The organism is Desulfatitalea alkaliphila (genome assembly GCF_022968795.1).
GTDB classification, from domain to species: Bacteria; Desulfobacterota; Desulfobacteria; order Desulfobacterales; family Desulfosarcinaceae; genus Desulfatitalea; species Desulfatitalea alkaliphila.
Genome location: NZ_JALJRB010000033.1, coordinates 1 through 48,598, shown reverse-complemented (window position 1 = coordinate 48,598; position 48,598 = coordinate 1). Strand labels below are relative to the sequence as shown.

Genomic DNA, 48,598 nt, shown 5'->3' with positions numbered 1-48,598 from the left:
AAGACATTGCCCCTACGCCCGGGGATCAGGGGGTTTTGGGTTTTTTCAGGTGGTGTTTGCGCATCATGTTTTGGAAATTGGTGCGTTTGAGGCCGGTTTGGCGGGCGGCTTGGGTGATGTTCCAATTGTTTTCGTTGAGGGCGTGGAGCAGGAAGTTTTTTTCGATGGCCAGGACCGCTTTGCTGCGGATCTCTTTTTTGAGTTGCACCAGTTCCTCGTTGGTGGCGGGGACGTGGGTCATGAGGGTGGTCAGGTCGCTGTTGGTGTCGGCGAAGGTGAGGTCACGGACGGTGATGGTGTCGGTTTCGCTGTGAATCACGGCGCGCTCGACGGCGTTGCGCAGTTGGCGCACGTTGCCGGGCCACTCTTGTTGGACCAGGTGTTGGACGGCCGCTTCGGCGAAGCCGCGGATGGGTTTTTCCATCTGGCGGGCGAACTGGGCGACGAAGTGGTAGGCGATGGGCAGGATGTCCTCGCGCCGTTCCCGCAGGGGCGGCAGAAAGATGGGGTAGACGTAGATGCGGTAGTAGAAGTCGTGGCGGAAGCGGCCGGCGGCCACCATTTCTTCCAGGTTCTGGTTGGTGGCCAGGATCAGGCGGATGTCCACTTTGCGGGGGGTGGTGTGACCGATGGACAGGAATTCGCGGCTTTCCAGGAAACGGAGCAGCTTGCCCTGCACTTCCAGGTCGATGTTGCCGATTTCGTCGAGAAAGACGGTGCCGCCGTCGGCCCGCTGGAAGATGCCTTCCTTTTCTTTGTGGGCACCGGTGAAGGCTCCCTTGGCGTGGCCGAACAGCTCGCTTTCCAGCAGGTTGCCGGAGAGGGTGCCGCAATCGACGGCGAAAAAGACCTTTTCGCTGCGCCGGCTGTTGGCGTGCAGCGCCCGCGCGACCAGCTCCTTGCCGGTGCCGCTTTCGCCGGTGATCAGGACGGTGGCGTCGGTGGGCGCCACCTTGGCGATCATTTCCACCACTTTTTTCATTTTGGCGCTGCCGCCCACCAACTGGTGCACGGTCGGGCGGCGGCGCGGTCCTTCCTGCACCAGGCGCCGGTTCTGGCGCAGGGTCTGGCGCGCCTGCACGGCCTGGGCCACCACGGCGCGCAGCTCATCGGGGGTGAAGGGCTTGGGCAGGTAGTCGAAGGCGCCCAGCTTCATCACCTCCACGGCCGATGAGACGGTGGAGTAGCCGGTGATCACGATGACCATGGTGTCGGGGGAGGCGGCCTTGACCCGCCGCAGCAGCTCCATGCCTCCCAGGCGGCTCATTTTCAGGTCGGTGACCACCACATCGAAGGTTTGGTCGGTCATGCGCGCCAGGGCGTCCTGGCCGTTGTAGGCGCAGGCCACGGTGTGACCGGCGCGGGTGAGGATCTTGCGGCAGTTTTCGCAGATGGGGGGCTCGTCGTCCACCACGAGCACGGTTGCGGGCGTTTGGCTCATGCCGGGTCGTTGTTCTGGTTCAATGGTAAATAGATGGAAAAACGGGTCCCGTGCCCCCTTTTGCTCTCCACCTCGATGGAGCCGCCGTGTTGCTGGATGATGCCGTGGGTGATGGCCAATCCCAGACCGGTGCCGGTCTCGCGGGTGGTGAAGAACGGTTCGAAGATCTTGTCCAGGTCTTCCTGGGGGATGCCCTTGCCGGTGTCGGCCACATCGATTTGCACCGCCTTGATGGAGGGTTGGAAGGCGGTGGTGATGCTGATGGCGCCCCCTTCGGGGGTGGATTCGACGGCGTTGAGGATCAGGTTGATCAGGGCCTGCTCGAGCTGCCCCTTGTCCACCATCTGGTCGGGCAGCCGGGGCGCCAGCTGGGAGCTGACCGTAATATCCTTGAAGGCGGCCTGTTTGTGGGTCAGCAGGATGGTTTCGGTCACGATGCCGTTGACATTGGCCATGCTTTTCTGCGGTTTGTTCTGCCGCGCGAAATCCAGCAGGCTGGTGACGATTTTGCGGCAGCGCAGGGTTTCGTTGGCGATGGTTTGCAGCTCCTCGCGGGCCGGATCTTCCTCGGCCAGGTCCTCCTGCAGCAGCATGGTGGAGGTGAGGATGGTGGTCAGGGGGTTGTTGATTTCGTGGGCTACGCCGGCCGACAACCGCCCGATGGAGGCCAGTTTGTCCTGCTCCATGAGCGTCTTTTGCATGTTGATTTCGCGGGTGATGTCACGGGCGATTTCGATGGCCCCGGTGACCGTGTGGTTCTCGATAATGGGATAGGTGCTGATGGCGTAGATCAGCTCCCGGTTCTCCTTGTCCAGATGCACATGGGTGGTCTGGGAGGGTTTCCCCGTTTCCAGGGTCTGCACCAGGGGGCAGGGGTGGTTTTCGCCGGAGCAGGGGGTGTCCCGGTGGTGGGTGATCTCATAGCAGTGGTGGCCGATGGCCTCTTCCCGCCGCAGGCCCAGCTTATTGAGCAGGTGGCGGTTGATGTCCGCGATGCGGTAGTCGCGGTTGATGATCATCACCTCCTCCTGAATCAGCTCGTCCAGGATCAGTTTGCACTTGGCCCGCGTGTCCTGCAGCTCGCGGCGGGTCTGTTTGTGCAGGTCGGACAGGTAGGAGAGCTCCCAGAAAAGCCGGATGGTCTGGGCCGAAATGATGCGCACCTCCGGCCGTTTGCGTTGCAGCAGATCGTTGAACACCTCTTCCCGGGCGGTGAGCTCGATGATCAGGTCGATGTCCTCGCGCTGCAACAGGTTGCCGTATTCGGTGGTGGTGGCGATGCCTTTTTCACGGGCCAGGACCATGCCGGGGGCTTGTTGGTCCAGATCCGCCACCATGATGATGCGCGGATCGATCTCCTGGAAGTCATGCTGTGCGATCAGTTCCATGAGGCGGACGCAACGGTCGCCGCATCCGACGATGGCGATTCTCATTAGGTGGTCCCTTTCAGTATGTCGACGGCGCATCGGAATTCGCTCGGGTAAGGGTTTTGAATCCTCGATCTAAACGGACGATGGCGCAGTGTTGATGGTTGTTGTTGCTTGCGCTGATTATACATGAAAGCGGGTGCAAAACAAAATTTATTGACCTGTGCCGAATAGCGGTTATGATCGGGCCACACCATTGTGAGGGCAGTGGCCGTTGCGACAATGAGCGTATCGATGACGGCCGGCATAGGGGCAGCGCTGCTGCGCAGATAGAAAGGATGGAGAATGGATTTCAAGAATTTGGACGACATCATCGACTTTGCCATCGAGAAGGAGAAAGAGGCGGCTGACTTTTACACCGGCATCAGCGGCCAGGAGCGTTTTTCCGGCAAGAAGCAGATGCTGCTGGAGTTCGCCGAGCAGGAGCGCAAGCATCAGCGCCTGCTGGAGGATCTGAAGGCCGGGCAAGTGGGGGCGCAGCTGGACGACTACAAGTTCAAGTGGATCACCGATATCAAGCGCAGCGATTATGTGGAGGATGTGACCTACCATCCGGGCATGGGCTACAACGAACTGTTGATGCTGGCCATGAAGCGGGAGGAGAACGCCTTGCGCCTCTACAACGAGATGTTGGCCAACGCCGAGACGGACGCGCAGAAGAAGGTGTTCAAGATGCTGTGCCAGGAGGAGGCCAAGCACAAGTTGTCGCTGGAGACCATGTACGACGATTTCATGGCCGAAATGGGGGATTGATCTTCGACCACGACATGCTGGTGGTGTGCGGGCCGACGGGAGTGGGCAAGACCGCCTTCGGCATCGATTTGGCCCGCCGCGTCGGCGGCCGGATCGTGGGGGCCGATTCCATGCAGATCTATCGCGGGATGGATATCGGCACCGCCAAGCCCACCGCCGAGGAGCAGGCGGCGGTGGTCCATTATATGGTGGACATCGTCGATCCGGACCAACCTTTCGATGCCGCGGCCTATGCGCGCCGGGCCGATGACGTGGTGCGGCAATTGAAGGCCGAGGGGATCGTGCCGGTGGTGGTGGGCGGCACCGGTCTTTATATCCGGGCCCTGGTGTACGGCCTGTTCGACGCGCCGCCCGCCGACAGCGCACTGCGGCGGCGGTTGCAGGCCCAACTGGACCAGGAAGGGGCCGCCGCCCTGCACGCCCGCCTGGCGGCCCTGGACCCGGCGGCCGCCGAGCGTATCCATCCCAACGACGCCTATCGTATTGTGCGCGCCCTGGAAGTGGTCACCGAGACGGGCCACCCCATCAGCGAGCACCATCGCCGCCATGGGTTCCGTCGGCCCCGCTACCGCGTACTGACCATCGGCCTGGAACTGCCCCGCGAGCAGCTCTACGCGCGCATCGACCGGCGCGTGGACGCCATGCTGGCCGAGGGCCTGCTGGACGAAGTGCGCGGCCTGCTGGCGCGGGGCTACGACCCCCGGCTCAAGTCCATGCAGTCCCTGGGCTACCGCCACATGGTGGATTACATCCAGGGGCGCCTGGATTGGGAAGAGGCGGTACGCAGTTTGAAACGGGATCATCGGCGGTATGCGAAGCGGCAAATTACTTGGTTTCGGGCCGATCCGGAGGTGCGGTGGGTTGGCCCTATCGGGCCCAGTTTTAAGTTTTAAGTGTTAAGTTTTAAGTTGAAGGAATTCTGGCGGTTAGATGGGTTTGTTGGGTTTATTGAGTTTGTTGGGTTCATGGTGTTCATTGGGTTGGTTCTTTGGTCACCCAGCCAAAATCCAACACACCCCACACACATATAATAGATAGAATTCATTAACTTAAAACTTAACACTTAAAACTTAAAACTGGCCCACAGGGCCCTAAACTTAAAACTGGCCCGCCAGGGCGGGCTCGTTTGCGTTATTCGGCTACAATGGCGACCGGGCGGGCCCAAGCTGCGGAGGCATTTTTGATTTTGATGGGGAAGCAGGCCACTTTGAAGGTGTGGGGGCGGGGGATGTGGTGCAGGTTGGCCATTTTTTCCATGTGGCAGTAGCCTTGTTCGATGCCGGCGAAATGGGCTTCCCAGATGATGGATGGATCGCCTTCGGCTTGGAATTGGCGGGCCAGGAAGGGCAGCGGGCGGTCCCAGGACCAGGCGTCGATGCCCACTACTTTGATGCCGCGTTCCAGCAGGTAGAGGGTCGATTCGCGGGTCATGCCGGCGCCTTTGATCAGGTATTCGGGGCGGCCCCAGAAAGCGTCGGCGCCGGTGCGCACCAGGACGATGTCCAGGGGTTTGAGAGTGTAGTCGATGCGCTCGAGTTCGGTGGCCACGTCTTGGGCGCTGATGGCTTCGCCGTCGGCTTTGTGGCTGAAGTCGAGCAGCACGCCGTCCTGGAAGCACCATTCCAGCGGGATTTGGTCGATGGTCAGGGCCGGGGCGCCCTTGTCCATGGTGGGGTGGTAGTGATACGGGGCGTCCAGGTGGGTGCCGGAGTGGGTGGTGAGCTGGATCGATTCCACGGCCCAGCCCAGGCCGGCAGGCAGCTGTTCGGGTTGCAGACCGGGGAAGTACTCGGTCATCTGGGCGGCGCCCGTGGCGTGATCGGTGTAATCGATGTGCGGGATCATTTTTTCGGGATCGCTGGGCAGGCCGTCTTCGATGGCCACAGCCAGGTCGATGATGCGCGTGGGCATTGCTTCCTCCCTTGTCGGGTGCTGGGTTGACAATCGGTTTCGCGACGCCATTTTTCCACTGCAATGAACCGTTCTTCCGACCATAACAAATATCGAGGAGATGCGCCATGACTCAACTGAAGGCAGGAGATGCGGCACCGCCTTTCCAGGCCCCGGATCAGGCGGGCCGCGTCGTGCGGCTGGCGGACTACGCTGGCGGCAAGCTGTTGCTCTATTTCTACCCCAAGGCCAACACCGGGGGGTGAACCACCCAGGCCCAGGCGGTGCGGGACGCACTGCCCCGATTGCGGACCATGGGGGTGGCGGCGGTGGGGATCAGCCCCGATGCGCCGGAACAGCAGAAGAAGTTCGATGAGAAGCATGGCCTCGGGTTCCCGCTGTTGTCCGATGCGGACCACAAGATTGCGGAGGCCTACGGTGTGTGGGGCGAAAAGAAGATGTACGGCAAGACCTTCATGGGGATCGTCCGCTCGGCGTTTTTGATCGATGCCGAGGGGCGTGTGGAGGGGGCGTGGTACAAGATCAGTCCCAAGGAGACGATGCCGTTGGTGTGGGGGGCCCTGGCGGGCCGGTTTTAGGGCCCTGGCGGGCCCAGTTTTAAGTTTTAAGTGTTAAGTTTTAAGTTAATGAATTCTGTCGTTTAGATGTGTGTGGGGGGGGTGGCGGCGGGAACTAGTTGCCGGTGGCCGAAGGTCAGGCGGTTTTTCACCGAGGCGGTGGAAACTGTTAACGGCTTTTCAACCATTTGAAATTTTGGAGGTGAAGAAGATGACGGACAAGGTGGTTATTTACGGGAAGGTGGGGTGACCCCATACGGACAGGGCCCGTGCGGCCCATGAAGGACATCGCTATATCGATGTCAAGGCGGAGGCGGACAAGCTGGAGGAGATGCTCAAGCTTTCCGATGGGAAGCGCCGGGTGCCGGTGATTGTGGACGGCGGTGCGGTGAGTGTGGGGTACAAGGGCGGCTCCTGAGGGGTTTGATCTTATCGGCCCGGCGGGCCGATATTGTTCGAGTGCCATCCATGTGGGCGGTTTGATGTCCGGATGGGATGGGCCGTTTCGCTGCTGAAAATCAGCCATCCGATCATTGCGCGACCGACAGGCAAGGTGCGTTTGCCGTGGGTCGGGCAAGGGGGAGGGCTGATTTTTTATTTGGTTTTTCCGTCCAAGTGGTCGACGGCCTGTTGGGCGGCCCAGACGCCCGAGGCCATGCAGCCGAGTACGCCGCCGCTGATGGTGCCGGCGCCGGCGAGGAAGAGGCCCTCGATGCCCGCCCGGCAATCCATGAATCGGCCCGGGCCGAACTGGCGTGGGGTCTGGTCGGGGCCGAAGTTGGCGCCTTCGTAGCTGTTGACCCAGTAGGCGTTGCTCAAGGGGGTGGCGAATTCGACAAAGTCGAGTTGCTTGCTCAAACCGGGGAGATAGCGTTCGGCGGATTGGATCAGGCGCATGCCGACTTCTTCTTTGAGCTCCTGGTACGCTTCGCCGCGCAGGCGGCTGACGGTGGTGCGGCGCCATTGTTGGAAGATGTGATCATGGCCCAGGCCGCTGATGATTTCCAGGCAGTGGTGACCTTCGGGGGCGTGGCCGGATTCCGGGTCTTTCAACGAGGGGGAGGTCATGAAAAAATAGGGGAACGGGTCGGTGGGAGCGCGCTGGTCGATGGCGCTGTAAGTGCGATTCACGCTGTCGTGGCCGTAATGGATGAGGTTGGCGTCGGTCATGCCGGCGGCCGACAGGTCCATGGTGGTGCCGATGAAGGCATAGAAGGCGCCCGCCGAAGGGGTCATGCGGGCGATCTTTTTTTTGATGGCGCGGGGCACGAGGGCCGGGTCGACGATGTCGCGCAGGGTGATGATGGGGTCCACGTTGCTGATGACGGTGCGGGCGGTGTAGGTGTCGCCCCGGGCGGTGGTGATCTGGAAGCGGCCCTGGCGGCGGGTGATGGCGGTGACCGGGGTGCGCTTCTGAAGGCTCGCATTGTTGCGCTCAAGGGCTTGCACAAAGGCGTCGCGCAGTGCGCCGCTGCCTCCTTTGGGATAGAAGGCGCCATCCATGTAGTGGTCCAGCAACATGAGGGCGACGAAGGCCGAGGCCCGGTCCGGCGGCAGGCCGCAGTTGCCGCAGTGGGCCGAGAGGGCCGCCGCCAGGTTGGGATTGCGGGTGATGCCGTCGAGCAGTCGCTGGTAGGTGGCCCGGTGGTATTTCATCAGCACGGGGTGGCGCAGGATGTAGCGGATGCGGTCCAGCCAGGTTTTGGGCGGCCCGTGGGGGTCGGAGAAGGCGCTGAGCAGCCGGTCGATCACCCCGAAGTAACGGGCGATGGCCTTTTCGTCGTCGGGAAAGAGGGACAGCAGCCGCTGCTGGTAGGCCGCGCGGTTTTTGCACATGCGCAGTTCGAAGGTGGGAAAGTGGTAGCGGTCGAAGCCGTCGGGGTCGATCTCGATGAACGAGACCGCCTTGTCCAGCTCCAGCAGTTGCAGCAGCATTTGGAAACTGCCGCCGGGGGCCAGTTTGCCCAGGTAGTGGACGCCGGTGTCGAAGATGTAGCCATTGCGGCGGAAGGGGTTCATGTAGCCGCCGAAGGAGGGCATGGCCTCCAATAAAAGGACCGAGGCGCCCAGTTGTTTCAGGCGCAAGGCCGCGCTCAAGCCGCCGGCGCCGCTGCCGACGACGATGGCATCCACATCGTTCATGGTGGTTCCTTTCAATTCAATCAGTGGTAGAGCACGTCGTCGGTCACTTTGCCGCGGAAGACCCAGTAGCAGTAAAAGGTGTAGCCCAGCACGAAGGGCAGGGTCACCAGGGCGCCGACCAGGGTGATCATCTGGGTTTGGCGCTGGGCGGCGGCGTCGAAGATGGTGATGTCGGGCAGGATGGCATAGGGGTAGACCCCCGATTGCAACCCCAGGTAGGCCGACAGGAACATGATCAGGGTCCAGAAAAAGGGGGCGCTTTCCACCTGGTTGTGGATGCCCCGCAGCAGCAGCACGAAGCCCGCCAGGCCCAGCAGGGGAAAGAGCCAGACGAAGTAGATGTGGGGCGCGGTCCACCAGCGGTCCATGATGTCGGGCGCCTGGTAGGGGGTCCAGAAGCTGACGATCAACATAAAAAAGGCCACTGCCCAGACGGCGGCCTTGGCTTGGCCGTAGGCCCGCTGCTGCACTTCGCCCGTGGTTTTGAGAATCAGGTAGCCGGCGCCCAGCAGGGCGTAGCCGGCGATCAGGGCCAGTCCCACCAGGATGTTGAAGGGGGTGAGCCAGTCGAAGGCACCGCCGGCGAAGACACCGTTTTCCACGTGGATGCCCGAGATGTAGGCGCCCAGGGTGAGGCCCTGGCCGAAGGCGGCCACCAGGCTGCCGCCGAAGAAGGCCCGGCTCCAGGCGGTCTTGTGGGTGGAGTTGGCGCGGAATTCGAAGGCCACGCCGCGGAACACCAGCCCGAACAGGAAGGTGAACAGGGGTACGTAGAGGGCGCTGAACATGACGGTGTAGGTGGTGGGAAAAACGGCGAACAGGCCGGCGGCGCCGAAGACGATCCAGGTCTGGTTCACATCCCACACCGGTGCGATGCTGCCCATCATCACGTCCTGCTGTTTTTCGCTCCGGGCCGAGGGAAAGAGGATGCCCACCCCCAGGCTGAAGCCGTCCAGAATTACATAGAGAATGATCACGACACCGACCAGGGCGGCCCACAAGTTGATTAAGAACATGGTTGCATTCCTCCTTCGCTGCTACTTTTGGAGCGCCTGCACGCCCGCCATGCGCTGGATGGGGGGGATGGGGCTGTCGTAATCGGGCCCGTTCTCCAATGTGCGGATGGTGTAGTAAAAGTAGGATGCGCCGATGATGCCGAAAAAGATGCAGAACAGCGCCAGGGACCACACCACGTTGCCGGCGGCGATGGGGCTGACCCCCTCGCTGGTGCGCATCAGCCCGTAGACCAGCCATGGCTGGCGGCCGATTTCGGCGGTCAGCCAGCCGAAGATGGTGGCCACGAAGCCCAGGGGTTGGATCACCACCAGGGCCTTGAGGAACAGGGGGGTGTCGAACAGCTTGCGGCGCCACCACAAGAGGCCGGCCCAGAGCATGACGCCCAGAAAGATGAACCCGATGCCCACCATGATGCGAAAGGTCCAAAAGGTGACCAGGACGTTGGGCCGCTCGTCGGCGGGGAACTCCTTCAACCCGGGTATACGGCCGTCCAGGGTGCGGGTGATCAGCAGGCTGAGCAGGTTGGGCACCTGGATTTCGAAGCGGTTGCGCTCGTTGGCGCTGTCGGGGATGGTAAAGAGGATGAACGGCGCGCCGCGGTCCTCATTGGTTTCCCAGTGGGCCTCCATGGCCGCCAGTTTGACTGGTTGGTGCTCGGCCACGGCAACGCCCTTGAAATCGCCCACGATCACTTGCAGCGGGGCCGCCACGGCGGCGACGATCAGCGCCAATCCCAGGCAGCGCCGGTAAAATGCGGTCTCGCGGCCCTTGAGCAGGTAGTAGGCGCTGATGCCGGCCACGACAAAGGCGGCGGTGGCATAGCTGGCCAGCAGCATGTGGGCCAGGTGGGTGGGAAAGGCGGGGTTGAAGATCGCCGCCCACCAACTGGTGAGCATGTAGGTGCCGTCCACGATCTCGAAGCCCGCCGGGGTCTGCATCCAGGCGTTGGCCGCCATGATCCAGAAGGCGGAAAGGGAGGCGCCCAGGGCCACCAGGCAGGTGGAGAGAAAGTGCAGGGTCGGCGGTACCCGGTGCCAGCCGAAAAGCATGATGCCCAGGAAGCCGGCTTCGAGGAAAAAGGCGGTCATGCCCTCGAAAGCCAGCATTGGTGCCAGTATGTTGCCCACCTTTTGGGAGAAGACGGCGAAGTTGGTGCCGAATTCGAAGGCCAGGGCGATGCCGGAGACAACGCCCACGGCGAAGTGGATGGCGAAGATTTTGACCCAGAAACGGTACATGCGGTAATACAGTTCGTCCCGGGTGCGCAGCCACAGTGCCTCCACCACCACCAGGAAGATCGCCAGACCGATGGTCAGGGTGGGAAAGATGATGTGGAAGCTGGTGGTCAAACCAAACTGGATTCTGGAAAGCAACAGGGTGTCCATGCGGTTTTTCCGTATTTGTGGGAGATGGGTTGTCGCTTGTTGGAACCGGCGTATTGCGATCCAACTACAAAAACAATAAGGTGTTTGTAATGAATACTTGTTATGCATACATCGGATGGGGTTATGGGTCAATGTGGGATAGAGCGTTTTAAGTGTTCAGTTTTAAGTTTTAAGTTAAGGAATTCTGTCGGTTAGATGGGTTTGGGGCCCTGGCGGGCCAGTTTTAGGTTTTAAGTGTTAAGTGTTAAGTTGAAGGTATTCTATCGATTAGAGATGGTTGGGGTTTTTTGTCATGGGGGGTGTGATGGTGGTTTTTCGAGGTGGATGGTTTGTTGGGTTGGTGCTGCTGGTTTTTGGGGTGGTGCCGGCTGTTGGGGGGGTGGGGATCGATGTTTCGCAGCGTGGGGTGGTGCGGGTGTATACGGTGGCGCAGGAGCCGGATTATCTGGTGCCCTGGGCGCCGGGGCGCACCGGCGAGGGGTGGGGCTCGGGGTTCATTATCGCCGGCCACCGGATTCTGACCAATGCCCATGTGGTGGCCAATGCCCGGTTCATCACCATCGAGAAAGAGGGCGATGCGCGGCGCTATGAAGCCAAGGTGCTGTTCGCGGCCCACGACTGCGACCTGGCCATGCTGGCGGTGCTGGACGAGACCTTTTTCGAGGGCACCAACGCTTTGACCTTGGGGCCGGTGCCGGCCCTCGACTCCACGGTAACGGTGCTCGGTTATCCCATCGGTGGCGACCGGTTGTCGGTGACCCGGGGAGTGGTGTCGCGCATCGACTACCGGGTTTACGCCCATTCGGGGGTGGATGCCCACTTGGTGGTGCAGATCGATGCGGCCATCAATCCGGGCAACAGCGGTGGGCCGGTGATTCAAGACGGGGCCGTGGTGGGCATGGCCTTCCAGGGGTTCAGCGGCATGGTGGCGCAGAACGTGGGGTACATCATCCCCACGCCGGTGGTGGAAAGATTCCTGAACGATGTGGCCGATGGACGCTATGACCGTTATGTGGATTTGGGAATTCAGTTCTTTCCTTTGATCAACGCCACCCATCGGCGCGCACTGGGTTTGGCGCCGGGGGATTACGGCGTGGTGGTGGGCGAGGTGTTGCGGGCCGGCGCGGCCTACGGCCACCTGGAAACCGGCGATGTGCTGCTGACCATCGACGATCATCCCATCTTCAGTGACGGCCGGGTGGCTATGGACAATGACCGGCTGCTGCTCAATGAGGTGGTGGAGCGCAAGTTCAAAGGCGATACGGTGCGCCTGACCATTTTGCGCGGGGGGCGGGAAATGGTCGTGACCTACCCGCTGACCACGCCGTGGCCCTACCTGATGCAAGCCCGGCAGTACGATGTTCGGCCCCGGTTCGTGCTGTTCGGCGGCGTGCTGTTTCAACCCTTGTCCCAAGGTTTTTTCAATGCCTTGTCCGACAAATCGGTCCTGTTGCGCTATTACTACTCCCAGTTTTTGATGGAGGAGCTGTACATGGACCACCCGGAGGTTGTGGTGATCAGCCGGGTGTTGCCCGACCCCACCACCAGCTACCTGGAGCCCTTCGTCAACGGGATTGTCAGCCGGGTGAACGATAGACCGGTGCGCATCCTGGACGATCTGGCCGAGGCCTTTGCCCGGCCGGCCGAGTTCTACGTGGTGGAGCTGTTGGGCGACCATCCGCCGCTGGTGTTCGAAGCCGCGGCGGTGCGCGATGCCCAGCCACGCATTCGCCGGCAGTACGGCGTTACCCGGGATGCCTACCTGCGCGACAGCATGGTGCCCTCGGAATGGATGGAAGAGATGAAAAATGAGAAGTGAACGGTTTGGAGAGAACGGAAGGCGATCGGCCCGTGGTGCCCCCATCATTGCGGCCTTGATCCTGTTGCTGGGTATTACGGGGTGCGCGATGACGCGGCCGGCGGCACTGCCGGCGCCCGTGATCGGTGATGCCCACCGGGCCCTGCTGCGGGTGACGGTGACCCGGCAGGGGCATTTGTTCAACCGGCCCTGGCAGCAACAGCAGCCGGTGACCCAGTTGGCCATCGGCGTGGTGGTGGGCGACGGGCAGGTGCTGGTCAATGGCTTGCTGGTGGCCGATCAGCGCTACATCGAGCTGGAAACCCTGGACACCCGGCGCAAGGCCCCGGCCGAGGTGGCGGTGGTGGATTACGAAGCCAACCTGGCCTTGCTGCGGCCCCTGGATCCGCTTTTCCTGGAGGGAAGACGCGCCTTGCCGCTGGCCGGGGAGGTGACGGTCGGCGATCGGCTGGGGGTCTGGCAGGTGCGGCCCGGCGGGGATGTGGTGGCCTCCGAAGGCCCGGTCACTTCCGTGGCCTTGGGCGCTTATTTTCAGGAGAACCATTTTCTGACCTATCATCTGAGCGCGAGCCTGCCCTACCGCTTCAACCACATCACCTTGCCGGTGGTCAAAGGGCAGGCGCTGGCCGGTCTGGTGCTGCGGCACAATCCGGCGGGCCAGGCCGTGGAGGTGATCGCCACACCGGTGATCCGCCATTTCCTGGAGGACGCTGCCAATGCGCCCTACCAGGGTTTTCCAATGGGGGCCTTTCACTACGGGCCGACCCTCGACCCGCAACTGCGGCGCTACATCGGGCTGCCCGAAGCGCTCAGCGGCGTCTATGTGCGCAAGGTGATCCGGGGCGGCCCCGCCGACCAGGCTGGTATGCGGGCCGGGGATGTGGTGCTGCGCATCGGCGATCACCCGCTGACCAACACTGGACACTTCCAGCATCCCCGCCACGGATCGACCTCCCTGGTGCACCTGATCCGCACCTACTATCATGTGGGGGACACGGTGCCGTTCCAACTGTTTCGTGATGGCGCGGTGCTGACCGTGAACGTCCGATTGGCCCATCGGCGGCCGGAACAGTACCTGGTGCCGCCCTATGTGGTGGATCGCGCCCCCGAGCACCTGATCGTCGGCGGCCTGGTGCTGCAGGAACTCTCCATGTCCTACCTGCGGGAGTATGGCAGCGACTGGCAGTCCGCTGCGCCCATCCATCTGCTCTACTACCAGCAGAACCAGGACTACCTGGACGAGGACCGGCGCGAAAAGATCGTCATCATCTCCAGCGTGATTCCCACGCCATACACCATCGGCTACGAAACGCTGTCCAACATCGAAGTGACGGCCATCAACGGGCGGCCGATTCGCAAACTGGCCGACGTGCGTCCGGCCCTGGCCCATCCCGTGGACGGCTTTCAGCGCTTCGAACTGCGTCAGCATCCCAAGTTGATTTTCCTCGATCCGGCGGAGTTGGGTTTGATTGATGAGATGATTACGCAGCGGTATGGGATTGCGATTCCGTGATTTTAAATCGGAGATTTAAAATCATAGTTTTAAGTTTTAAGTGTTAAGTTTTAAGTTGAAGGAATTCTGTCGGTTAGAGATGGTTGGTTGAGTTTGTTGGGTTTGTAGAGTTTGTTGTGTTTATTGCGTTTATTGGGTTTGTTGGGTTGCCAGGTCGGATGCGCCTCCCGTAGGGGAACGGCATGCCGTTCCCCTTCATCAGCGGTGATCATAGCAATTATTTTTATGTGAATAATCCGGAATGCATCACAAAACCAGGATTGGTACCGTTTCCAAAGGTGCCCGGCGGCAATGATGGGCTGCCCCGCCAGAACTCACCCCACCACACATTAAATAGAAAGAATACAATAACTTAAAACTTAACACTTAAAACTTAAAACTGCCCGCAGGGCCCTGATGCGCTTCCTTCGTCAGCACATCCTATTATTTATGGTTTTTTCCCTACAGCCTCCTTTTGTGTGGATTGGGTGGGTGTATCGAAGAGGTGGCGGAATTGTTCGTAGCCTTGGGTTTTTAGTTGGTCCCGGGGGACGAAGCGCAGGGCGGCGGAGTTTAGGCAGTAGCGTAGGCCGGTGGGGGGTGGGCCGTCGTTGAAGACGTGGCCCAGGTGCGAGTCGGCGTGCTTGCTGCGGACTTCGGTGCGGGTCATGAACAGCTTGCGGTCCGTGCGTTCCACGATGTTTACGGGGACCAGGGGTTTGGTGAAGCTGGGCCAGCCCGTGCCGGAGTCGAACTTGTCGGTGGAGCTGAACAGGGGTTCGCCGGAGACGATATCCACGTAGATGCCCGGTGCTTTGTTGTCCCAATAGGTGTTGTTGAAGGGCGGCTCGGTGTCGTCCTGCTGGGTGACACTGTACTGCAGCGGCGTCAGGGTGTCGCGCAGTACATCTTCGGCGGGTTTGCTGTAGTCGCCGCCCATGGCGCCGCGGGTGGCGGGGGTTTCGTTCTTGGGCCATGCCGCCCGCAGGAAGCGGTCGCGCCCCGAGTTGGCGCGGTAGAGCTTGTAGCGCCAACTGCTTTTTTTGTAATAGTCCTGGTGGTATTCCTCGGCTTCGTAAAAACGGGTGTAGGGCAGGATGTTGGTGACCAGCGGCTTGTCGAAACGCCCGGATACCGCCAGGGCGTCCCGCGACTGTTGCGCCAGGCGCTTCTGGGTTTCGTCGTGATAGAAGATCGCCGACCGGTATTGTCCGCCGCGATCCACGAATTGGCCGCCGGGGTCGGTGGGATCCACGTGGCGCCAGAAGATATCCAGTAGTTGCTCGTAACTGATCCGGCGCGGGTCGTAGGTCACCTGCACGGCTTCGTAATGGCCTGTGTCGCCGGAGGTCACCTGCTCATAGGTCGGGTTTTCCACATGGCCGCCGGTGTAGCCGGAGACCACGGAAAGAATGCCGTCGGTGCCGTTTTGTTTTTCGAAATCCGCTTCCACACACCAAAAACAGCCTCCGGCGAATGTCGCCAGGGCCAAATTTTCATCTGTTTTGGTCATATCGTCACCTGCCGCCCGGGCATTTCCCGGCATCGTCCCGCCGCAAAACAGCAAGGCCGATACCGCCAATGCCATGTATGTTGAAAGGTTGCGTTTCATGGTGTCACCTCGATACGTGCCATGTCATTGTGTCTTTTTCTAATGTCCATTGTTTAAGCATCCATGGGGCAAAGTCAAAATTCGCCCGCGTCTCTCAATCTTGACAAATTTGTGCCCATGGGGTATCCAGAAACCAGCTTTACGCTTGATATTGTAGGCAAACCTTCCTTGCCACGTACCCTTGCGGCCTTGGGGTCGACTGGGGTGCGCCGCCTTTGACCGTATCGAACAGGAGAACCGAACATGGTGAATTTTCAGTTGGACGGTAAGATCGCTTTGATTACCGGCGCCAGCAGGGGCATTGGCGCCGCCATCGCCGAAACCCTGGCGGCCTACGGCGCCCACTGCATTCTGGTCAGCCGCAAGATCGACGCTTTGAAGCAGGTGGAGCAGAAGATCGTGCAAAACGGGGGCAAGGCCGAGTCCATCGCTTGCCATATGGGCCAACTGGACAAGATCGAGGCGCTGTTCGCGGAGATCAAGGAGCGTCACGGGTTGCTGCACATCCTGGTCAACAATGCGGCCACCAATCCCTATTTCGGCGACATGATGGGCGCCGACGAGGGGGCCTGGAACAAGACCTTCGAGGTGAATCTCAAGGGACCCTTCTTCATGATCCAGCACGCGGCCCGCTTGATGGAGGAGAGCGGCGGGGGCGCCATCGTCAATGTGGCCAGCATCAACGGTGTCCGGCCGGCGCCCTTGCAGGGGATCTACTCCATGTCCAAGGCGGCCATGATCTCCATGACCAAGGCCTTCGCCAAGGAGCTGGCGGGGCGCAAGATCCGAGTCAACGCCCTGTTGCCCGGTTTGACCCACACCAAGTTCGCCGATGCGCTCATTTCCAATGACGAGATTTATCAATACGCGCTGCAGACGATTCCCATGAACCGCCATGCCCAGCCCGAGGAGATGGCCGGCGCCGTGCTCTACCTGGTGTCCGACGCATCGTCGTTCACCACCGGCACCTACATCGTTTGCGACGGGGGCAGTCTGGCCTGATTTTTTCTATTCTTCGCCGGCAGGCGGCGCGGTTTGGCCGTAGTGTTTGAACTTTTCCAGCACTTCGGCCATTTGGGTGTCGGAGAGCAGGCGGGGTTCGCCGGCCACGAGGGTCTGGTAATAGATGCGGGCCACCAGTTCGATCTCTTCGGCCACGTCGAAGGCCTTCGCCAGGGTGGCGCCGACGGCCACCAGGCCGTGGTTGGCCAGCAGCACGGCGTTGTGGTCGCCGATGGTGTCGGTGATCGACCGGGCCAGGGCCGGGGTGCCGAAGGTGGCGTAGGGGGCCAGCGGTACCTTGGGGCCGGCGAAACCGACCAGATAGTGCACGGGCAAAATTTCCCGGTGCATGCAGGCCAGGGTGGTGGCAAAGACCGAGTGGGTGTGCACCACGGCGCCGATGTCCGGCCGGTGGCGATAGAGGGCCAGGTGGAAATCGAGTTCCGAGGAAGGCCGCCGCTCTCCCGCCGCCACCGCGCCCCTGCCGTCGCAGGACACCATATCCGCCGGGGTCAGGGCCATGTAGGGGATGCCGCTGGGGGTGATCCAGACCCGGTCCCGCGACCGCTCACAGACGCTCAGATTGCCGCCGGATCCGGTGGTCAAGCCGCGGGCCAGCATCTCACGGCCGAAATGCACCAGGGCCTGTTGCGGTGTGTCATGCATGGTCCTTGTTCCCTTCCGTCTTGAGCTGCAGGACCAGCAATTCGGCGATCTTTTCGGCGGAACGGCCGAACAGCTCTTCCATGGGCACCTGTTCCAGGTGCTCGTCTTGCCAGGGGATGGAGTTTTCCTGCACGATGTTCTTGATGTTGTCGTACTTGCCGCCCAGGGCCTTGATTTTCAGTGGCAGTTCCACCCGTTTGTGGAAACCGATGTTGAGCAGCAACAAGTGCTCGATGCGGTTGGCGTTGGCCGGGTCGCTGGAAAAGGCGGGGATGAGCAGGATGCTGCGGTCGTCCTTGCGCCCCTTGCCGATGTAGACATTGCCCTGGCGGACCACGATGTACTTGGTGCCCTTGAGGCTTTTGTCGGTCTCCACGCGGGAGGTCAGGGGCTGCAGCACGCCCTCCTTGCGCACCACTTCGATGGTGGTGGCCTCGTTGGGCTCGCCCAGCAGGTCGAGATGGTCGATGCGGTAGAGGATCGCGCCGTGGATTTCAGCCACGATGTGCTGCAGATTGCGCAGCACCAGGATGTTGCGGTTGTTGAGCTGGGCGGCGCTGATGGCGTGGGCTTCGAGGGCGTCGAAAAGAATGCCGCCGATCTTTTCGCTGATGCGGCTGGTGCCCACGGTGACGGTCTTGGCCTGGTGCTTGATGGCGTCCACCGGGCGTGACAGGCCGTTGATCGCTTCGCCCAGGCATTGAAACAGGCTGTCGATCATGTTGGCGGCCGTGCCGCGTTTGCCGAAATCCATTTCGAAGTCGGCCACGGGCAGGCGCCCGGACAGGTATTTGAGCAGCAGCAGCAAGTCGGCGGTGTGGCGGATCGTGTCGGGCAGGCGCCCGGCGGTCATGCGTTGGCGCAAGTCGACGTAGAATCGGGCCATCTGCTCGCGAAACGATTTTTCCAGCACCACTTCGTAGACGTCCAGGCCGTCGCGGGCGAACTGGTCGATACGCGCTTTGGTCGCTTCACGGAAATCGTGCAGGAAGCGGGAGCCGCCGTTGATGGCCAGGGCCGCGTAGTAGCCCCACAGGTGGCCCACCAGGGTGTTTAGGATGGGGGCCAGGTGGGGAGGCGCGGCGGGAACGGGAAAGACATCCTCGGCGTAGGCGTCGAAGCGGTTTTCCCCTTCGTCGGCGATGACCACCGGCGTGGCTTTGTGGGCGCGGAAGATGGCTGTGTCCTTGACGATGTCGCCGATGACGGTGCTCGGGGCGCCGGCGGCGCAGATCAGAATCAGCGGTTCGGCCGACAGGTCGATGTGCTTTTTGTCCTCCACGTAGTCCGAGGAGATGGTCTTGTAGCACAGTTCGCTGAGTTTGATGCGGATCTCGTCGGCGGCCGATTTGTTGGGGCCGCTGCCCACGGCCGCCCAGTAGGTGCGGGTGGTGGCCAGCCGCTCGGCGGACTGGCGGATCGCTTCACCCATGGCCAGCACCTGGCGCATCTGGCCGGGCAGTTCCAGCAGGGCTTTGATTTCATCCGTCACGAAGGCGGCCGAGCGGCGCTGTTTGACTTCGGCGATTTTCAGGCTGATCAGGGCGCCGGCCACGATTTGGGAGTAGAAGGCCTTGGTCGAGGCCACGGACATCTCGATGTCCCGGCCGCTGCTGGTGTACACCACGCCGTCCACTTTGAAGGTCAGGTCCGAGTCCCGGCGGTTGACGATGGCCAGGGTCAGCGCGCCCCGCGCGCGCACCATGTCCACGGCGCGATTGGTGTCCGTGGTGGTGCCCGACTGGCTGATGGCGATCACCAGGGCGTCGTTCATGCCGGCCTGATTGCCGCCGGCGTCCAGTTGAAAACCGCTCAACTCCGATGCCTTCAGGGCGCTGATCTTCAGGGTGGGCTCGTTCAGATAGTGGTTGAGAATGTCGGCGATGGCCTGGGCGGCGATGCCGGCGGTTCCCTGCCCGATGAAATAGACCCGGCGCACCCGGTCTTCGGCCAGGGCTTGCACCAGTTTTTGCGGAAATGCGCTCTCGGGCAGGACGATGTTGCAGCGATCCCGGTCGCGCAGGGACACTTTCCAGCGGTTCTGCAGGGTGCGGGCCACCGACTGTGGCGCTTCGGACACCTCCTTGAGAAAGTAGTGGGGGAAGTGCTGGCGGTCGATGTCGCGGGAGGTGATGCGGGTGTGCTGGATGTCCTGCGCCGTCAGGCTGATGGGCGTGCCGTCGTAGTAGCAGGCCCGGATGCCGTCCAGGCCGCCGGCGCTTTGCTGGTCGAGAATGAAAATCTGTCCCTGGGTGGTGCCGTCGCGCCCCTGGACAATCTTTTCGCCGTTGAGCTTGAGGAAGGCGTCGGTCTGTTCCACGAAACCGTACACCTCGGAGGTGGCCAGGTAGTGGTCGCCCGCCAGGCCGACGAACACGGCCTGCCCGCTGCCTTTCTGGGCCAGGAAGAGTTTGCCGGGGGCCAGGTCGGTGTGCATGGCAATGGCGTGGGAGCCGTCGAAATCGTTGACCGCCAGGCGAAAGGCCGTTTCCATGGGGTGTCCCTGGCGCAGGTAGTGCTCGATCCGCAGGGGGATCACCTTGGTGTCGGTGGAGATATCGGCGTGGATGGGGTCGCCGTTTTGCTCCCACTGCTGCCGCAGTGCCAGGTAGTTGTCGATGTCGCCGTTGAGACAGGCGTGGATCATGCCTTTTTGGCCGCACCCCTGCTGCTCGGTGGCGTTGTCCACCGGATGGCAGTTGGCGATGGTGATGGCGCCCACGGAGGCCCAGCGGGTGTGGGCCGATACGGTGTGGAAGCGATGGGGCAGGCGGGCCACTTGCTGCAGTACGCGGTCCTCGGCGATGGCCTGGCGCAACTGGCGCACATTGTCGCCCAGGCTGCCGATTTCGGCGGCCACTTTATAGGTGAGGGTCAGGCCGGTCAGTCCGTCGGCCGCGTTGTGGTGGATGCCGATGGCGCCGTGACCGAGCACCGGTTGGTTTTGGCGCAGGGCAACGGTTTCTTCAAGCGCTTGCTTGCGCCAGGTCTCTTGCAGATCGGCCATCGCTTCGGGCGCCAGCACGAACAGCAGCGACAGGCCGGCCGAATCCCGCCCGCGGACTTCCAGTCGGTCGATGCTGTTGAGCACCGTGTTGAGGTTGTAGAAGATCTTGACCACCTCCCCTGAAGGGCGGGCGGCCGTTTCGCCGATCAACTGTGCTGTTTTGCCGATGTTCTCGAGGACCTCGGCTTTCAGGCACCAGGCCGCGTCCATGAGTTTTTCAATGCGCCGGTCCACCACATCGGCATCGGCGGCGGCCAGATGGCCGACCTTTTTGGCAAACAGGTCGGCCTCTTGTTGGGCGAAGGCGGTGAGCTGGCGCGACCAGGCGGCGAGTTGATGCTGCAGGGGGCGGTCGGCGAACAGCGCCAGGAAGCGCTGTTCCATTTTCAGCGTACAAGCACCCTCATAGAGACGCTCCAGGGGGCCGTCGCCGCCCAGGTACGCTTCGGCCAGGGGCCGTTGGTCTCTCAAACAGGCGGCCAGGGCGTTTGCTTGCATCTGCTCTACCAGGGTCTGCAAAACGGCCGGGTCGTCGGCGATGGGCGGTGGCGCCGGGCGTTGGAAAGCGATCAGGCCGGCCAGGCCGCAACGCAGGGTGGTGGTCGACGCGGGCAGCAGCACCCAGGCGCCGCCGCGGTGTCCGGCCGGCATCCGGCCCCAGAAAACAGGCAAACGGCAGAGGGCTGCGAGAGCGGCGCCGCTGCGGCGCCACCAGGACATCGTTTGCCGGTACCGGCGGATGCCGGCCCGTTGCAATCGTTTGAACATGGTTGGAAATCTCCTACATCCGCCGGTAGAGATCGCGGAGTTTTTCACGGGTCATGATTTGCTGCCAATCCTTGCCCAGGGCGTTTTCCCACAAGGGATGGAGCATCAGGGCCACGTTGACCATGGTATCGATCTGCGCGTCGGAGGAGGCGGCGGTGACGCCCCGGGGCAGGTCGATGCCCTGGCGCTCCAGCATGCGGCGGAATTCGGCCACGCCTTGCGGGTAGAATTCGTCCAGGTAGTCGAACACGATGCTGTTGCCGATGCCGTGGTGCACCCCCAGCACGAAGGCCAGGCCGTAGGACATGGCGTGGGCCACCCCCACCTGGGAGTAGGCGATGCTCATGCCGCCGAAATAGGAGGCCATCATCAGCTTGTCGTCGCTGTCGGGGGTGTCGGCCTGCAGGAACACCTCCTGGCAGAGGGCCAGGGATTTTTCGCCGTAGGCCTGGGAGAAGGCGTTGAGATAGGTGCCGGTCAACGACTCCACGCAGTGGATGTAGCAGTCCATGCCGGTGTAGAAGCGTTGCTCGCGGGGGGCGTCGGCGATCAACTCGGGATCGAGCACCATCTGGTCGAAGACCGTGTGGTCCGAGTTGATGCCCAGCTTCTTTTCCGGGCCGGTGAGCACCGTGGTGCGGGAGACCTCGGCGCCCGTGCCCGAGAGGGTGGGCACGGCGGCGTGGTAGACGGCCGGTACCTGGATCAGGTCCCATCCCTGGTAATCGGCGGACGAGCCGGGATTGGTGAGCATCAGGGAAATGGCCTTGGCCAGGTCCATGGTGCTGCCGCCGCCGATGCCGATCACACCGGCGGGCAGGTGGCGCCGCCGCTCGGTCATGGCTTTGCGCACCTCGGCGGTCAGTTGATCGACGTATTTGGTTTTGGGTTCGTCGTCCACATTGACCCACAAGAGCAGATCCTCGTCGTGCAGGGGCAGGCGCTCCTGCAACGGCTTGCCTTTTTTGAACACGTCATCGACGACGAACACCATGTCTGGGCATTCGGCGGTGCGTTGGGCGGCCAGGATGTCATCCAGCTGGTTGAAGCAGCCGCGTCCGAAAACGATGCGCTTGACCGTTTTGAAATTGCGAAACATCGATTCACCTCGTGATTGGGTTGTGATCCTCATGGTTCTTTAAAGGGCGTCCAGCACCTGCCGTACGGCGGCGATGCGCGTTTGCAGCTGTTCGGCGCTCCAGGCCAGCTTGATCTGCATGGAGATGGTGCGGCCCATGATGGCGTCCGAACGGGGCAGGCTGATGCGGCTGTAGTTGGGGCAGTAGTCGTAAAGTTGGGCCGGCAGTTTGGCGGCCGTCTGCATCTGCTTGAGGTGATGCCACTGGCGCAGGTAGTGCCAGTTGTTGTCGTACCAGTAGAAACAGCCGTCCGCGCCGGCGGCGCCGAGGGCCTGGGCGGTGCGGCGGGCGGTGGCTTCGTCGGGCAGCATGAAGCTCAGGAAGGTGGCCGAGTCGCCGTCGGGGTCGGGCAGGTGGCGGAATTGGATCTGGCCGTATTCGGCCATGGCCGCCTTGAGGGCTTGCTTGTGGTTGCGCTGGGTTGCCAGAATGGCGTCCAGTTTGCGCAATTGCGCCACGCCCACGGCGGCGTTGAGCTCGCTGATGCGATAGTTGTAGCCGATCATGGGGTGGTCCTCGGCGCCCCGGTCGTTGCCGATGTGATCGTGGCCGTGGTCGGCATAGGCGTGGGCCGTGGCATAGCGCTCGGCGTCGTCGGTCACCACCGCCCCGCCTTCGCCGCAGGTGATGGTTTTGACCGGGTCGAAGGAGAAGCAGCCCATGTGGCCGAAGGTGCCCAGGGCCTTGCCCCGGAGGGTGGCCCCAACTGACTGGCATGTGTCTTCGATGAGCACCAGCCCTTTGCGGTCGCAAATCGCCTTGATCCGGTCGATGGCGGCCATGGCGCCGCACATGTGCACCGCGATCACCGCCTTGGTGCGGGGGGTCAGGGCGGTTTCGAGGGCCTCGGGGTCCAGGCAGAGGGTTTCGTCGATCTCCGCGAACACCGGCACGGCGCCGGCGGTCAGGACGGCCTCGAAGTCGGCCACGAAGGTGAAGGGCGGCAGGATCACTTCATCGCCGGCGCCGATGCCGCAGGCCGCCAGGGCGATGCTCAGGGCGGCGGTGCCGCTGTTGCACAGATGGCAGTGGGCGATGCCCAGGCGGGCGGCCAGCTCCTGCTCGAAGGTGCGTGCTTTCCAATGGCCCTGGCGGGCTGCGTCGAAGCCGTAGCGAAACAGCACGCCGGTGTCCAGCACGTCCTGGATCTGGCGCCGCTCTTCTTCCCCGAATATTTCGAAACCTGGCATGATTGCTCCTGTGTCAACTGTCCGAAGGCCCGCCGGCGGTTTGCCGCCGGGCCGGACTGTTTTTAAAATAGTGGGTCATGGCGGTGCGGGCATAGGTGCCGGCCCGCACGCCGATATAGTCTACATGGGCCACCAGGGCGGCCACCACCAGTCGTTCGCGGCCCTTTTGCTTTTCGGCATAACCGGCGAACCAGTCGATGCGCGCTTCACGGTCGCGGGTGGATATGGAGCCGGTCTTGCCGCCGATGCGCAGGCCCGAAAGCACGGGATCCCGTTGCCGGTTGCTGAACAGCGAACGGGCGGTGCCGGAGCGCACGGTGGCCTCCATCATTTCCATGAGGGCATCGGCGGCCTTGCCGGACATGGCCGGCGCGCCGTGGGTGTTGTCGGCGCGGTAGAGCAGGCGGCCGTCCTGGTCCTCGATGCGTTCGATCAGGGTGGGCACGGCCATTTGCCCCTGGTTGAGGGCGGCGGAGATGATCATGGCCGCGTGCAACGGTGAAAGAGTGGTTTCACGGTTGAAGCCGCTGGCGATCTCCGCCCAGTGGTAAGGGGTTTCCTTGACGGCCAGGTGGCTGGGGTCGATGGGCAGATCGAAGTCGATGGGGCGGTTGAAGCCGAAGTCGGCGCCGTATTGTTCCAGCAACGACTTGCCCAGGTCCAGTTTGCCCAGCTTGCCGAAAACCGGATTGACCGATTCGGCGAAGGCAGCGGACAGGGAGATGGTATGGGTGTAGCGATTGTTGGTCTCCTGGAGCTGGTTCCGGTAGAGGGTGTGCTTGTAACCGTTGAACTTCAGCGGTGTTTTGCCGGTGTAGTTGAATTGGTCGACGGCCGCGGCGGCGGTGACGATTTTAAACAGACTGGCGGCCGGAAAAATATTGCTTAAACAGGGATTTGCGTCCGGGTCGGCCTTGTCGAATCCGACCATGGCGCGCACACGGCCGGTTTCGGGCTCCATCGCCACGATGCCGATGTAGCGGGCGTGGCGGCGGTCCAGGGCCTTGACCAGGCGTGCTTGCAACGCTTCGTCCAGGCAGGTGGTCACCCGCAGCTGCTGCCCATTGAGCGGCAGCACCACCTCGCGCTGCATCAGGTCGGCCAGGGGCAGCCGGGCCAGCAGCAACTGGACATCGCTCTTGCTGAGCAGGGTGTCGCTGTCCAGCACCGGGTTGACGGCCGCCACGGGCGCCGGGGGCACTGTGTCATCACCGGGCCGGGTGGCCGCCATGCCCATGAACAGGGCATAGAAGACCGTGGCGAGCACCGCGGCGGTCAACAGCATGCGCCGGAAGGTCACCACTTTGCGGGGCCGGCGCAGCCCCTTTTGGTACTCGCGCCAAGTGGGGCGGCGCCGACCGCCGGGGGGAGTTTTGAAATCAGCAGCCATGGCATTCCGTAAACTTTGTTTTTACTTGATTGCGCTGCCGGGCGGCATGGGCTTTGCGGGCGTCAGCACCGCGGTTTGGTCGTCGGCGCCGGCGGCCAGCAGCATGCCTTTGGACAGCACGCCCATCAGTTTGGCCGGTTTGAGGTTGGCCACCACGATCACCTGTTTGCCCACCAGCGCATCGGGTGCGTACACCCCGGCGATGCCGGCCACCAGGGTGCGCGGTTGTGTTTCGCCCAGATCCACCTCCAGCTTGAGCAATTTCTTGGCCCGGGGCACCGGTTCGGCGCTGATGACCGTGGCCACCCGCAGGTCGATGCGCGCAAAATCCTCGATGGTCGCCTCTTCCTTCAAAGGCGGCTGGAGCGCTGAACCGTTTGCCGCCGGGTTTTCGGCCGCGGGATCGGTCTTGACGTTCACGCGCGGGAAAAGGGTGGTCGATTTGGGCAGTTGGTTGCCGGCCGCCATTTGGCGGAACTGTTGCAGGGCGGCCAGCTTGTAGAAGGGGTGGTCCGGATCGCCCCCCAGGTGTTTGTGCATGGTGGCGGCGGTGTCGGGCATCACCGGGTGGATCAGCCCTGCGATCACCCGTAGCCCCTCGAGCAGGTTGTAGAGGACGCTTTGCAGTTGGGCACGGCAATTCTTGTTTTTGGCCAGTTCCCAGGGTGCGGTGACATCGATGATTTTGTTCATCTGGTTGATCAGTTCCCAGATGGCCGCCAGGCCCTTGTGGAAAGCGAACCGGGGCATTTCCCGGCAGTAGTTCTCGATGCAGCTGGCGCACTTGGCGTCCATTTCCAGTGCCAGTTCCTGCTCGATGGCCGGGTCGGATGCGGGCACCCGGCCGTCGCAGTACTTGTGGACCATGGTCAGCACCCGGGAAAAGAGGTTGCCCAGGTCGTTGGCCAGGTCGGCATTGATCCGCTGCACCAGGGCCTCCTCATTGAAGTTGGCATCCAGGCCGAAGACCATTTCGCGCATCAGAAAGTAGCGGAAGGCATCCAGCCCATAGACGTTTTTCAACTGCAACGGTTCGACCACGTTGCCCAGGCTTTTGGACATTTTGCTCTGGTCCACGTTCCAGTAGCCGTGGACGTTGAGATGGCGGTAGACGGGCAGCCCGGCGGCCTTGAGCATGATGGGCCAGTAAATCCCGTGGGGTTTGAGAATGTCCTTGGCCACGATGTGCTGGGCCACGGGCCAGAATTTTTGGAACAGCGGGCCGTCGGGGTATCCTATGGCCGAGACATAGTTGATCAGGGCGTCGAACCAGACGTAGGTGACGTAATCGTGGTCGAAGGGCAGGGTGATGCCCCACTTGATGCGCGACTTGGGACGGGAAATGCACAGATCCTCCAGCGGTTCGCGCAGGAAGGCCAGCACTTCGTTCTTGTACCGCTCGGGGCGGATCATGTCCGGGTTTTGTTGGATGCGGTCGATGAGCCACTGTTGGTACTGTCCCATCTTGAAGAAGTAGTTGGACTCCTTGATGACTTCCGGTTCGGTCTGGTGGTCCGGGCATTTGCCTTCCACCAGCTCCCGTTCGGTGTAGAAGCGTTCGCAGCCGAAGCAGTAGAGCCCCTCGTATTCGCTGAAGTAGATGTCCCCCTGGTCGTAGATTTTTTGCAGGATCGTCTGCACCACCTGGCCGTGGGCCGGGTCAGTGGTGCGGATGAAGGAATCGTTGGAAATGTTGAGCTGGGGCCACAATTCCCGAAACAGCGCGCTGATGCGGTCCACGTACTCCCGGGGGGTCATGTTCTCTTTGCGGGCCGCGCGCATGATCTTGTCCCCGTGCTCATCGGTGCCGGTCAGGAAGTAGGTCTCGTCGGTGAGCATGGTTTGGTAGCGGTTGATCACGTCGGCGCAGATAGTGGTGTAGGCATGCCCCAGATGGGGGCGCGCGTTGACGTAGTAAATGGGTGTCGTTATATAAAAGGGTGAAGGCATGGGGCTCTCTCCGGAAGTGTTTGGGAGTTACGGTGAACGGCGGCCTTACTTGGCTTTGTTGCCGATAATCTCATCGACGCTCACTTCGACCTCTTGATTGTCCTCGGTGCGCAAGGAGATGGTTTGCTGCAGGTAGTTGAGACGGATCACCTTGCCGCTGTGTTCCTTGGTCGTGACCATCTTGCCCATGCCCGGGAAATTGGCCTTGAGCTCCTGATAGACCTTGTTCTCGAAGGTCAGGCAGCACATGAGCCGACCGCATTGCCCGGAGATTTTGGTTGGGTTGAGGGACAGCCCCTGCTCCTTGGCCATGCGGATCGACACCGGGTCGAATTTCTCCATGAAACTGCTGCAGCAAAATTCCCGGCCGCAACGGCCCAGACCGCCGCACATCTTGGCCTGGTTGCGAATGCCCACCTGGCGCATTTCGATGCGGGCGCGGAACTGCTTGACCAGCATTTTGACCAGTTGCCGGAAATCGACCCGGCCGTCGGCGGTGAAGAAAAAGGTCAGGCGGCTGGCATCGAAGGTGGCTTCCACGGCAAAGAGGTTCATCTTAAGGCCGAGGCTTCTGATGCATTGGAGGCAGTAGGTGTGGGCCTCCTGCTCCAGCGTCTTGTTTTTGTTGCGTTGTTCGAAGTCCTCTTCGGTGGCCTTGCGGAACACCTTTTTCAGTTGGGCTTCGCCTTTACCCCCGCCGTCGCCGTTGTCCTGTTCTACGGGGATGCGGGCCACGGTGCCCAACCCCAAGCCTTTTTCCGTCTCGACGATGACCGCGTCTCCCTTCTGGAGAACGAAGACACCGCAATCGAAGTCATATATTTTTCCGCCCGTTTTAAAGCGGATACCGACTGTTCTTCCCATGTCCATATACCGTCGTGGGCCCTTCAGGCGGCCAAAAGATCGGCCATCCGCAGGGCCATCACGTCCAATGTTAATCGCAGGTTGCCGTTGGCCGCGATGTTTTTGTGGGCCTGCTCCACCGCATCCCAGAGGGCCAGCAGGCGGCGGTCGTCCAGGCGGGCGCGGGCGGCATCCAGTGCATCCGCTCGATCCTGGTTGATAACCCCGCGCGGCGCATAGGGCCGCACGCTCAAGTCCCGGAGCCAGGTTTTGAGCATCTCCAGGCGCGCTTCGACCAAATCCTTGGACCGGGCCAAGTCGGCGGCATAGGCCAATGCCATGGTGGTGCACCCCTCTTCGGGCGGCGCGCCCCGGTCCAGGCCGATGGCGCCGATTACCCAGTCCCGCTGTCGCTCCCAGTGGGCATCGGCCAATGCCAGCGCCCTGGTGTAACTGCCCTCGGCCGCCTGGGCCACGACGGCGGCTTGTTGCGGTTCCAGGCCGTGGTCGGCGCTCAGCAGTGCGGCCAGCACATCGGCGGCCAGGGGGCTGAAACGGATGTGGCGACAGCGCGAAACAATGGTCGGCAGCAGGTCACTGCGTTGCCGCGCGGTCAAGATCAAAACGCTGTCGTCCGGTGGCTCTTCCAGCACCTTGAGCAGGGCGTTGCCCGCTTCGGGGTTCAAGGTGTGGGCATCGGCGAAGATCACCACGCGGCGCCGGGCGCTGAAGGGTTTCAAGGCCAGCGTGGCCAGCACTTCGCGAACCTGATCGATGCGCAGGATGCCTTTTTGGGGGTTCACCTGCAGAATGTCCGGATGGCTGTCGCCGGCGATGCGCCGGCATTCGGCGCACCGGCCGCAAAAGTCCTGTTCGGCAGGGTCGCCGCGGTCGTTTTCGGCGGCCCGGCAATTGAGGGCCATGGCAAAGGCGCGGGCGGTGGTGCGCTTGCCCACCCCTTCGATTCCGGTGAACAACAGGGCGTGGGGCACCGCCGACCGCTGCAATAAACGGCGCACGATGCTCAGGACCCGAGGTTGCCCCATGATGGTGTCAAATCCTGGCACGACCGGCCTTCTCAAATCTCGCAACGGCCTCCGGCGGCCGTCCGGTTATGCATCGACACGATCTTTAAGTTCTTTGCCCGACTTGAAAAAAGGGAGCTTTTTGGGCCGGATGGTGACCTTTTCGCCGGTTTTGGGGTTGCGGCCGACATAGCTTTTGTATTTCTTGACATAAAAGCTGCACAACCCTCTGATTTCCACCCGTTCGCCCCGGGCCATGGCTTCGGTCATGCTGTCGAAGAAGATCTGAACCACTTTGGCAGCTTCCGTTTTGGATATCCCTGCTTCGTTCTTCAAGGCAGAGATCAGTTCGAGTTTGTTCATGGGGCCTCCTTCCGCCAATGGCGATGCAATCTGCTTCAAAAATCCTATATAAACAAAACTTAATAAAAAGTCAATGAGTTATCGGGAGGTCGGCCGGGTGATCCCATTTGCGCACGCCCCTGCGAAAAGGGGCTATTGTCGCGAACGCAATTGGGGCACCGGCTCCACATCGGCGGCGTCCACCTCCACGGCCGCGTATTGGCCCAAGGCCTCGATGAAAACCACGATGCGGTCCTGTCCCCGGTAATGATCGAAGACACCGACCACGCCGGCAAAGGGGCCGTTGACCACCAGGACCCGCTGGCCTTTGGAAAAGAGGGAACCGGTGGTGATGGGGCCATCCACCGCCACCATGATGCGCAGCGAGGCCACCGTCTCCTCGGGAACCGAGATGGGACCCTGATTGTCGCCCACCAGCTTGACGGCCCCGACGGTTTTCAAGATGTCCAGGTGGTGGGTGGGGTGCAGGTCGCTTTTGACGAAGAGGTATCCGGGAAACAAGGGTACCCGGATCATCTTTTTGCGGTCCTTGCGGCGGCTGGAAACGGTGATCCGGGGCAGGAAAACCTCGATGGTCTTCTTTTGCAACCCTTCGTTGACCACGTTTTCAAAGCGGCTTCGCGTGTGCAACACATACCACGCCGGTGTCAGTGTATCAATCGACATGCTTGCCTTGTCATCAATTGGTTCTGGATCAGTACGGTCCGATGTGCCGTGTCGGTTCGGCGGCGACGTTCACTCCCGCAGGGTGCAGGCCGGGGCCTCGCCGCCGCGCAGGGCTTTGGTGAGGCTTTGCATCAGCATGTGGGCCACGATGATGTGGGTGTCTTCCACTTGCTGCATGTCGTCGCTGGGCACCACCAGGGCCAGGTCCACCAGGCCGGCCAGATTTCCGCCGCCGAAGCCGCACCAACCCTGGGTGCGGCCGCCATGGGCGGCGGCATAGGCAATGGCCCGCAACACATTGGGGGAGTTGCCGCTGCCGGAGATGCCGATCACCAGGTCCGCCGGCTCCAGGAAGTTTTTCAACTGCTCTTCGAACACCGCTTCGTAGGAAACGTCGTTGGCCAGGGCCAGCACGGTGGGCATGTTGTCGTTGAGGCAGATCATTTTGAATTTGCGGTCCAGGTCGAAACAACACCCCTTGTTGATGTCGCAGGCCAGGTGGGAGGCGGTGGCGCCGCTGCCCCCGTTGCCCATGACGAAAATGCGGGCTTGCCGGCGCCAGGCGTCGAGCAGGTCGTCGACCACCCGGGCGTAGACGGTCAGGTCGAGATCGTCCATGACCGCTTTCAGACGGTTCAAATAGTGTTGCGCTTCTTGGGCGAAATGCATGGTACCCTCTAAATGTCGCAAGCCGCGGGCCATTCGGCCAGGGCTTGGTGATAGGCGTCGGGATTGCCGATATCTTTCAAATAGCCGTCCAGGGGCCAGCCGAACATGCGGCCGACGAGCCGCGGCAGCAGGTGGTGCCCGATGTCGAGCACCTCGGACGGCATGCTTTCCGAAGCGCCATAATAATCAAAGATGGCGTTGGATGCAACGTAAATGCCGCCATTGGCCAAATCGCTTTCCGGCGCCTCGGGTTTTTCGACGAACCGGATGATGCGTCCCTGCCCATCCAAGGTGACGATGCCGCACTGGGTCGGCTCGGGGGCGCGGATCAGGCCCATGGTCAGCACACCTCCCATAGACCTGAAACCGCGGTGCATGTCAAACAGTTTTGCAAGGTCCTGGTTGGTGAGGTTGTCGGCGTAGGCGATGAGAAAGTCGGTTTCGCCCCGGACGAAGGCGCGGTTGTGCCACAGGGTGCCGGCGCTGCCCAGCAGGCGGGGTTCGTGGACCGTTCGCAGCGCCAGGGCGGTGTGCGGCCGGTAGGCGTCGATGAAGGCCGTCACCTGGTCGGCATGGTGATGGGTGTTGATCAGCACCTCGCTGACACCGTGGCGCGCCAGCAGGTCGATCCAGATCCGCAGCAGGGGCGTGCCGTGGATGGGGATCAAACATTTGGGGTGTGTGTCGGTGTAGGGCTTGAGCCGGGTGCCCTTGCCGGCGGCCATCAGGAAGGCTTTCATTCAGCTTGTCCGCTTTGCCGGATCACGTTGAGCCGGCGCATGCGCTTTTCGGCATAATCGAGAATCTCGCGGGGCTCCTGGTGGGCGGTCAGATAGGCCCAATAGTCGCCGATGCTCTCTTCGACACCGCGCCGGGGTCGCCAGCCCAGGGCCTGCAGCCGGCCGGTGTCGGAAAAGATATGGCGGGTGTCGCCGTAACGGTATTGCCCTTCCATGCGCGGCGCCAGTTGCTTGCCCACCACCTGCTGCATGGTGTCGTAGAAGCGGGCCACGGTCCAGGCGTGGCCGCCGCCCACATTGAACACCTGGTAGGCGGCGTCCGGATGGTCCAGCACCAGGCAGTTGGCCTCCACCACATCCGCGATGTTGACGAAGTCGCGCACTTGTCGGCCGTCCTCGTAAATCATGGGGGGCTGGCCCAGCAGCAGGGAGAGGGCGAAGATGCGCATGGCGCCCGAATAGGCGTTGTAAAAGGATTGGCGCGGGCCCTGGACGATGGAGTAGCGCATGGCCACCGAAGGAATGCCGTAGCGGCGGCCCAGCTGGATGGCGATCTGCTCCTGGCTGTGCTTGGACAGGGCGTACTGGTTGCAGGGGCGCACCACCTGCTCGTCCGAGGGTTGCCATTGCAGGGTGTTGCCGCAGGCGGGGCAGGTGTGGTCCCACTGCCCCTTGGCCAGTTGGCTTTCCAGGCGGATGTCGGGAAACAGGTCCCCATCTCCTTGGATGCTGCAGGCGGGGCAGCGGTAGCGCCCCTCGCCCATCACCGCCTGGCTGGCGGCCACCACCACCTTGCCCACCTTGAAGCGGGTCGGCTCGGCCACCAGCACCTCGTAGAGCAGGGCCGTGGAGACGGCGTTGACGCTGAAAAAGGTCGAGAAATCGGGCAGGTAGTCCTGGTAGGCGGCCAGGTGATAGACCGCCTCCACGCCTTCCAGGGCCTTGCGCCAGGTGTCGGCGTCGCGCACGTCGCCCTGGAGGAAGCGGGCATCGGGGTGCAGGTAGGACGGCTTGCCATTGGGATGCACGGTGGGGTGCAGGTTGTCCAACAGCGTTACCCGATGGCCCCGGGCGATGAGCGCGTCGGCGGTGTGGGACCCGATGAAGCCGGCGCCGCCGGTGATCAGAATGTGCATGGGTTGCGCTCCTTTTTACTTGCTCGAGTAGGACCGGTCGTCGAAGATCACCTTGCTGCCGCTGTCTTCGAGCATGAAGGGCAGTTCGCGGTAGGCCCGCATGGCGGCAAAGACCTGGTTCTGGTTTTCCCGGGGCACCACCAGTAGCAGGAAACCGCCCCCGCCGGCGCCGCTGATTTTGCCTGCCAGGGCGCCGGCCGCCTTGGCGGTGTGGTACATGGCGTCGATGACCGGATTGCTGATGCCGGCGGCCATTTGCTGCTTGAGGCGCCAGTTTTCGTCCAGCAGGCGGCCGTAGGCCTGGATGTCGTCCTGTTCCATGGCTTCGGTGAACGGGTCCACCAGGTCCACCATGGCCTGCATGATGCGCCGTTTTTCGTCGGCGCCCAGGTTGGATTTCTGGCGGCTGAGGATGTCGTCGGCGCTGCGGGTGATGCCGGTGTAATAGAGCAGCAGCGAGGATGCGAATTTGCGCCGCACTTTACCGGAAATGCGCACCGGTGTGCGCACGGTGGTGTCGTCGGGCAGGAAGGTGAACCGGTTCACTCCGCCATAGGCGGCGGCGTATTGATCCTGGCGGCCGATGGGTTTGCCCAGAGTATCGATTTCGATGCGGCACGCCTCACGGGCCAACTGTTCGGCGGTGACCAGGGTGTTTTGGTAGGTGTGCAGGGCGTGCAGCAGGGCCACGGTGATGGAGCTGGAGCTGCCCAGGCCCGAGCCGCTGGAGGGGATGTCCGCCAGGGTGGTGATCTCCACTCCCTTGTCCACGCCGGTGATGCGCATGGCTTCGCGCACCAGGTCGTGCTGGATGGCGTCCACGTGTTCGACGGTCTCTTTTTTGGAGTAGTTGATGTAGATCAGGTCGTCGAAACGCTCCTTGACGATGGCATAGACAAATTTGTCGAAGGCCGTGCAGACCACCTTGCCCGGGTTGTGGGCGTAGAAGGCCTTCATGTCGGATCCCCCGCCGACGAAGCTGATGCGCAGGGGGGTGCGTACGATGATCATTGCCGGCGATCCTTTCCTTTTTCCGTGAGCCCTTATTGCCCGAAGGCGCCCAATCCCACCAGGTGCACCATGACCGCCACGCTGGTGCTGCCCGGTTCGTCCTTCAAATCGAGGTCGATCTGCCAGCACTGGGCCCGGTAGGAGATGCCCACGCCGTTTTCGATCCGTTCGGAGGTATCGAGGTTGTGTTCGTATTTGCCGCGCAGCTGCCAGCGCTGACTGACCTCCCAGACGGCCGTGGCGTCGATGGTTTGCAGGCTGCGGGTGGTTTCGGTTTCGCGGGTGAAGCGGTAGTCCACCCGCAACCCGTGGCCGCCGGGGCTGCGCAGCAGCACCCCCGCGTTGTAGGCATAGAATTGACCGTCGTAGGGGGACCAGAGGCCGTCGGCCAGTATGCGGCCGTAGCGTCCCGGGGTGATTTCCAGTTCTGCCAGCACGTTGGAAAAGGGTTGCGGGTGGTCCTCGTTGTGCCGGTTGATGTCGAAATGTTGCTCCAGTTTCAAGCGCGTGAAGGGGGTGTAAATGTGTTCGGGGCCCCGCACTTGGCCGTCGGCACCCGGCAGGCGCGGGGCGCGGGCGATCAGGGTGTTGGTCAGCGAATAGGTGATGCGGTTGAGGCGCTCGATACGGTCCCAGTCGTCGAAACGGGGCAGATCTTCCTGGTCCTGCTCCGGAATGTACTCATAGACGACCCGCGGCCGGATGCTGTGCTTGAGCCGGTCGTGGCCGGCAACGTCGATTTTGAAAACGCGGTCGAAGCCGGTGCTCATGTCCAGTTTCAAGTCGTAGAGGGCGCGGTAATGGTCGGTGCGGTCGTCCGGGGCGTTGTCGGCGAAACGGTCGATGTGCCAGGCGGTCTGACGGAAACCGGCCGAGGGTTCGACGAAAATGGCCTTGAAAAAACGCATGGGGTAGTAGGCGCGGGGATAGAGGTCGGCCCGATGGCCGCGGGTGCCGGTTTCGCGGTAAAAATAGGTGTAGCTGGAGAGCAGATCGTAATAGAGCGAAGAACCGAGCAGGCGCTGTTTGGTGCCGTCCAGGGTGACCTGGGGCAGCTGCTGCAGGGTGGGGTTGGTGTCCGCCTGGCGCCGGCGCACCACATCGTCGTACCAGCGGACGTCGGTGTTGAAGGTGTAGCCGGTCCAGATGCGGTTGATGTTGAGCTGGTTGACGCGTACCGGGTCGTTGTAGTCGTCCAGGTCGCGGCCGAAGGTGTCGCGGAAGTAGTCCCGCGTTTGTTCGAAGCCGGCGTGGCCGCTGTCGAAGGTTTTGAGGTAATCCTGGTCGCTGACCACATCCAGGTCGAGGCGGGCCATCATCTCCCAGGGCAGGGGCTGGTCGACTTTGCCGCGCAGCCAGTAGCGGTCGTGGTTGGGTCGCAGAAAGCGGTCGTCGCCGTAGCCCCATCGATCGGTGGTGTCGTGCTCGCCGGTGTCGCTGCGGCGGTCCGTGAAGCCGTCCAGCATGAGGGTGCCTTTGGCCTTTTCACTTGCCATGTAGCGGAATTCGCCACCCAACCGGGTGCCTCGTTGGGACATGTGATCCACGAAGAGGGTGGCGTCGGTGCTGTCGCTGATGGCCCAGAACAGGGGTTGCAGGTAGCGTAGCCCCAGCCGGTCCGAGTATTCGGCCTCCGGGGTTAACAGGCCGGTCTGGCGCCGGGTTTTGACTGGAAAGACCATGTAGGGGGTGTAGATCAGGGGCATCTTCCTGGCCCACAAGGCGGCGTGCTTGGCACGGCCGTAGCCTTCGATGGTGACCCGCAACTCTTTGCCGGTCAGGGACCAGTCGGGATCCGGGCCGTCGCAGGTGGTGGCCGTGGCGTCGGTGATATGGTAGGTGGCCGGACCGGTTTTGCGAATCTCGCGGCCGGTGATGTAAAAGTGATTGGCGGCCAGAAAGATGCGGCCGTCGGTCACCGTGCCGGTCTCGTCGTCCAGGTGCAGTTGCAGCCGGCTGCCGGTCAGTTCGTCCCGGTCTTGCAGCAGGCGCACATGCCCCTCGGCGAAGGCCAGGCGGCTTTTCTGGTCCAGGTGGACCCGATCGGCCGTCAGGGTGCTCTGGTTGCGCACGATGGTCACATTGCCTTCGGCCAGGTAGGTGTCGGCCTGCTGGTCATGGAAGATGCGGTCGGCGCTGATTTCCCAGGGGCCGTCGTCGGCCATGGGATCGAGGACGGTCTGGGCCGCCGATCGGGCGGGGGTGGACAAGGCCAGTACAAGCAACAGCAGGCAGCAGATCCAAAGGGGGGTGGCGGCGGTCCCCATGAGGTTTCCGATTTTCAGTGGTTGCCACATGCGGGGTTGCCGACTCCGTGCGCTGGCCCTGGGCGGGCGGTTAATCCACTTGCCTCCGATTAAATTTTTCTTTATAGAACCAGAAGCATACAAAAATCAACAATGGACCGGAAAATTGCGCATTCTACTGACCAACGACGATGGGATCCAGGCGCCTGGCCTTTGGGCGCTGCACCGCCGGCTGAGTGAAAAACACCAAGTGGTGGTGGTGGCGCCGGAGCGCGAGCGCAGCGCCGTGAGCCACGGCATCACGCTGCACAAGCCCCTGCGGGCCTACCAAGTGGACTTGGGCGACGGCCGGGAGGGGTGGTCGGTGAGCGGCACGCCGGCCGATTGCGTCAAGCTGGCCATGGTGGAGCTGCTGGACGAAGCGCCGGATTTGGTGGTTTCGGGCATCAACCCAGGGGCCAATGTGGGGGTCAACCTCAACTATTCGGGCACGGTGGCGGCGGCCAAGGAGGCGGTGCTCTACGGCGTGCCGGCACTGGCCGTCTCCCTGCAGAGTGCCGAAGCGCCCCCCTACGACGACGCGGCGCTGTTCATTGCCCGCTTGGTGCCGCGGGTGCAAGAGCGGGGGTTGCCCAAGGGGGTGCTGCTCAACATCAACCTGCCCAATCTCCCGCCGGATCGGATCGCCGGCGTGCGGGTTGCCCATCAGGGATGCGACCTGTATGATGAATATTTCGAGAAGCGACAAGATCCGCGCAATCGGGTCTATTACTGGCAAGGTTTCGAATCGATACCCGACTATGGCGATGCCGAGGCGGACGGGGCGCTGCTCGAGAACAACTATATCACCATTACGCCGGTGCAATGCGATATGACCGATTACACGCTGCTGGCCGAGATGCAGGACTGGGATTTCGGGGGCGGATAGCTGCCGTTCCTCGGGTCGGGCAAAGTTGAACCGTTCCGGCGATCAAAAAGGGGGACCATGGCGATAGGCCGCATCCACGAAGATCAAGCGGTGGGGAACCGATTGCCGGCCACCGTCCTGGTGGCCGAGGACGATCGCATCAGCAGCCAATTCATCCAGGCCATGCTCGTCGAGGCGGGTTACGGGGTCCGCGGGGTGAGCGATGGCGAACAATGTCTGGTCGTGGCCGGCGAAATGCAGCCCGACGTGATTTTACTGGACGTGGTGATGCCCCGCTTGGACGGCATTCAAGCTTGCCGACGGCTCAAGGAAAGGGAGGTCTTGCGCCACATACCGGTCATCTTTGTCACCGGCAGCACCGACGATGAAACCTTGCAGGCGGCCTTCGCGGCAGGCGGCAGCGATTATGTGCGCAAGCCGGTGGGCCGGGTGGAGCTGCTGGCCCGGGTGGGCAGCGCCTTGACCCAACGCCGGGCGATCCAGAAGCTCAAGGAAGAGCAAAAACTCCAGGGGATGCTGGAAACCGCCGGCGGCCTGTGTCACGAATTGAACCAACCGTTGCAATATGTGCTGGGGCTGGTCCAGGTGTTGATGATGGATCTGGATCCGGCCGAACTGGCCTACGCCCAGTTGAACACCATTCGCGCCCAGGTGGAGCAAATGGGGGAGATGACGCGCAAACTGGCCGACATCACCTGTTTGAAAACCCGCAAATACGTCGGCGATGTGGAGATCGTCGATTTGAGCCAATCCATCTTGCACTCCCGTTGCGGATCGAAAGACAACGATCCATAAAAAAGGTGACCTTGATCATGACCCAGGGCAAAAAGCGGTTCATTGCCGATATCGCCGCCAATGAGACCGTGGCGGATATTTTCGTGCTGGCGGAGAAGAACATGGCCCGTAAAAGGGACGGCAACCCTTTTCTGACCCTTGTGCTGGGGGACAAGAGCGGCCGCATGCGGGCGGTGATGTGGGACGACGTGCAGCGGGCGGCGGCCGCCGCCGGCGAGGGGGATTTCGTGCAGGTGCAGGGCACCGCCGGGGAGTATCGCGGCAGCGTGCAGCTAGTGGTCCAGTCCCTGGCCGCCGTGCCGGCCGATGCGGTGAATCCGGCCGATTTTCTGCCGACGACCCGTCGCGATGCGGACCAGATGTTGGCGCGCTTGCAGGCGGTAACCGAGACGCTCCACAATCCCCATCTCAAGGCGCTGTTGGCGGCCTTCTGGTCCGATGACACCTTCGTGGCGCAGTTCAAGAAGGCGCCGGCGGCCAAGCAGATGCACCACGCCTATTTGGGTGGATTGCTGGAACACACCCTTTCCATGGTGTTGCTGGCCGACAAAATCGCCGCCCATTACGGCGGTGTGGATCGTGATCTGCTGTTGACCGGCGCCGTGCTCCACGATGTGGGCAAGGTGCGGGAGTTGGCTTACGCCCACTTCATCGACTACACCGACGAAGGCCGACTGCTCAGCCACATCGTCATCGGCGTGCAGATGGTGGCGGACAAGATCCGCACCATCGCGGATTTCCCTGATTCCCTGGCGGCCATGGTCAAGCACCTGATCGTCAGTCACCACGGGGTGCGCGACTTCGGATCGCCCGAGCCGCCCAAAACCATCGAGGCGGTGCTGTTGCACCAGGTGGATGAGATCGATGCCCGGATCAACGCCATCCGCGAATTCGTCGCCACCGAAACCGCCGGCGCCACCTGGACCGGCTACCACCGGCTGATGGAACGCCACTTTTACATTCCCGATGCAGCCGGCCGCGAGACGGCGGCGCCGGAAGGAGACGGGGGCGATGGCGAATGACGGGGTCGCATTGCAATGGCATGCGGCATTTGTTGGTGACACAACCCTGAAGCGATACGGAAATCATGTTCATTACCCTTGAAGGGATCGAAGGGGCCGGGAAAACCACCCAGCTCCAAAACATCGTTGCTTATTTGGAAGGCAGCGGCTATGAGTGCGTCACCACGCGGGAGCCGGGCGGCACGGCCATCGGCAGCCGCATACGGGCCATCCTGCTCGACCCGGAAAACCGCGGGCTGGATCCGGTGGCGGAATTGCTGCTCTACGTGGCGGATCGGGTGCAGCACATTCGCACGGTGATCCAGCCCCATCTGGCGGCCGGCCGGGTGGTGTTGTGCGACCGGTTCTTTGACGCCACCCTGGTGTATCAAGGCTATGCCCGGGGAGTGGATCGGCGCACGATCCGGGAGTTGCATCGCCTGACCTGCGACGATTTGCGACCCGATGCCACCTTGCTCTTCGATCTGGATCCCGCCGTCGGTTTGGCCCGGGCCTGGGCGCAGGTGCACAACGGCGGACGCACCGACGCGGAGACCCGCTTCGAACAGGAGAAGGCGGCTTTTCATCAACGGGTGCGGGCCGGGTACCTTGAGTTGGCCGCCCGGGAACCCCAACGCTACCGGGTGATCGATGCCGGCCGCGATGTGGCCGCGGTGACTCGCGAGGTGGAGGCGCTGCTGGCGTCGCTGCTGGCGGCATAGGTGCTTGCAGCGTGTTGAATCGGCGCCCGGCGTTGGGTCGGCGGGGCGCCAGGGATGTCCAGGATAACCATGAACGCTTTGTCATTGCTTGATTTGATCGGCTGCACGCCGCTGGTGACCATCCGGCGCATGAATCCCAATCCCCGGGTGACGGTTCTGGCCAAGTTGGAATATTTGAATCCCGGCGGCTCCATCAAGGACCGGGCGGCCCTCTCCATGATCGAGGCCGCCGAACGCTCCGGCGAACTGACCCCCGACAAGACGGTGGTGGAGGCCACCAGCGGCAACACCGGCATCGGCCTGGCCATGGTGTGCGCCATCAAAGGGTACAAACTGCTGCTCACCATGTCCGAGACGGCCAGCCTGGAGCGCCAGAAGATCCTGCGCGCCCGGGGGGCCGAAATCCACTTGACGCCGGGTCGCCTGGGCACCGACGGGGCCATCGAGGAGGCCTACCGGCTGGTGCGGGAACATCCCGAGAGCTATTACCTCACCGACCAGTACAACAATGCGGCCAACTGGCAGGCCCATTACCACGGCACGGCCAACGAGATCTGGGAGCAGACCGAAGGGCGGGTGAGCGCCATTGTGGCCACTTTGGGCACCTCCGGCACCCTGATGGGGTTGGCGCGCCGGTTCGCGGAGATCGCTCCGGGCGTGCGCATCATCGGGGTGGAGCCTTATCTGGGGCACAAGATCCAGGGACTCAAGAATTTGAAAGAGTCCTACACCCCGGAGATCTTCGAAAAGGATCGGCTGGGCGAGAAGGTCAACGTGGACGACGAGGAGGCCTTTGAAACGGCCCGCCGTCTGGCCCGCGAAGAGGGGCTTTTCGTGGGCATGAGCAGCGGCGCGGCCATGGCCGTGGCGCTGCGACAGGCCGCCGCCATGGAGCAAGGCGTGGTGGTGGCGGTTCTGCCCGACAGCGGCGAGCGCTACCTCTCCACGCCGCTGTTCGTGGAGCGGGAGAAGGTGGGCTGCGCCCTGTTCAATACGCGCACCCGCAGCAAGGAGATTTTCGCCCCCCAGCGGGCCGATCGGGTGACCCTCTACACCACCGGGCCCACCGCCAAGGGTCCCATGGCGACGACGGATGCCCGGCGCCTGGTGTTCGCCGACATGGTGGCCCGCTACCTGACCTATCGCGGTTTTGCGGTGCAGCATGTGGTGAACATCACCGACCTGGATCAGAAGACGTTTGAGGCGGCGGCGGCCGCTGGCATGATGCCTGCCGACTTCGCCGCCCGCAACATCGCCGCCCTGGAGGCGGATCGCGACGCCCTGGGCATCCGCAAAGCGACCCACTACCCGCGCTCCAGCGACCATGTGGACGACATGGTGCAGGTGGTGCAGCAGTTGGTCGCCAAGGGGTACGCCTACGAAAAGCTGCGCTCCATTTATTTCGACATCTCCCGGTTCGAGGATTACGGCCGGCTCTCGGGCATCGACCTGAACAAGATCCGGCTGGGGGCCACGGTGGACCTGGACGATTACGAGAAAGACAACCCGCGCGATTTCACGCTGCTCAAGCGGGTCAAGCTGGCCGAGTTGAAAAAGGGGCTTTACACCAAAACCCCGTGGGGCAACGTACAGCCTTCCTGGCCGCTGCAGTGCGCCACCCTGGCGCTCAAATACCTGGGTGAAAGTTGTGACATCCACATCGCCGGCCGTGAGCTGCTTTTTCCCCAGCACGAAAACGAGATCGCCATCGCCGGCGCTCTCAACAAGAAACCCCTGGCCCGGTTCTGGCTCCACTGTGATCGGGTGGTGGTCAACGGTGCCGCTGCGGAAGAGGCCGAAGGTGGCGGCGGGACCGTTCGGTCGCTGCTGGCCCGGGGGTGGACCGGTCGCGAGATCCGTTTCTGGCTGCTCTCCAGCCATTACCCCAAGCCGGTGATCTATTCCCTGGAGCGGCTGCAATACGCCCGGCGGACCCTTCAACGCCTGGACAGCTGTGTGGCCACGCTGCGCCAGGTGGTTCGGGGGGTGCCTTTCAAAGAGCTGGACCAACTGCTCTACGACTTGAAAAACGGTTTCCATGTGGCCATGGACGACGACTTGAACATCTCCGCCGCCCTGGCGGTGATCTTCAAGGTGATCAAACAACTCAACCGGCTCCTGGCCCGCCAGCAGCTGGCGCCCGAGCAGGTGCCGCAGGTGACCGCCGCCCTGCGCAACGTCGACGACGTATTGGGTGTTTTCGATTTTCCGCCGGCCTATGACGACCCCGCGGTGCAGGAGCTGCTGCGCCAGCGGGCCGAAGCGCGCCGTAATCGCGACTGGGCCCTGGCCGACCGGATCCGGGAGCAGCTGGAACAGATGGGCGTGACGGTGCGGGACGGCAAGGTTGAATCCGCAAAGGAATGAAGCAATGATCCATTTCATGCCGTTCACCCATCTGCATGGGGAACGGATCCAACGGCTGGCCGATGGATTGGGCCGCCTCACCGTGTTGCAGCCCTTGGCGTCACTGGTGCCGTCGGCCATGCACCAGGCCGCGGCGCAGGAGCGATTGCATTTGCAACCCTGCCCCCGGATCGATGAACGGCAACTAACGCAGTCCCTCAAGGGGTTTGCCGATTGGGCCGCGTTGCACCGGAACGACGGCGAACCGTTGGCGGGTATTTACCATTTCCAAGCCGCCCGGGCGGCCGATGCCTTGGAAGAGAGTCCCAATCGGATCCGCACCCGTCTGCAGCGGGCGGCGGCGGCCAAAGCCGACGAGGCGGCCGATCCCCTCTTGCAGGCCGCCCTTTTCCTCTGCCTGGCCCATCGCTTCGATGAGCAGCAGGATGCCCTGCAGAACGACATGGGTGCGGTACGCGCCATGGAGGACCGTCTGGAGCGGCTTCTGGGCGAAGCGCCGGACGATTCGTCATCCGCCGATGCCCTATCGCAAGGCGCAGCAGGCCAATCGGCCATGGCGGACCTCGGTGCCCACATGACCGAACGGCGTGTGCAGGCGTGGGCCCGATTGGCTTTGGGCAGCAATGCGCTGGGGCATCTTTATGTGACCGACAGCATGGCGGTCTGGCAACATCTGCTGGAGATGCTGCCCGAGGCGCAGCCGGTGGGCAACGAGCCCCTTGGTGGCGGCGCGGACGGTTCGGCGACGGATGCCGGGGCAACCGCCCTGCAGCAACATCTGCACCGGTTGGCCGCCGGCGGCGATTTCGCGCCGGATGAGGACGAAAAGGCCGCTGGGGCGGCGGTCGGGGCCGGTTCGGGCCGGCTGACCCTGCGGCGTTTGCAAGCGTGCACGCCGGCAACCTTGCTCACCCGGCTGTGCAAGCAACCGGCGGCGGCGCAAGATGTCAGCCCGGACACTGTCCAACCTCCCAACGTCCTGATCGGTTTGGTTGAAACATAACGTCCTGAATATGAAGGAAATGGATTGTTGCCAATCCTCTTCCCAAAAAAGCGGCAAGAAGGCTTGACGGGCCTGGGGAATTGGTATAAGCCATCGCCTTGGTGTCGCTTAAATAGTTGAAGGATTCAACTGGTACCAATACCATACGAAAGGAGGCGTGTCAGAATGGCTTTTAATCCCATCGTGGACGAAGAAAAGTGTGTGGGCTGCGAAGAGTGTGTGGATGTTTGCCCCGTGGAAGTCTTCGAAATGCAAGATGGCAAATCGGTTCCCGTTAACGCGGAAGAGTGCCTTGGCTGCGAAAGCTGCGTCGAGGTGTGTGAAGAAAACGCCATTACCATCGAAGAGACCTAATCGATTCATTGTGCGCATTGTCCCGGTGCCGACAGAGGGACCGGGACAATGCCGCTTGTTAAAGATTCCCTCGCCGTTCGCAAGTCGTCGCCTTCCCGGAAAAAATGAGATTCGCCGCCGCTGTGGCATCTGAACGGCCACTGGTGACGCGCTATGTTCATTGCTTGGTTTTGGCCGGGTCGGCATCGGTTTTTCTCCCGGTCTTGCGACGGTCGCCGAGGGTGTGCAAACGGATATAAAACTTGCAAATTTCAGACGGTTGTGCTAGTCAGGGCCTTATGAAACAGTACCTTGTGGACGAACTGCGACCGGAGGATCACGCCAAGGTCGAGGCTTATCTGATGGAGCGCTACGCCGCCCCGGGGGTCGAGGGACTCTTTTGGTTGCCCATCGATCCGGAGCTCTACGATGCGGTGCAGCACGACCATGACCAGTGCCAGCCCTATTATTTCGCTTTGGAGCTGTTGCCGGACCGGTTGGCCTGCGAGTTGCTGGTGCGGTCGCAGCAACGCATTCGCTGCCATTGTATTCAATATGCCACCGAACGCCAGCGCAATTGGTTGATTCGCGCCATCGACGGCGTTCTCGAAGAGTTGGACATCCGCGTTTGATGACTGTTTTAGCCAAATTGGGCCGCGTGTTGCCTTTTGTGCACACGGTTGTCATCTGCACCTGGGTTGTCTGCATCACCGTGGTGCTGGGCATCGTCGCCATTGTGACCTCCTATTTTTCCAAAACCGGTAATGCGGTGCATTGGGTCGCCAAAATTTGGGGCCGCGCCATCCTGCTGGTCAGTTTGGTGAAGGTTCACGTGCACGGCACGGAACATCTGGTGCGGGGCCGCTCGGTGATCTTCATGTCCAATCACCAGAGCAATTTCGATATTCCGGTCTTCTTTTGCGCGCTGCCGGTCCAATTCCGTTGGTTGGCCAAGGCGGAGCTGTTCAAAATTCCGATTTTCGGAAGGGGCATGCGGGGTGCGGGATACATCAGCATTGATCGCTCTGATCGCCGATCTGCCATGGCGAGTTTGACGCGGGCGGCCGAAACGATCCGCAACGGCGCATCGGTGCTGATATTCCCCGAGGGCACCCGCACCAAGGACGGCAGTCTGCGTGATTTCAAGAAGGGGGGATTCATTCTGGCGGTGGATGCCGGTGTGCCCGTTGTGCCCATGGCCGTTTACGGTACCTTCGACATCATGCCCCGGGGGAGTTTATTGATCCGACGACGTTCGGTCCATATCGCCTTCGGCCCGGCCATCGATGCAGCCGATTATACCCGGGCCACCAAAGATGGTTTGATGGATGCGGTGCGAGATGCCATTCAGGAGATACTGGACCGGCTGCGGGCGGGGCAAACACGTGGTTAAACTGATTCCTCTGGGGGGGCTGGGCGAAATCGGGTTGAACATGATGGTCCTGGAGTGCCATGAGACCCTGTTTGTGATCGATGTCGGGCTCATGTTCCCCGAGGATTACATGTTGGGGGTGGATTACGTCATCCCCGACATGAGCTATTTGAAGCAGAATGTTAAAAAGTTGGCCGGCATCGTGTTGACCCATGCTCATGAAGACCACATCGGCGCTTTGCCCTATCTGCTGCGGGAGGTGCATGCCCCTGTATTCGGGGCCCCCTTCACCCTGGGGCTGGTGCGGCACAAGCTGGAAGAGCACGACCTGATGGGGCATACGGCGCTGCACACCGTGCTCCCCGGCGAAACCCTCAAGATCGGCCCCTTTGCCCTGGAGTTCATCCGCGTCAACCACAGCGTCGTCGACGGCGTGGGGATCGCCATCGGCACCCCGTACGGCACCATCGTGCATACCGGTGATTTCAAATTCAGCCACACCTGTGTCGACGGCATGGCCACCGATGTGAGTCGCTTCGCCCGCTGCGGCGAGCAAGGGGTGTTGGCCCTGCTGTCGGACTCCACCAATGTGGAAAACGCCGGACACACCGTTTCGGATTGCGAAGTCGCCGAGGTGTTGGCCGGCATATGCCAGCGTTGCACGGGGCGCATCATCATCGCCCTGTTCGCCTCCAACGTGGGGCGTATCCAGCAGATCGTCGAGATCGCCGTCGCCACCGGGCGCAAGGTGTTGTTCAACGGCCGCAGCATCGAGGTGTCGGTGCAGATCGCCCAATCGTTGGGCTATCTGCGCATTCCCGAGGGGATGCAGATCGAGGTGGACCAGGTCCGGCAATTTCCCGAGGACGAGGTGATCATCATCACCACCGGCAGCCAGGGAGAGCCCATGTCGGCACTGGCGCGCATGGCCGCCGGGACCCACCGCCAGATCAAGATCATGCCCGAGGACACGGTGATTCTTTCGTCCAAGTTCATTCCGGGCAACGAGCGGGCCATCACCAACATCATCAACGATCTGTACCGTTGCGGCGCCACGGTGGTTTATGAAAAGATCGCCCGCATCCACGTGTCGGGCCATGCGTTTCAGGAAGAGCTCAAGATGATGATTCGGCTCACCCGGCCGCGCTATTTCATCCCCATTCACGGCGAGTATCGGCATCTGGTGCAGCATGCCCGGCTGGCCGAGCAGGAGGGGATCGCCAAGGAGAACATTCTTTTGGTGCAAAACGGCGACATGGTCACCTTCGGCCCCTGCGAGGCGGCCGCCGTCACCGGCAGTATCATGACGGGCCGCTTGCTGATCGACGGCAAAGGCGTGGGGGATGTGGGCCGCAGCGTGCTCAAGGAGCGGCGCTTGCTTTCCGAGGAGGGCATGGTGGTGATCAACATGGCCTTCGACGAGGAGACCGGGGTGGTGATCTACGGCCCCGATCTGGTTTCCAAGGGGTTTGTCTTCGAAACGGAGACCGGACATCTGCTCGACGATGCCCAGTGCGTGGTTCTGGAGATTGTTGAGGATGTGCCGCCGGAGGTGCCCAACCGCCTGGAGATCATTCGCAGCCGTGTCCAATCCGCGTTGCGCCAATATTTTTTCTTCACCATCGGCCGCAGGCCCTTGATCATGCCGTTCATCATCGAGGTCTGATCCGGCTTCGGCGTGCCGGCGGCCTGTGGCGCAGCGTCGGGGTGAAGACAGGGTTTAACGAGAGGTGTCGGGTGCTGCTGCATTTGTTGCAACAAGGCTTGACATAACTGCATCACCTTATTGGTTGTACTGCACTGACGATTATTCCATGCGCAAAGAAATCATCGGCATCCTGCTTTTTTTCCTGGTGATCTTCAGTTTGATCAGCCTGCTCTCCTATCATGAACAGGATCAATCCATCCATAGCGCGGGCGCGACGACCGTCAACAACCTGTTCGGCGCCGTGGGGGCCCAGACGGCCGGTTTGCTGGTGGGGCTGTTCGGTTTAGGGGCTTTCTGGGTGCCGGTGCTGTTGCTGCTGGCCAGCATCCACTTCTTCAGCCACTCTTCGCGCATGACCATCTACCACATAGCCGGTGGCGGCCTGCTGCTGCTGTTGACCACTGGCTGCCTGCTGGCCTTCAAACAGAGTCATTATGCGCTTTTCGGTCACAAATTTTCCGCCGGCGGCATCATCGGTATGCCGCTGCAAGCGTTGTTGGTCAAGTACACCAATGTTACCGGGGGCTTGATCATCGCCGGGTTGGCCTGGTTGATCGGGTTCATTCTGGCCACTGGGTTTTCCCTGGTGGCCTTCTACCGGCGCTGCCACCGCGTGTTGGCCTTCGGGGTCGAGCGTTTTAGCACCTTTGCGCAAAAGCGGCGCGAACGGCGTGACAAGGCCCGCCGGCGCAGTGCGAGGGGCAAGGCGCCGGCCGATGGGGCGGCGCGGCAGATCGAAATCAAGGCCCCCGCCATGACCGAACAGCCCAAACGGCGGCCGTCGCCACCGAAGCAGAAACTGTTCGATTTCATGCAGGAAGGGACACCGTTCCAACTGCCCGCCCTGGATTTTCTGGAGGATCCCGACGGTCGCCCGGTGTCGGTCAACGAGGAGAACCTGCGGATGCAATCCAAGCTGCTGGAAAAGAAGCTGGAGGATTTCGGTGTGCAGGGACAGGTGGTGGCGGTGCTGCCCGGACCGGTGATCACCACCTTCGAGTATGCGCCGGCGCCGGGGGTCAAAATCAACAAGATCGTCAACCTGACGGACGATCTGGCGCTGGCCCTGCGGGCCATCAGCATCCGCATCGTGGCCCCCATTCCGGGCAAGGCCGCCATCGGCATCGAGGTGCCCAACGCCGATCGGGAGACGGTGCGTTTTAAAGAGATCGTGGGCGCCGAGGTGTTCGAACAATCCAAGTCCAAGCTGACCCTCTGCCTGGGCAAGGACATCGTGGGCCACCCTGTGGTGGCCGCCATGGACAAGATGCCCCACCTGCTGATCGCCGGTGCCACCGGCGCGGGCAAGAGCGTGGCGTTAAACACCATGATTTGCAGCATTTTGTACAAGGCGAGCCCCGACGAGGTGAAAATGATCATGGTGGATCCCAAGCGCATCGAACTGTCGGCCTACGATGGCATTCCCCATCTGATTGCGCCGGTGGTCACCGATGCCAAGAAGGCCACCAACGCCTTGTTCTGGGCGGTCAAGGAGATGGAGCGGCGTTACGAATTGCTCTCCGAGCACAAAGCGCGCAACATCGCCCAATACAACCAGAAGCTGGAGCGGGCGCCGCGCAAAGCCAAGCCGCCGCCCGCGGCGGAGGCCGGCGGCGAAGGAAGTGGCGAGGAGGCTGAAGCGCCGCGGCCGCTGCCCTACATCGTGATTATCATCGACGAGCTGGCCGATCTGATGATGGTGGCCTCCCGGGATGTGGAGGTGGCTTTGACCCGCCTGGCCCAGATGGCGCGGGCCGCCGGCATCCACTTGATTCTGGCCACCCAGCGCCCCTCGGTGGATGTGCTCACCGGCATCATCAAGGCCAATTTTCCGACCCGCCTGACGTTTCAGGTGTCGTCCAAAACCGATTCGCGGACCATCATCGACACCAACGGCGCCGAAAACCTCCTGGGCATGGGGGATATGCTCTTTCTGCCGCCCGGCACGGGGCGTCTGCAGCGCATTCACGGGGCCTACATATCGGAGACGGAGCTGGCCCGCATCATCGACTTCCTCAAGCAGCAACAGACGCCCGATTACGACCAGAACGTGGTGGCGGCGCCGGTGGAGGAGAAGAGCGAGAACGGCGACAAGGAGTATGACGAGCGCTACGACGATGCCGTGGCCCTGGTGGCCCGCAGCGGCCAGGCCTCCATCTCCATGATCCAGCGCCACCTGCGCATCGGTTACAACCGGGCGGCGCGGATCGTGGAGACCATGGAGCAGGAGGGCGTGGTCGGCCCGTCGGATGGTGTCAAACCGCGGGAAGTGCTGGTGCGCAACTATGACGACCCAACCAATTGATGATAGGGGCCGGGTGGTGGATTTCACGCCGGCCGATGGGATCAAGGGCTTTCTGGATCCCGCGGAGGGCCGCCGGTTGTACGACATCGCCCTGTCGGCCGCCGCGCTGGGGCCTTGCCTGGAGATCGGCAGTTATTGCGGCAAATCGGCCCTGTACCTGGGCCTCGGCTGCCGGCGGCGGGGCGGCATTCTCTTTTCCATCGATCATCACCGGGGATCGGAGGAGCAGCAGCCCGGCGAGCTCTATTTCGACCCCGAGCTGTACGATCCCCGCACATCGACCGTGGACACCCTGCGCCACTTTCGCCGCACCCTGCGCATGGCCGATCTGGAAGAGACGGTGGTGCCCATCGTGGCGCCGTCCACCGTGGTCGCGCGTGCCTGGGCGACGCCCTTGAGCCTGGTGTTCATCGACGGCGGGCACGCTTTGGCCACCGCCCGGGCCGATTACGATGCCTGGGCCCGCCACCTGCTGCCCGGGGGTTATCTACTGATCCACGATATTTTCAGCGATCCCGCCCAAGGTGGACAGGCGCCACACCGGATATACCAGGCCGCTCTGGCCTCGGGGCGTTTCGAACCGTTGCCCATGACCGGCACCCTGGGGGTGTTGCGGCGGTTGGCGGGCGTATAGACGGGTGCCTTTGTTGTTGCGATCAACTTTACGGAGCTTTGATCGACCACCGGCGAGTGGGTC

41 protein-coding genes are annotated in these 48,598 nt (G+C 62.2%); 19 read left to right on the top strand and 22 right to left on the bottom strand.

Annotated features, from left to right (window positions below):
* Positions 1-25 precede the first annotated feature (25 nt).
* Together MRX98_RS19660 and MRX98_RS19655 are read right to left on the bottom strand one after the other, a co-directional pair.
* Positions 26-1,441, bottom strand: coding sequence for a sigma-54-dependent transcriptional regulator (locus tag MRX98_RS19660; protein ID WP_246914176.1), 1,416 nt, complete (start codon positions 1,439-1,441; stop codon positions 26-28).
* Positions 1,438-2,874, bottom strand: coding sequence for an ATP-binding protein (locus MRX98_RS19655; protein ID WP_246914174.1), 1,437 nt, complete (start codon positions 2,872-2,874; stop codon positions 1,438-1,440). Before MRX98_RS19655 ends, MRX98_RS19660 begins: the two co-directional genes overlap by 4 nt.
* 279 nt (positions 2,875-3,153) lie before the next feature.
* Here MRX98_RS19655 and MRX98_RS19650 point away from each other — a divergent pair, with 279 nt between their 5' ends.
* Together MRX98_RS19650 and miaA are read left to right on the top strand one after the other, a co-directional pair.
* Positions 3,154-3,621, top strand: coding sequence for a ferritin-like domain-containing protein (locus MRX98_RS19650; RefSeq protein ID WP_246914173.1), 468 nt, complete (start codon positions 3,154-3,156; stop codon positions 3,619-3,621).
* Complete coding sequence (gene miaA, locus MRX98_RS19645; RefSeq protein ID WP_246914171.1) at positions 3,618-4,514, top strand: tRNA (adenosine(37)-N6)-dimethylallyltransferase MiaA; 897 nt, start codon at positions 3,618-3,620, stop codon at positions 4,512-4,514. Before MRX98_RS19650 ends, miaA begins: the two co-directional genes overlap by 4 nt.
* Positions 4,515-4,752: 238 nt before the next feature.
* On the opposite strand, the gene MRX98_RS19640 is transcribed toward miaA, so the two are convergent.
* Positions 4,753-5,532, bottom strand: coding sequence for a cyclase family protein (locus MRX98_RS19640; protein ID WP_246914169.1), 780 nt, complete (start codon positions 5,530-5,532; stop codon positions 4,753-4,755).
* 107 nt (positions 5,533-5,639) lie between these two features.
* Here MRX98_RS19640 and bcp point away from each other — a divergent pair, with 107 nt between their 5' ends.
* Together bcp and uxx1 are read left to right on the top strand one after the other, a co-directional pair.
* Positions 5,640-6,110 carry a thioredoxin-dependent thiol peroxidase gene (gene bcp / locus MRX98_RS19635; RefSeq protein ID WP_246914167.1) on the top strand — a complete coding sequence of 157 codons (471 nt, stop codon included), beginning with the start codon at positions 5,640-5,642 and terminating at the stop codon, positions 6,108-6,110.
* A 190-nt stretch (positions 6,111-6,300) separates the two neighbouring features.
* Positions 6,301-6,507: a UXX-star selenoprotein family 1 gene (uxx1, locus tag MRX98_RS22100; RefSeq protein WP_281432446.1), complete on the top strand. Its 207-nt coding sequence runs from the start codon at positions 6,301-6,303 to the stop codon at positions 6,505-6,507.
* Between the two features lie 176 nt (positions 6,508-6,683).
* Here uxx1 and MRX98_RS19630 read toward each other — a convergent pair whose 3' ends face one another.
* The 3 genes from MRX98_RS19630 to MRX98_RS19620 are packed head-to-tail and all read right to left on the bottom strand — an operon-like array spanning position 6,684 to position 10,633.
* Positions 6,684-8,231 carry a phytoene desaturase family protein gene (locus tag MRX98_RS19630; RefSeq protein WP_246914165.1) on the bottom strand — a complete coding sequence of 516 codons (1,548 nt, stop codon included), beginning with the start codon at positions 8,229-8,231 and terminating at the stop codon, positions 6,684-6,686.
* 20 nt (positions 8,232-8,251) lie between these two features.
* A complete protein-coding gene (cydB, locus tag MRX98_RS19625) occupies positions 8,252-9,247 on the bottom strand; it encodes a cytochrome d ubiquinol oxidase subunit II (protein WP_246914163.1) in 996 nt (331 codons plus the stop codon).
* Positions 9,248-9,268: 21 nt separating this feature from the next.
* Positions 9,269-10,633: a cytochrome ubiquinol oxidase subunit I gene (locus MRX98_RS19620; RefSeq protein WP_246914161.1), complete on the bottom strand. Its 1,365-nt coding sequence runs from the start codon at positions 10,631-10,633 to the stop codon at positions 9,269-9,271.
* 304 nt (positions 10,634-10,937) lie between these two features.
* On the opposite strand from MRX98_RS19620, the gene MRX98_RS19615 reads away from it, so the two are divergent.
* Together MRX98_RS19615 and MRX98_RS19610 are read left to right on the top strand one after the other, a co-directional pair.
* Positions 10,938-12,452, top strand: coding sequence for a S1C family serine protease (locus tag MRX98_RS19615; RefSeq protein ID WP_246914159.1), 1,515 nt, complete (start codon positions 10,938-10,940; stop codon positions 12,450-12,452).
* Positions 12,442-13,965 carry a PDZ domain-containing protein gene (locus MRX98_RS19610; protein ID WP_246914158.1) on the top strand — a complete coding sequence of 508 codons (1,524 nt, stop codon included), beginning with the start codon at positions 12,442-12,444 and terminating at the stop codon, positions 13,963-13,965. The genes MRX98_RS19615 and MRX98_RS19610 overlap by 11 nt, the downstream gene beginning before the upstream one ends.
* Before the next feature lie 427 nt (positions 13,966-14,392).
* Here the strand turns inward: MRX98_RS19610 and msrA are convergent, their stop codons facing one another.
* Positions 14,393-15,457: a peptide-methionine (S)-S-oxide reductase MsrA gene (gene msrA / locus MRX98_RS19605; RefSeq protein ID WP_246914156.1), complete on the bottom strand. Its 1,065-nt coding sequence runs from the start codon at positions 15,455-15,457 to the stop codon at positions 14,393-14,395.
* 342 nt (positions 15,458-15,799) lie between these two features.
* Between msrA and MRX98_RS19600 the strand changes: the two genes are divergently transcribed.
* Entirely contained in the window at positions 15,800-16,558 is a 759-nt protein-coding gene (locus MRX98_RS19600) for an SDR family oxidoreductase (protein ID WP_246914154.1), read from the top strand.
* 6 nt (positions 16,559-16,564) lie between these two features.
* Here MRX98_RS19600 and MRX98_RS19595 read toward each other — a convergent pair whose 3' ends face one another.
* From MRX98_RS19595 to MRX98_RS19525, 15 genes are all read right to left on the bottom strand, one after another.
* On the bottom strand, positions 16,565-17,224 hold the full coding sequence (locus MRX98_RS19595; RefSeq protein WP_246914152.1) for a class II aldolase/adducin family protein: 660 nt from the start codon (positions 17,222-17,224) through the stop codon (positions 16,565-16,567).
* Positions 17,217-20,999 (bottom strand): SIS domain-containing protein, encoded by a 3,783-nt coding sequence (locus MRX98_RS19590; RefSeq protein ID WP_246914150.1) that lies wholly within the window; start codon positions 20,997-20,999, stop codon positions 17,217-17,219. Before MRX98_RS19590 ends, MRX98_RS19595 begins: the two co-directional genes overlap by 8 nt.
* A gap of 13 nt (positions 21,000-21,012) precedes the next feature.
* Positions 21,013-22,098 (bottom strand): iron-containing alcohol dehydrogenase family protein, encoded by a 1,086-nt coding sequence (locus MRX98_RS19585; protein WP_246914148.1) that lies wholly within the window; start codon positions 22,096-22,098, stop codon positions 21,013-21,015.
* 39 nt (positions 22,099-22,137) lie between these two features.
* A complete protein-coding gene (locus MRX98_RS19580; protein WP_246914146.1) occupies positions 22,138-23,328 on the bottom strand; it encodes a DegT/DnrJ/EryC1/StrS family aminotransferase in 1,191 nt (396 codons plus the stop codon).
* 13 nt (positions 23,329-23,341) lie between these two features.
* Entirely contained in the window at positions 23,342-24,718 is a 1,377-nt protein-coding gene (locus MRX98_RS19575) for a penicillin-binding transpeptidase domain-containing protein (RefSeq protein ID WP_246914144.1), read from the bottom strand.
* 21 nt (positions 24,719-24,739) lie between these two features.
* Positions 24,740-26,668 (bottom strand): methionine--tRNA ligase, encoded by a 1,929-nt coding sequence (gene metG, locus MRX98_RS19570; RefSeq protein ID WP_246914142.1) that lies wholly within the window; start codon positions 26,666-26,668, stop codon positions 24,740-24,742.
* A 45-nt stretch (positions 26,669-26,713) separates the two neighbouring features.
* On the bottom strand, positions 26,714-27,532 hold the full coding sequence (locus MRX98_RS19565) for a PSP1 domain-containing protein (RefSeq protein WP_246914133.1): 819 nt from the start codon (positions 27,530-27,532) through the stop codon (positions 26,714-26,716).
* Between the two features lie 23 nt (positions 27,533-27,555).
* The gene (holB, locus tag MRX98_RS19560) at positions 27,556-28,557 is read right to left on the bottom strand and encodes a DNA polymerase III subunit delta' (RefSeq protein WP_246914131.1); all 1,002 of its coding nucleotides are present in this window, start codon (positions 28,555-28,557) and stop codon (positions 27,556-27,558) included.
* Between the two features lie 66 nt (positions 28,558-28,623).
* The gene (locus MRX98_RS19555) at positions 28,624-28,899 is read right to left on the bottom strand and encodes an HU family DNA-binding protein (RefSeq protein ID WP_246914129.1); all 276 of its coding nucleotides are present in this window, start codon (positions 28,897-28,899) and stop codon (positions 28,624-28,626) included.
* 132 nt (positions 28,900-29,031) lie between these two features.
* The gene (locus MRX98_RS19550) at positions 29,032-29,565 is read right to left on the bottom strand and encodes a UpxY family transcription antiterminator (protein ID WP_246914127.1); all 534 of its coding nucleotides are present in this window, start codon (positions 29,563-29,565) and stop codon (positions 29,032-29,034) included.
* A 69-nt stretch (positions 29,566-29,634) separates the two neighbouring features.
* Entirely contained in the window at positions 29,635-30,234 is a 600-nt protein-coding gene (locus MRX98_RS19545; RefSeq protein ID WP_246914125.1) for an SIS domain-containing protein, read from the bottom strand.
* 8 nt (positions 30,235-30,242) lie between these two features.
* A complete protein-coding gene (locus tag MRX98_RS19540) occupies positions 30,243-30,974 on the bottom strand; it encodes a nucleotidyltransferase family protein (protein ID WP_246914123.1) in 732 nt (243 codons plus the stop codon).
* Positions 30,971-32,110: an NAD-dependent epimerase/dehydratase family protein gene (locus MRX98_RS19535; protein ID WP_246914121.1), complete on the bottom strand. Its 1,140-nt coding sequence runs from the start codon at positions 32,108-32,110 to the stop codon at positions 30,971-30,973. Before MRX98_RS19535 ends, MRX98_RS19540 begins: the two co-directional genes overlap by 4 nt.
* A gap of 15 nt (positions 32,111-32,125) precedes the next feature.
* Positions 32,126-33,121 carry a GHMP family kinase ATP-binding protein gene (locus MRX98_RS19530; protein ID WP_246914119.1) on the bottom strand — a complete coding sequence of 332 codons (996 nt, stop codon included), beginning with the start codon at positions 33,119-33,121 and terminating at the stop codon, positions 32,126-32,128.
* A gap of 32 nt (positions 33,122-33,153) precedes the next feature.
* Positions 33,154-35,418, bottom strand: a complete 2,265-nt coding sequence (locus tag MRX98_RS19525) for an LPS-assembly protein LptD (RefSeq protein WP_246914112.1) — start codon at positions 35,416-35,418, stop codon at positions 33,154-33,156.
* 115 nt (positions 35,419-35,533) lie between these two features.
* On the opposite strand from MRX98_RS19525, the gene surE reads away from it, so the two are divergent.
* From surE to MRX98_RS19465, 12 genes are all read left to right on the top strand, one after another.
* On the top strand, positions 35,534-36,295 hold the full coding sequence (gene surE, locus MRX98_RS19520) for a 5'/3'-nucleotidase SurE (protein WP_246914098.1): 762 nt from the start codon (positions 35,534-35,536) through the stop codon (positions 36,293-36,295).
* A 57-nt stretch (positions 36,296-36,352) separates the two neighbouring features.
* Positions 36,353-37,090 carry an ATP-binding response regulator gene (locus MRX98_RS19515; RefSeq protein WP_246914096.1) on the top strand — a complete coding sequence of 246 codons (738 nt, stop codon included), beginning with the start codon at positions 36,353-36,355 and terminating at the stop codon, positions 37,088-37,090.
* A gap of 17 nt (positions 37,091-37,107) precedes the next feature.
* Positions 37,108-38,112, top strand: a complete 1,005-nt coding sequence (locus MRX98_RS19510; protein ID WP_246914094.1) for a 3'-5' exoribonuclease YhaM family protein — start codon at positions 37,108-37,110, stop codon at positions 38,110-38,112.
* Positions 38,113-38,177: 65 nt separating this feature from the next.
* Positions 38,178-38,813, top strand: coding sequence for a dTMP kinase (gene tmk, locus MRX98_RS19505; RefSeq protein WP_246914087.1), 636 nt, complete (start codon positions 38,178-38,180; stop codon positions 38,811-38,813).
* 69 nt (positions 38,814-38,882) lie between these two features.
* On the top strand, positions 38,883-41,180 hold the full coding sequence (locus MRX98_RS19500; RefSeq protein WP_246914085.1) for a cysteine synthase: 2,298 nt from the start codon (positions 38,883-38,885) through the stop codon (positions 41,178-41,180).
* 4 nt (positions 41,181-41,184) lie between these two features.
* Positions 41,185-42,183 (top strand): hypothetical protein, encoded by a 999-nt coding sequence (locus tag MRX98_RS19495; RefSeq protein ID WP_246914083.1) that lies wholly within the window; start codon positions 41,185-41,187, stop codon positions 42,181-42,183.
* A 165-nt stretch (positions 42,184-42,348) separates the two neighbouring features.
* Entirely contained in the window at positions 42,349-42,537 is a 189-nt protein-coding gene (locus MRX98_RS19490; protein ID WP_246914081.1) for a ferredoxin, read from the top strand.
* A 278-nt stretch (positions 42,538-42,815) separates the two neighbouring features.
* Entirely contained in the window at positions 42,816-43,148 is a 333-nt protein-coding gene (locus MRX98_RS19485; RefSeq protein ID WP_246914079.1) for a hypothetical protein, read from the top strand.
* The gene (locus tag MRX98_RS19480; protein WP_246914077.1) at positions 43,148-43,909 is read left to right on the top strand and encodes a lysophospholipid acyltransferase family protein; all 762 of its coding nucleotides are present in this window, start codon (positions 43,148-43,150) and stop codon (positions 43,907-43,909) included. The genes MRX98_RS19485 and MRX98_RS19480 overlap by 1 nt, the downstream gene beginning before the upstream one ends.
* A complete protein-coding gene (locus tag MRX98_RS19475; RefSeq protein WP_246914075.1) occupies positions 43,857-45,554 on the top strand; it encodes a ribonuclease J in 1,698 nt (565 codons plus the stop codon). Before MRX98_RS19480 ends, MRX98_RS19475 begins: the two co-directional genes overlap by 53 nt.
* Before the next feature lie 148 nt (positions 45,555-45,702).
* The gene (locus tag MRX98_RS19470) at positions 45,703-47,901 is read left to right on the top strand and encodes a DNA translocase FtsK (protein ID WP_246914073.1); all 2,199 of its coding nucleotides are present in this window, start codon (positions 45,703-45,705) and stop codon (positions 47,899-47,901) included.
* Positions 47,882-48,535, top strand: a complete 654-nt coding sequence (locus MRX98_RS19465; RefSeq protein WP_246914071.1) for a class I SAM-dependent methyltransferase — start codon at positions 47,882-47,884, stop codon at positions 48,533-48,535. Before MRX98_RS19470 ends, MRX98_RS19465 begins: the two co-directional genes overlap by 20 nt.
* The last annotated feature ends 63 nt before the right edge of the window (positions 48,536-48,598 follow it).

Excerpts from the sequence above, each read along its gene's own strand:
- MRX98_RS19660 (WP_246914176.1), bottom strand. The coding sequence starts at position 1,441 with ATGAGCCAAACGCCCGCAACCGTGCTCGTGGTGGACGACGAGCCCCCC.
- MRX98_RS19655 (WP_246914174.1), bottom strand. The coding sequence starts at position 2,874 with ATGAGAATCGCCATCGTCGGATGCGGCGACCGTTGCGTCCGCCTCATG.
- MRX98_RS19650 (WP_246914173.1), top strand. The coding sequence starts at position 3,154 with ATGGATTTCAAGAATTTGGACGACATCATCGACTTTGCCATCGAGAAG.
- MRX98_RS19640 (WP_246914169.1), bottom strand. The coding sequence starts at position 5,532 with ATGCCCACGCGCATCATCGACCTGGCTGTGGCCATCGAAGACGGCCTG.
- MRX98_RS19630 (WP_246914165.1), bottom strand. The coding sequence starts at position 8,231 with ATGAACGATGTGGATGCCATCGTCGTCGGCAGCGGCGCCGGCGGCTTG.
- cydB (WP_246914163.1), bottom strand. The coding sequence starts at position 9,247 with ATGTTCTTAATCAACTTGTGGGCCGCCCTGGTCGGTGTCGTGATCATT.
- MRX98_RS19620 (WP_246914161.1), bottom strand. The coding sequence starts at position 10,633 with ATGGACACCCTGTTGCTTTCCAGAATCCAGTTTGGTTTGACCACCAGC.
- MRX98_RS19615 (WP_246914159.1), top strand. The coding sequence starts at position 10,938 with ATGGTGGTTTTTCGAGGTGGATGGTTTGTTGGGTTGGTGCTGCTGGTT.
- MRX98_RS19610 (WP_246914158.1), top strand. The coding sequence starts at position 12,442 with ATGAGAAGTGAACGGTTTGGAGAGAACGGAAGGCGATCGGCCCGTGGT.
- msrA (WP_246914156.1), bottom strand. The coding sequence starts at position 15,457 with ATGACCAAAACAGATGAAAATTTGGCCCTGGCGACATTCGCCGGAGGC.
- MRX98_RS19600 (WP_246914154.1), top strand. The coding sequence starts at position 15,800 with ATGGTGAATTTTCAGTTGGACGGTAAGATCGCTTTGATTACCGGCGCC.
- MRX98_RS19595 (WP_246914152.1), bottom strand. The coding sequence starts at position 17,224 with ATGCATGACACACCGCAACAGGCCCTGGTGCATTTCGGCCGTGAGATG.
- MRX98_RS19590 (WP_246914150.1), bottom strand. The coding sequence starts at position 20,999 with ATGTTCAAACGATTGCAACGGGCCGGCATCCGCCGGTACCGGCAAACG.
- MRX98_RS19585 (WP_246914148.1), bottom strand. The coding sequence starts at position 22,098 with ATGTTTCGCAATTTCAAAACGGTCAAGCGCATCGTTTTCGGACGCGGC.
- MRX98_RS19580 (WP_246914146.1), bottom strand. The coding sequence starts at position 23,328 with ATGCCAGGTTTCGAAATATTCGGGGAAGAAGAGCGGCGCCAGATCCAG.
- MRX98_RS19575 (WP_246914144.1), bottom strand. The coding sequence starts at position 24,718 with ATGGCTGCTGATTTCAAAACTCCCCCCGGCGGTCGGCGCCGCCCCACT.
- metG (WP_246914142.1), bottom strand. The coding sequence starts at position 26,668 with ATGCCTTCACCCTTTTATATAACGACACCCATTTACTACGTCAACGCG.
- MRX98_RS19565 (WP_246914133.1), bottom strand. The coding sequence starts at position 27,532 with ATGGGAAGAACAGTCGGTATCCGCTTTAAAACGGGCGGAAAAATATAT.
- holB (WP_246914131.1), bottom strand. The coding sequence starts at position 28,557 with ATGGGGCAACCTCGGGTCCTGAGCATCGTGCGCCGTTTATTGCAGCGG.
- MRX98_RS19555 (WP_246914129.1), bottom strand. The coding sequence starts at position 28,899 with ATGAACAAACTCGAACTGATCTCTGCCTTGAAGAACGAAGCAGGGATA.
- MRX98_RS19550 (WP_246914127.1), bottom strand. The coding sequence starts at position 29,565 with ATGTCGATTGATACACTGACACCGGCGTGGTATGTGTTGCACACGCGA.
- MRX98_RS19545 (WP_246914125.1), bottom strand. The coding sequence starts at position 30,234 with ATGCATTTCGCCCAAGAAGCGCAACACTATTTGAACCGTCTGAAAGCG.
- MRX98_RS19540 (WP_246914123.1), bottom strand. The coding sequence starts at position 30,974 with ATGAAAGCCTTCCTGATGGCCGCCGGCAAGGGCACCCGGCTCAAGCCC.
- MRX98_RS19535 (WP_246914121.1), bottom strand. The coding sequence starts at position 32,110 with ATGCACATTCTGATCACCGGCGGCGCCGGCTTCATCGGGTCCCACACC.
- MRX98_RS19530 (WP_246914119.1), bottom strand. The coding sequence starts at position 33,121 with ATGATCATCGTACGCACCCCCCTGCGCATCAGCTTCGTCGGCGGGGGA.
- MRX98_RS19525 (WP_246914112.1), bottom strand. The coding sequence starts at position 35,418 with ATGTGGCAACCACTGAAAATCGGAAACCTCATGGGGACCGCCGCCACC.
- MRX98_RS19515 (WP_246914096.1), top strand. The coding sequence starts at position 36,353 with ATGGCGATAGGCCGCATCCACGAAGATCAAGCGGTGGGGAACCGATTG.
- MRX98_RS19510 (WP_246914094.1), top strand. The coding sequence starts at position 37,108 with ATGACCCAGGGCAAAAAGCGGTTCATTGCCGATATCGCCGCCAATGAG.
- tmk (WP_246914087.1), top strand. The coding sequence starts at position 38,178 with ATGTTCATTACCCTTGAAGGGATCGAAGGGGCCGGGAAAACCACCCAG.
- MRX98_RS19500 (WP_246914085.1), top strand. The coding sequence starts at position 38,883 with ATGAACGCTTTGTCATTGCTTGATTTGATCGGCTGCACGCCGCTGGTG.
- MRX98_RS19495 (WP_246914083.1), top strand. The coding sequence starts at position 41,185 with ATGATCCATTTCATGCCGTTCACCCATCTGCATGGGGAACGGATCCAA.
- MRX98_RS19490 (WP_246914081.1), top strand. The coding sequence starts at position 42,349 with ATGGCTTTTAATCCCATCGTGGACGAAGAAAAGTGTGTGGGCTGCGAA.
- MRX98_RS19485 (WP_246914079.1), top strand. The coding sequence starts at position 42,816 with ATGAAACAGTACCTTGTGGACGAACTGCGACCGGAGGATCACGCCAAG.
- MRX98_RS19480 (WP_246914077.1), top strand. The coding sequence starts at position 43,148 with ATGACTGTTTTAGCCAAATTGGGCCGCGTGTTGCCTTTTGTGCACACG.
- MRX98_RS19475 (WP_246914075.1), top strand. The coding sequence starts at position 43,857 with ATGCCATTCAGGAGATACTGGACCGGCTGCGGGCGGGGCAAACACGTG.
- MRX98_RS19470 (WP_246914073.1), top strand. The coding sequence starts at position 45,703 with ATGCGCAAAGAAATCATCGGCATCCTGCTTTTTTTCCTGGTGATCTTC.
- MRX98_RS19465 (WP_246914071.1), top strand. The coding sequence starts at position 47,882 with ATGACGACCCAACCAATTGATGATAGGGGCCGGGTGGTGGATTTCACG.